Origin of the sequence: Kitasatospora sp. NPDC086009 (genome assembly GCF_044540385.1) — a bacterium.
Lineage (GTDB): Bacteria > Actinomycetota > Actinomycetes > Streptomycetales > Streptomycetaceae > Kitasatospora.
Genome location: NZ_JBITSA010000013.1, coordinates 54,269 through 107,817, shown reverse-complemented (window position 1 = coordinate 107,817; position 53,549 = coordinate 54,269). Strand labels below are relative to the sequence as shown.

The window sequence follows — 53,549 nt, the reverse complement described above, 5'->3', positions numbered from 1 at the left end:
TGGCCGGTCGTGCTGGGGCCGCTGGCCGCCGCGGCGGGGGTGGCGGGATTCGCCAGCGAGCGCGCCGCGCACACCGTGCTGCCCGTGATGTCGGCAGCCGTGGTGGCCAACGGCCTCCAGGGCACCTACCTGCACGCGCGGGGCGTCGCCCGCAAACCCGGGGGCTGGGCGATGGCCCGCTACAACGTCGAGATGGGCCCGCCGCTATTCGCACCGCTCCTGGTGACGATGGTCGGGGGGATGGGCCTGCTCGCCGCCGTCCTGCGCCGGGAGCGGTGACCGTGCCCGCGCGCCGCCGGCCCGCCCGCCGGACCGTCCCCTCCGGCGAGGCGGGTCGGCGCTTCCCCGGCTTCGACGTCCTGGACCAGTCCGACGCCTGGGACCCGGCGACCGCCGCCACCGTCCACCAGCGCCTCCAACTCCAGCCCGACCTGAGGTACTTCACCCCGGTGGAGGAGGCCTGCGCGGGCGCCCTGCTGGACCGGCTGCTCGCCCAGGACGGCCCGCCGGAGCGCCCGAAGGTGCCGGTCCTCCAGATGATCGACGCCCGCCTCGCCGAGGCCCGGACGGACGGCTGGCGGTACCGGGACATGCCCGAGGACGGGGAGGCCTGGCGGGCCTCGCTGCGGGCCCTCGACGAGGACGCCGCCGACCGCTACGGCGCGCCGTTCGCGGCGCTCGACCCCGACCGGCAGCGCGCCCTCGTCCAGGCCGTCCAGGACCTGCGCGGCAAGCCCTGGCACGGCATGCCCGCCGCCCATGTGTGGAGCCTGTGGACCAGGTACGCCTGCACCGCCTTCTACGCCCACCCGTGGTCGTGGAACGAGATCGGCTTCGGCGGGCCGGCCTACCCGCGCGGCTACGCCCGCCTCGGCGTGGGGGCGCGCGAACGCTGGGAGCACCCTGACGCGGACCCCGCCGACCCGGCCGGACCCGCTCCCGGGGGAGACGGCGCCGACGACGGCCCCGCCGATCACGGCCCCCACGGCCACGACTCCGCCGACGACAGCCCCGCCGACCGAAAGGACAGGACGTGAGCCGACGTCTGGAAGCGGTACGGTCCACGCTGGCCCTCACGGCCGGATCGCAGCAGGAGATCCGGGACCGCAACGCCTCCGCCTGGCTGCTGCCGGACGACGGAAGCCGGTTCGACCACGCGCTGATCGAGAACATGCGCCGCTTCGACGACACGGACGAGGTGGACCTGGTCATCGTCGGCTGCGGCGCCGGCGGCGCCACCCTCGCCCAGCGGATGGCGCACGCGGGGTGGTCCGTGGTCTGCCTGGAGGCCGGGCCGTTCTGGGATCCGGACACCGAGTGGGTCAGCGACGAGGCCGGCTCCCACCACCTCTACTGGACGGAGCCGCGGGTGATCTCCGGGCAGGACCCGGTCCCCATGGGTTCCAACAACTCCGGTCGCGGCGTCGGCGGTTCGACCGTGCACTTCGCCGGATTCGTGCCCCGCCTGCACCCCAGCGACTTCTCCACGCTCACCGACGACGGCGTCGGCGCCGACTGGCCGATCCGCTACGAGGACCTGCGCCCGTCCTACGAGCGGATCGAGCAGGAACTCCCCGTCGCCGGGCAGTACTGGCCGTGGGGCGACCCGCACGCCTACCCGCACGCCCCGCACCCGGTGGGCGGCAACGGCGAGATCTTCCTGCGCGGCGCGGCCGCCGCCGGGATCGAGGCCCGGGTGGGCCCGGTCGCCATCACCAACGGCCGGTTCGGCAACCGCCCGCACTGCGTCTACCGGGGCTTCTGCCTCCAGGGGTGCAAGGTCAACGCCAAGGGTTCCACCTTCGTCACCCACGTCCCCGACGCCCTCGCGCACGGCGCCGAGATCCGCACCGACGCCATGGTCACCGCGATCGAGACCGACGCCGACGGCAGCCGCGCCACCGGGGTCCGCTATCTGCGCCGGGGGCGCGAACACCTGCAGCGCGCCCGGACGGTGGCCGTCGCCGGGTACGCGATCGAGACCCCGCGGCTGCTGCTCAACTCCGCGAACCGGCGCTTCCCCGAGGGGCTCTGCAACGACCACGACCTGGTCGGCCGCTACGTCATGGTGCAGGGCGCCCCGCAGACCGCCGGGCGCTTCGCGGAGGAGATCCGCGCGTACAAGGCGCCCCCGCCGGAGGTCTCCTCCGAGGCCTTCTACGAGACCGACCCCGGCCGTCCCTACAAGCGGGGCTTCGCCGTCCAGACCGTCTCCCCGCTGCCGATCACCTGGGCCGAGCACGTGGCGGCCCAGGGCCACTGGGGGCACGACCTGCGCCGCTACCTCCAGGACTACATCCACTGGGCCACCCTCGGCGCCCTGTGCGAACTCCTCCCGCAGCCCGACAACCGCGTCACCCTCGCCACCGAGAAGGACCGCCACGGCCTGCCGGTGGCCGACTTCTCCTACACCCAGTGCGACAACGACCGGGAGGTGATCAAGGCCGCCCGGTCGACCATGGAGGAGATCCTGCGGGCGGCCGGCGCCACCGAGGTCATCACCATCGAGCGCTACGCCCACCTGGTCGGCGGCTGCCGGATGGCCCAGGACGCCGAACACGGCGTCGTCGACGCCGACCTGCGGAGCTTCGCGATCCCCAACCTGCTGATCACCGACGGCAGCGTGCTGCCCACCCAGGGCTCCGCCAACCCGGCGCTGACCATCATGGCCCTCGTCGACCGCGCTGCCGGGCGGCTGGCCGCCGGAGCCCGGTCCGGGCTGCGCGCACCCGCCGGGAGGAGCGCCCGATGACCGATACCGACGGACCGCCGCTGGAGCGGATCGACGTCCAGGTGCTGACCGTGCCCACCGACGCGCCCGAGGGCGACGGCACCCTCGCCTGGTCGTCCACCACCATGGTCCTCGTGCACGCGCACGCCGCGGGCACCACCGGCACCGGCTGGACGTACGGCGCCGCCGCCACCGCCGACGTGATCAGGGACGAACTGGCCGGGGTGGTCACCGGGCAGTCCGTCCTCGACGTCCCCGCCCGCAACGAGGCGATGACCCGGGCGGTGCGCAACGCCGGCCGCCCCGGCCTGGTCGCCGGCGCGATCTCCGCGGTGGACATCGCCCTGTGGGACGTCAAGGCCCGGCTGCTCGGACTGCCGCTGGTCCGCCTGCTCGGCGCCGCCCGCACCGAGGTGCCGGTCTACGGCAGCGGCGGCTTCACCACCTACGACGACGCGCGGCTGGCCGACCAGCTGCGCGACTGGGCGGACCGGCAGGCCGTCCCCCGGGTCAAGATCAAGATCGGCGAGTCCCGCGGCACCCGCGAACAGCGCGACCTGCACCGCGTCGAGCGGGCCCGGGAGGTCATCGGCGACACCGCCGAACTGTACGTGGACGCCAACGGCGCCTACACCCGCAAGCAGGCCGTACGGATCGGCCGCACCCTCGCCGGACTGGGGGTGAGCTGGTTCGAGGAACCGGTCTCCTCGGACGACCTGTCCGGGCTGGCCCTGGTCCGCGACGCCCTCACCGCCGACGTCGCCGCGGGGGAGTACGGCTACGACCTGCCCTACTTCGCCCGGATGATCCCGGCGGTGGACTGCCTGCAGGCCGACGCCACCCGCTGCGGCGGCCTCACCGTCTGGCTGCGGGCGGCGGCCCTCGCCGAGGCGCACGGCCTCCAGCTCTCCGGCCACTGCGCCCCGCACGTCCACGCCCACGCCGCCGCGGCCGTCCCCAACCTCCGCCACCTGGAGTGGTTCCACGACCACGTCCGGATCGAGAACCTGCTCTTCGACGGCGCCCTCGACCCCCGCGGCGGGGTGCTGCGCCCCGGCGCGGACGGCGCGCCGGGCCTCGGCCTCACCCTGCGCGCCGACCGCGCCGAGCAGTACCGCACCGGCTGAGCACCGACCCGCCACCCCGCCGAAGGAGAGCCGAGCCCGTGACCGACGACCGCCCCCAGCCCCACGCGCTGCGCGACTACGCCCTGCTGGCCGACGGCGAACGCGGCGCCCTGGTGGGCCCCAGGGGCGACCTGGTCTGGATGTGCGCACCGCGCTGGGACAGCGACGCCGTCTTCTCCGCACTGATCGGCGGCCCCGGCTGGTACTCCGTCACCCCCGCCGCCCCCTTCGTCTGGGGCGGCTACTACGAGAGCGGCACCCTGATCTGGCGCAGCCGCTGGGTGACCACCGGCGGCATCGTCGAGTGCCGCGAAGCCCTCGCCCACCCCGGCGACCCGCACCGGGCCGTCGTGCTGCGCCGGATCCTCGCCGTCGACGGGCCGGCGACCGTGGACGTGACCCTGCAGGCCGCCGCCGCGTTCGGCGAGCAGCCCGCCCGTGACCTGCGGCGCGACGAGACCGGGCGCTGGACGGGCCGGGCCGGCGACCTGCACCTGCGCTGGACCGGCGCACCGGCGGCCCGGCCCCGTGACGACGGCGGCCGCCCCACCCTCCGCACCCGGCTGGAGCTGGCCGCCGGCGCGCACCACGACCTCGTACTGGAGCTCTCGGACCGGCCGCCCGGCCGGGTCGCGAGCGCCGACCGGCTCTGGCGGTCCACCGAGGCCGCCTGGGCGCAGCAGGTCCCGACCTTCCCCGACGCGCTCGGCTCCCGCGACGCCCGGCACGCCTACACCGTCCTGCGCGGCCTCACCGGCGCCCACGGTGGCACCGTGGCCGCCGCCACCACCAGCCTCCCCGAACGCGCCGAGCAGGGGCGCAACTACGACTACCGCTACGTGTGGATCCGCGACCAGGGCTACATCGGCCAGGCCGTCGCCGCCGCCGGTCCGCACCCGCTGCTCGACGACTCGGTCCGCTTCACCACGGCCCGCCTCCACGAGCACGGCCCCGACCTCGCCCCCGCGTACACCACCACCGGCGCCGCCATCCCGGACCGGCGCACCCTGGACCTGCCGGGCTACCCGGGCGGCTTCGACGTGGCGGGCAACCACGTCAACCGGCAGTTCCAGCTCGACGCCCTCGGCGAGTGCCTGCTCCTCCTCGCCGCCGCCGCCCGCCACGGCCGGCTGGACATCGACGGCGTCCAGGCCGCCCGGATCGCCGCCGACGCCATCGCCCACCGCCATACCGAGCCCGACGCCGGGATCTGGGAACTCCACGACGACCACTGGACCCACAGCCGTCTCACCGCCGCCGCGGGGCTGCGGGCGGCCGCCACCGCCGGCGCCGCCGACCGCTCCACCGCCGGCCGCTGGGAGGCGCTCGCGGACGAGATCACCGCCCGGACCGCCGCCACCGGCACCCACCCGACCGGCCGCTGGCAGCGCACCCCCACCGACCCCGGCGTCGACGCCGCCCTGCTGCTCCCCGCGATCCGCGGCGCCGTCGCCCCGGACGACCCGCGCACCCGCGCGACGCTCGACGCGGTACGGGCGGAACTCTGCCGGGACCACTACGCCTACCGGTTCCGCCACGACGAGCGGCCGCTGGAGGATGCCGAGGGAGCGTTCCTGCTCTGCGGCTTCGTCATGGCGCTCGCCGAACACCAGCAGGGCGACCCCGTGGAGGCGGCCCGGTGGTTCGAGCGCAACCGGGCGGCCTGCGGACCGCCCGGCCTGTTCGCGGAGGAGTTCGACATCGCCCAGCGCCAGCTCCGCGGCAACCTGCCGCAGGCCTTCGTCCACGGCCTGATGCTGGAGGCCGCCGTGCGGCTGGCCGGGCCCACCCGCTGATTGCGGCGGCCGTCCCTGTCTGCGACAGCCTGCGCGTGGTAGGCGCGAGGACGGGGACGACGGCGTGGAGGCCACCATGGCTGAGGACCGGGACCGGGACCGGGACGCGACCCCGGGCACGCCGGGCACAGCGGGCACCGCGGGCGCGACCGTGGCGCCCGGGCGCCGCAGCGCCGCCTCGGTCGCCCTGGAGGTCTGGAAGCAGGGCCGCTCGGTGGAACTCCTGCAGCGCTCGATGGCCTTCGCCGCGCTGTTCTTCGTCACGCTGGTGCCGCTGCTGATCGTGATCGCCGCGGCCCCGCCCACCCGGAACAGCGGAATCAGCCAGTGGATCACCGACGGCCTGGGCCTGACCGGCCGCGGCGCGCAGGCCACCCGCGGCCTGTTCGCCTCCCGCGGCCAGATCCTCAGCACCACCACCGGCTTCGGCCTCGCCGCCCTGACGGTCTTCGGCATCTCCCTGATGGCCTCTGTCCAGACCGTCTACGAGCGCATCTGGCAGCTCGAACGCGGCCCCTGGCACGCCGTCTGGCGTCAGGCCCTCGGCCTGGCCGGACTGACCGCCTACATCCTCATCGCCGCCTGGAGCGGCAGCCCGTGGCAGGGCAGCGCGGCCCAGCCCGCGCTGCGCCTGGCCGCCACCGTGCTCGGCGGCGTCCTGCTGTTCTGGTGGCTGCAGCGCCTGCTGCTCGGCGCACGCGTCCCCTGGCTGTGGCTGCTCCCCGGCGCGCTGGCCACCATGGCCGCCCTGACCGGGCTGCGGTACTTCTCCCGGCTGGTCCTCGCCCCGCTGCTGGTCTCCAACGCGGTCTCGTACGGGACGGTCGGCGCGGTCCTGGTGGTGCAGTCCTGGCTGATCGGCGTGGGCTACACCATCTACGGCGGGGCGCTCGCCGGCCACGCGATCATGAGGAGGCGAGCGAGCCTGGCGTCCGACGGCGCCGTGCCGGCGGACCGCTGACGGGTGAGCGCCGACCGGTGACCGTTCCGGGGCGCCCCGGTACGCGTGGGATCGGCGGGAGCGGGCACACGCCCGCACAGCCGAGGCCGTCCGGCGGCCCGGCCCCTCGCCACCCGTACTCCCGACCCTTCCCGGTCACGTCCAGCCGAGGTGAGAACCCCTTGACCAACATCTCGCGCCTGCCCGGCGCCTTCGACCACCGTTGGAACTGGCAGCTCGCCGCCGCGTGCCGCTCCGTCGACACCGCGTTGTTCTTCCACCCGTTCGGTGAACGCGGCCAGGCACACGACGACCGGGAGGAGCAGGCGAAGCGGATATGCCGGGGCTGCCCCGTCCGCGAAGAGTGCCTCCGGCACGCCCTGGAAGTGCGTGAGCCGTACGGTGTCTGGGGCGGTCTGTCGGAGACGGAGCGCGCCGACCTGCTCGGCCCCGTCCGCTCCCCGCAGGCCGCGTGACCGGCACGCCGGAGCCGGGTCCCGGGACCGCCCGGGTGACCTCCTGATTGAGCGCCTGCGATCGGGGCAGGCGCGGCGGTGTACGGAATGCCCGATCCTGTCGATTCGGAAGGAGACCGTTGTGAGCAAGGTGAAGGAGTCCATCGACGTGGACGTCCCGCTGCACAGCGCCTACAACCAGTGGACGCAGTTCGAGGACTTCCCGCGTTTCATGGAGGGCGTGGAGGAGGTCCGCCAGACCGACGACCGGCACTCGCACTGGACGACGAAGGTCGCGGGTGCGCGCCGCGAGTTCGACACCGAGATCGTCGACCAACTCCCCGACGAGCGGATCTCCTGGCGCACCGTCGGCGGTGACGTCCAGCAGATGGGAGTCGTGACCTTCCAGCGCCTCGACGACTCCCACACCCGGGTGAGCCTGGCCATGGACTTCCACCCGACGGGCATGGCCGAGAAGGCCGGTGACCTGCTCGGTGTCCTGGACCGGCAGGTCAAGGGCGATCTGAAGCGGTTCAAGGGCTTCATCGAGGAACAGGGCCGTGAGAGCGGAGGCTGGCGCGGCCGGCTCTCCCCCGAGGGCACCGGCGGCCAGGGCTCCGGCGGTCAGGGCTCCGGTGGTCAGGGCTCCGGCGGGCCCACGGCACTCGGCGACGCGCCGCCGCGCGAGCGGCCCCAGGCCCGGATGACCGGTGAGGGCGCACCGCCCCTGCCGGCGGACCCGGACGACATGCGACACGGCTGACCCGCCCCGATGCCCGGGCCCCGGCGCCCCGAACCACGGCGCCGGGGCCCGGGCATCGCCGGTCCGTGCCGCCACCGTTACCCGGAAGGACAGGTAGACCCATGACCGAGTACGGCTACTTCCTCTCCTGCGAGGAGTTCACCCCGGCCCAACTGCTCGACCAGGCCCGGCTCGCGGCCGAGGCCGGCTTCACCCGGCTGGCCGTCTCCGACCACTTCCACCCGTGGAACGACGCCCAGGGCAGCAGTCCGTTCGTCTGGTCGGTGATCGGCGCCCTCTCGCAGACCGTCGACCTGCCGGTCACCACCCTCGTGACGTGTCCGACGGTCCGCCTGCACCCGGCGGTCACGGCGCAGGCCGCCGCCACCTCCGCCGTCCTGCTGGGCGGGCGCTTCACGCTGGGTGTCGGTACCGGCGAGGCGCTCAACGAGCACGTGCACGGGGATCGTTGGCCCTCGTTCGACGAACGGGCCGAGATGCTGGAGGAGGCCCTGGAGGTGATGCGCAAGCTGTTCGCCGGCGAGCAGGTCTCCCACCGCGGCCGGCACTACACCGTCGACAACGCCCGCCTCTACACCGTCCCCGCCGAGGCACCGCCGGTCTACGTCTCCGGCTTCGGGCCGAACGCCGCCGCCCTCGCGGGCCGGATCGGGGACGGCTTCGTCACCATGACCCCCGACCGCGACCTGGTCGGCGCGTTCCGTGCGGGCGGCGGCGCCGGCAAGCCGGTGATCGGTGGCGTGAAGGTCTGCTGGAACGACGACCGGGACAAGGCCGTCGACCTGGTGCACCGGCTCTGGCCGACCGAACTGCTGCCGGGCGAGCTCGCCCAACTCCTCCCCACCCCGGCCCACTTCGAGCAGGCCAGCGAACTGGTCACGCCCGAGATGGTGGCCGAGGCGGTGACCTGCGGCAACGACGCGGACGAGCACGTCGCGACGCTGCGGTCCTACGTCGACGCGGGCTTCGATGAGGTCTACGTCGGCCAGATCGGCCCCGACAACGAGGCCTTCTTCGACCACTACCGCCGCGAGGTCCTGCCGGCCCTCCCGCGCTGACGGGCCCGCGCCGCGCCGGGGGCGCTGACGGACCGGTCCGTCAGCGCCCCCGGCCGAGCGCGCTGTCCGCCAGCCCCGCCAGCAGCGCCGCCACGTCCTCATGGACCTCCAGCGCCCCGGCGGCCCGCAGGTCCCGTTCGCTCCAGCCGCCGGACAGGACGGCGACGCACGGCACCTCGGCGGCCGCCGCGGCCTGCACGTCCCACGGAGTGTCCCCGACGAAGACCGCCTCCTCGGGCCGCGCGCCGGCCTTGTCGAGCGCCGCCCGGACGAGGTCGGGGGCGGGCTTGCTCGCGTCGACGTCGTCCGCACCGGTGACGGCGGCCACCACGTCGTCCGCGTCGAGGACGTCGCGCATCACCGCGAGGTCCCGCCCGGAGGCCGAACTCGCCAGCACCACCGTCCAGCCCCGCGCGGCGACCGCGCGCAACAGCGCGGCCGCCCCGTCGAAGGGCCGCAGCACGGGCCAGAAGCGGGCGTAGAGCGCCTGGTGGGCCGCGCTCAGGTCACCGTCCCCGGACCGGTCACGGTCCCGGCCGAGGACGTGGTCGAGCAGCTGGTCGCCCCCCATGCCGATCGACGCGTGGATGCGCGCCATCGCCGGAGTGTGCCCGTACTGCGCCAGCGCCTCGGCCCAGGCGAGGGTGTGCAGGTAGTTCGTGTCGAGGAGGGTGCCATCGACGTCGAACAGCGCTGTCGGTGCCATCGGGCGCCTCCTGTCCGTCACGGTTCGCTCCGCCGACGCTACGGCGGCCCCGGGCCGAACGCGACCGGGCCGGGCGCGTTTGACCTGCGCGGCGCCGGACAGACGACGGTCATGACTGCATCGAGGCGCACCGAACGGGTCGTGGTGGTGACCGGCGCGAGTGCCGGAATCGGGCGTGCCTGCGTCCGGGCCTTCGCCGAGCGGGGCGACCGGCTCGCGCTGATCGCCCGCGGCCGGGCGGGCCTGGAAGCGGCGGCCGCGCAGGCCCGGGAGGCCGGTGCGACGGTGATCACGATCGAGGCCGACACCGCCGACCCCGACGCCGTCGAGGCCGCCGCCGAGCGCGTCGAGAACGAACTCGGCCCGATCGACGTGTGGGTGAACGACGCCTTCACCTCCGTGTTCGCGCCCTTCACCGAGATCACCCCGGAGGAGTTCCGCCGCGTCACCGAGGTCAGCTACCTCGGCTACGTCTACGCCACCCGCAGCGCCCTGCGGCGGATGCTGCCGCGCGACCACGGCACGCTGGTGCACGTCGGTTCCGCGATCGCCTACCGGGGGATCCCGCTGCAGAGCGCCTACAGCGGCGCCAAGCACGCCCTGCAGGGGTGGCACGAGGCGCTCCGCTGCGAGCTGCTGGCCTCCGGTACCGCCGTGCGGACCACGATGGTGCAGATGCCGGCGGTGAACACCCCGCAGTTCGACTGGGTGCTGTCGCGGCTGCCGAACCGCGCCCGGCCCGTGGCCCCGATCTACCAGCCCGAGGTCGCGGCCCGCGCCGTGCTGCACGCCGCCGACCGGCCACAGCGGCGGGAGTACTGGGTGGGCGGCAGTACGGCGGCCACCCTGCTGGCCAACGCGGTCGTGCCCGGGCTGCTGGACCGCTACCTGGCCCGGACCGGCTTCGACTCCCAGCAGACCGACCGCCGCCGCCGCGACGACGAGCCCGCCAACCTGTGGCGGCCCGTCGACGCGAGGGAGGACCACGGCGCCCGCGGCCGCTTCAGCGACAGCTCCCACGACCGGAGCCTGCAGTTCTGGGCCACCACCCACCGGGGGCCGCTCGCCGCCGCAGCGGTCGCCGGCCTCGCCCTCGGCCTCGGCCTGTACGCCGGGCGGACGCGATGACGGGCGCGCGGGGCACGGCGCCGCGGCGCTCGTGGCGTCCCCCGGCGCGTCCCTCGGCCCGAGCCGTCCCGCCCGCCCGCTTCGGTGAGCCCGGGACGGTGGCCGGGCGACGGGTGGGCCCGCGTGCCGTCGCCCGTGTCCGCGCACGGCGGGTGATAGGCAGAGGGGCATGACCCTCTCACACCCCGCCGCCCGGAGCGACGGTGCACGCGGGCGGTTCGAGCGGCTCGCCGAGGCCGCCTCCAACCTCACCAGCTCTCCGGCGTTCTCCGTGTTCTGCGTCCTGCTGGTGGCCGCCTTCGTCGCGGTCCACGCGGCCGGACTGTCGACGGAGTGGCAGATCCTCGTCGGCGACACCATGACCGCGATCACCCTGCTCCTGCTGGCGCTGCTCAAGAACGCCGAGCGCCGCGCCGAACACGCCATCCAGCGCAAGCTCGACGCGATCGCCGCCGCCCTGCTCGAACAGCACGAGGGCCACGAGGGCGAGGCCCACCTGGCGCTCCGCGAGGCCATCCGGATGGAGGAGCGGCTCTGAACCCCCGCCCGGTCCGGGCGGCCACCGCGCCCCCGGCCCGGCCCGCCCGCCGGGCGGAGCCCCGCAGCGAGGGGCACCATGGGAGGCGTACCGCCGTTCGGCCCGGGCGCCCGCGACGCGGTCGCGAGGCACGCGAGCGCCGACCCGACAGACCCTCGCCCCTGGAGGTCACGTGAGGTCACCTCAACTCCTGGCCCAGCCCCTGGGCGTCTACCTGAACGACCACCTCACCGGAGCGTTCGGCGGCGCCGCACTCGCGCGCCGGATGGCCGACTCCCATGCCGACAGCCGGCGCGCCGCCGAACTGCGCGAGCTGGCCCGGCAGGTCGAGGAGGACCGCGACGAACTCGTCCGCATCATGAACCGGCTGGGCGTACCGGTGCGGCACTACCGCACCTGGCTGGGCATCGCCGGCGAACGCATCGGGCGGCTCAAGCCCAACGGCACCCTGGTCCACCGCGCCCCGCTGTCCGACCTGGTCGAGCTGGAGATGATGCGCACCGGGGTCGCGGGCAAGACCGCCCTCTGGCGCGCGCTGCGCGCCATCGCCGACGAGGAGCCCCGCCTCGACCGCGACGACCTGGACCGGCTCATCGCACGCGCCACCGACCAGGCCCGCACGCTGGACGGCTGGCACCGCCTGGTCAGCGCCGAGGTGCTCGCCGGGGGCGGCGCCGGATCCGGCGGGCCGTCGCCGCTCTGAACGCGGGGGCGTGGAACTCCGAACCGGGGGAAGACGACTGCCACCACTGGTGACACCGACCTTGGAGGCTGTTCGGGATGGTTCCTCTGCTGCTCGTCCTGCTGCTGGTCCTGATCCTCTTCGGAGCCGGATTCGCGCTGAAGGCCCTCTGGTGGGTGGCCGTCGCGGTGCTGGTCATCTGGCTGCTCGGCTTCGTCGCGCGCGGCGCGAGCAGTTCGGGCGGCCGGGGCCGCTGGTACCGCTGGTAGACCTCGGCCCGGCACGGGGCGCGGCCCGCCGCGCCCCGTGCCGGGCCTTGCCGCGGCCTTGCTGCGAACCGGTGGTGTCCGGAACGGGTGGGAATGTCCTCGCCCGTCCGGGGGAAGACGTGGCCCGGACCGTCCTTCCCCCGACCCCTTGGGAGTGCACTGTGGCAGGCGACGACTTCGTCATCGACGTGAGCCGGATCCGGGACGAGGCCCGGAAGAAGATGGCCGAGGGCGCGGTGACCAGCACCTACGGCCTCGACACCGAGAAGGTGATCGCCGTTCTGAACGACGTGGTCGCCACCGAGGTGGTCTGCTGGCTGCGCTACACGCGGCACGCCATCTCGGCCACCGGCATCGACCGGGCCCAGGTGGCGGCCGAGTTCACCGAGCACGCCGCCGAGGAGATGCAGCACGCGCTGCGGGCCGCCGGACGCATCGCGCAGCTCGGCGGCGAGCCCGACTTCGACCCCAGCACCCTCGCCAGTCGTGCCCACACCGACTACACCACGCCGGACGAGAAGGACCTCACGGCGATGCTGGAGCACAACCTACTGGCCGAACGCATCGTCATCTCCACCTACCAGGAGATCGCCCGCTGGCTCGGGGACCACGACCCGACCACCCGCCGCCTCATCGAGTCCATCCTCGAAGAGGAGGAGGAGCACGCCGACGACCTCACCGACCTGCTCGCCATCTGATTCCCGGCCGGCGGGCCGCCCCGGTGGATTGGCCGGCCCGCCGACGGACAGACGCACAGCATGGAACGGCCGACGGCGGTCGTGCGATCCGGGGAGACTGCGATGATCAAGATCCTCTACAAGCCGCTCGGGCTCCTGTTCGGCGTTCTCGGCGGGCTGATCGCGGGGGCCCTGTTCCGGCGCCTGTGGGCGCTCCTCGGACACGAGGAGGACGCTCCGGAGGCCACCGACCAGGAGCGCACCTGGCGGGAGGTGCTGACCGCGGCCGCCCTGCAGGGAGCGCTGTTCGCCCTCGTGAAGGCGGCGGTGGACCGCGGCGGCGCGGTCGGCACCCGCCGCCTGACCGGCACCTGGCCGGACTGACCCGCGGCCCGGCGAAGCCGCCCGGGCACGGGCCGCCGGCGACACAGGAGGGCAGACCCATGAAGGAGTTCGACCGCGAGCGGGCCCACCGGAAGTCCGAGGACCTCTCCCACCTCAACGACGAGGTGGACGAGAAGAACACCGAGCACATCGATCGGGCCCGCCAGGGTCCGGGCGACGGCGGTGACCGCTCCGACGGCGGTGACCGCTCCGAGGACGGGGACGGCGACGCCGCCGAGCAGGCGTCGCGGCGGAGCGTCTGATCCGACCGCCCCCGGTCCGGCCCTATCGGGCAGGGCCGGGGGCGGTCGGCATGTTAGGGCCGCGGTGGGCCGGGTAGACGAGGCCCAGCGAGGGGAGGGCACGGGGGCCGAACGGACCGAAGGGACTCCCGACATGCTGCTGCTCGGACTTCTGCTGATGGCCGCCGCCGGCGCGTTCACCGGCCTGCTGATCGCGGACAACCTCAATGGCGGGCCCGACTACCAGGTCTCCGTCCTCGGATCCGACCTGGTGACGCTCAACAGCCTGGCGATCTTCCTCGCCGGGGTGGCGCTCGCCCTGCTCTTCTGCCTCGGACTGGCCCTGATCGTCCTCGCCCGGCGGACCCGCCCGGTGCGGCTCGGCGCCCACCGCAGGGGCCGCCCGGAGGGCTACCCCGCTCCCGTCGAACCCGTTCCCTCGCGGCCGGTCGCGCCCGCGACGCCCGTCCAGCGCGACGACCCCCGCCGACCGGCCGACCCGGCCGGCCGACCCGAGCCCCAGACCTACGCGCTCGACCCGCAGGCCCTCACACAGGAGCAGCAGGCCTACCCGCCCGAGCCGCAGACCTACGCGCGCGACCCGCGAGCCGCCGCGCCCGAACAGCCGCAGGAGGAGGAGCGGACCGCCGAGCCCGGACGGGGCGGCCGGATCCGGCACCTCTTCGGCCACTGACCGCGTCGTGGTGATCCACGGCAGGCCACGATCCGCAGGTTAGCCGGCCCGCATCGCGGGCACCCGCACCGGCGGACGTGAACGGCTATGCGAGGAGACAGACGCGATGGAGCGGCGGGACCAGGTGGCGTTGGCCGGAGTCGACGGCGGCACCGGCGGTACGGGCAGCCACGGTCGCGAACTGGTGGCTCTGGTGCGACGGCTCGGGCTCGGGCTGCGCAGCCGGGGCTGGGAGATGGTGCGCGGGGTACGCCCGCGCACGGTGCTGGGCCTGGGGCTGGCCTCGCTCGCCCTGCTGGCGGTCGGGTTGCTGCCCGCACCGGCGACGGTCTTCTGGGTGTTCACCGGCGGCTGGGCGCTGATCCTCGCGGCGTCCTTCGCCGTGCTGCGCCTGTGCGCCGAGGGCTACCGGAGCGGACGGTGAACGCCCTGCCGCGGTCCCGCGGCCCGCTCTCCGAGGCGGTGCTCGACCTCGTCACCGCCGGACCGCCCGCTGCGGGGCGGCTCCTGACCGAACCGGGCCCGCTCACCGACCCGTGGGGCGAGGACCACCAGCTCGCCCTCCACCTCTGCTACGAACTCCACGACCGGGGCCTGTCGGGCGTCGACCCCGAGTGGGAGTGGGATCCCGGCCTGCTCGCCCTCCGCCGCGACCTGGAGCGGGCCTTCCTGGCGGCTGTGCGCGCCGAGGTGGAGCCCGTACGGCCGCTGCCGGAGGCGCTGGAGAGCCTGCTGATCGAGCCGCCGGACGGCTCCGGGCCCTCGCACTTCCTGCTCGCCGAGGGCGAGCGCTGGCAGGCCCGTGAGTACCTGGTGCACCGCTCGGTCTACCACCTCAAGGAGGCCGACCCGCAGCTGTGGCTGGTGCCCCGGGTGCACGGTCCGGCGCAGGCGGTCCTGATGGCGATCGCCTACGACGAGTACGGCGCCGGGCGCCCGGACCGCGCGCACGCGCTGCTGTTCGCGCGGATGATGGCCGACCTGGGCCTCGACCCCGAGTACGGCCACTACATCGACCTGGTCCCCGCGCCCGCGCTGGCCGTGGTCAACCTGATGATGCTCTTCGGCCTGCACCGGGCGCTGCGCGGCGCGGGGGTCGGCCACTTCGCGGCCCTGGAGGTCACCTCCTCGCCCGGCTCGGCCCGGCTCGCCACCGCGCTGGAGCGGCTCGGCGCGGGGCCGGACGGCACGCTCTTCTACCGCGAGCACATCGAGGCGGACGCCGTCCACGAGCAACTGGTGCGGCGTGGCGTGGTCGAGGAACTGGTCTCCGCCGAGCCCGGGTTGGCGGCCGACATCGCCTTCGGGGTGGCCGCCGCAGGCGCGGTCGACGACCGGTTCGCCGCCCATCTGCTCGACCACTGGCGGGCCGGCCGCAGCTCACTGCGCTCACCCCTGCCCGACTCGCCCCTGCCCGGCGGCGTCGGCGCGGCCCCCTCCCGCGGCTGAGCCGGTCCCGGCCGGGGAGCGCGCCGCCGTCGCTGGCTGGTGTCGCAGAACGGGTAGCGGCGGCTCCGCCGGCAGGCGCAGAGCGCCACCACCGGCCGCTCCGAGCGCCGCACGGTGCCGTCCGGCAGTGTGACCTCGACGGGGCCCTCGACCAGCAGCGGCCCGCCCGCCACGACCGTCACCCGGGTGAAGTCGGCCGCGCGCGGCTCACCGCTGCCGGACACCGCGCACCACCGCCAAGCCCTCCGCGCGGTCGCCGGGCGCGATCAGCCCCAGCCGTTCGAACAGGCCGGCGCGCCAGGCGGCCGCGACGGCGCGGCCCGACAGGTCCACGGCGGTGACCCGGGCGCCGGACCCGGCGGCGGCCAGTGCCACCGCCCCCGTGCCGGTCCCGACGTCGAGTACCCGGCTGGTGGGGCCCAGCGGCTCGTGGCGCAGGCTGGAGATGAGCCGTTCGGTGTCGCCCTGGGGCGGATAGACGCCCGGCGGTCTGATCAACAGCATGCCGGGCGGCCGCCCGGCATGCTGTTGATCAGACCGCCGGCCGCTCGGCCTACCGTTGTCCCCCGTCCTCCGGGGGCGCCTGCTCCTCCTCCTCCTCCTCGGGCCAGGTGCTGGTGTCACGCGGGGTGACGTAGGGCTCCCGGTCCTTGGGGAAGCCACCGACGATGGCCCGCTGACGGGAGAGCTCGGCATCGAACTCCAGGCCGAGCAGGATCGCGAGATTGGACAGCCAGAGCCAGACCAGGAAGACGATCACGCCGGCGAGCGTGCCGTACGTCCGGTTGTAGGACGAGAAGTTGGCGACGTACACGGCGAAGCCCGCCGAGGCGGCCAGCCAGATCAGCACCGACAGGACGCTGCCGGGGGTGACCCAGCGGAAGCCGCGGCCGCGGACGTTGGGCGCGGCCCAGTACAGGACCGCGATCATCAGGATCACCAGCACCACCAGGACGGGCCACTTGGCGTAGGACCACACCCGTAGCGCGGTGCTGCCCAGCCCGAGCGCGTGGCCGACCCGGTCCGCGATCGGCCCGGTGAAGACCACGATGACCGCGCTCGCGGCGAGCAGCACCATGAGGAGGAGGGTCAGCCCCAACCGCAGCGGCGTGACCTTCCAGATCGGGCGCCCCTCGGCGATGTCGTAGACGGCGTTGGCGGCACGGATGAAGGCGCCGACGTACCCGGAGGCCGCCCAGAGCGCGGCCACCAGGCCCAGCACGGCGAGGACCGAGCTCGGGCCGCTGTTGTCCCTGAGCTGGTCGACGGCGTTGCGCAGGATGTCCCGGGCCGGGCCCGGTGTGAGGTGCTGGAGGTTGTCGAGGATCGCGTCGGTCGCGGAGCGGCCGATCACACCCAGCATCGCCACCAGGACGAGCAGGGCGGGGAAGATCGCCAGCACCCCGTAGTAGGTGAGCGCCGCCGCCCGGTCGGGGAGCTCGTCCGCGAGGAACTCCCCGCCGGTGCGGCGCACGACGGCCCGCCACGAGCGGCGGGGCAGATCGGACGGGCTCCGCGGGGCGGCGGGGGCGCTGTCCGGTCCGGTCGGCTCGGGGCCGGTGTCCGGTCCGGAACGGCCGGTCGGCCCGGGCGGGGGAGGGGTCTCGGGGCCGTCGGACGGGTGGGTGGGCTCGGGCGCGGGTTCCATGCGGCGCGCCTGCCCCGGACCGGCCGCCTCAACCGCTGCGGCCGCCCGCCGGTGTCGGCGGCTGCGGCGCGTGCGGGAAGCCCTGCTACCGGACCGGTTCCCTCCCGGCCGGGGGGCATGGCCCGCCCCTGCCTGGGCAGGTTCTCTGAGCACGGCAGGTGGCCGGCTCCACGAGCCGGCGATCGTGCGTGGCCCTCGTCCTGCCTCGTGGCCCCGTCTCCTGACCGACTCCGACTGGCCTCCTTCCTACTGGCCCTCCTCCTGTTCCTACTGGCCCTCTTTGCGACTGGAGAGACCGATGGCGATGACCGGCTCCGCCCCCGGGGACTCCCCGCTCACCTTCGGTGTCGAGGAGGAATTCCTGCTGGCCGACACCCGCAGCCGGGCCGCCGCGCCCCGGGCGGCCGAGGTCATCGCCGACGCGCGGCCGGTCCTGGGCCCACGCGTGCAGGGTGAGTTCTTCGCGAGCCAGCTGGAGATCCGTACCGACCCGGCGTCGACCTCCGCCGGCCTCCGCGCGCAACTGGCGTCCGGCCGGCAAGCGGTGGCGGCCGCCGCGGCCCGGCACGACTGCCTGCTGGTGGCGTCGGCCACGGCGCTGCTCACCCGCCACCCGCTGCCGATCACCGACGCCCCCCGGTACCGGGAGATCGCCCGGCATGTCGGCCCGCTCGCGACCGGCGCCGACGGCGGAGGCGAGCTGAGCGGCCTCCACGTGCACCTCGGCACCTTCGACCGGGCCGAGGCGCTCCGGCTGAGCCACCGCCTGCGCCCGTGGCTGCCGGTGCTCCAGGCGCTCATGGTCAACTCCCCCTTCGCCGACGGCCGGGACCGCAACTGCGCCAGCTGGCGCGCCCTGCAGTACGGGCAGTGGCCCACCGTCGGCCCCGCGCCGGTGCTCGACGAGCGGGGCTACGACGCGCTCGCCGACCGGCTGGTCACCGAAGGCACCGTCCTGGACCGGCGGATGATCTACTGGTACGCGCGTCCGTCGGAGCACCTGCCGACCCTGGAGATCCGGGTCGCCGACGTCAACGCCGACCTCGACGCCACCCTGTTGTTCGCCGTGCTGCTGCGCGGCCTCGCGAGCTCGCTGCTGTACGAGGCCGAGCGGGGCGCCCCGGCACCGGACGTCACCGACGCCCAGCTGGCCGCGGCCCACCGGCAGGCCGCCCTGCACGGCCTGCGGGGGACGGGCGTCGACCCGTCCGGAACGTCCCGCCCGATGATCCAGCTGCTCCACCTGCTGCTGCGGCGCAGCACCCCCGGCCTGGAGGCCCACGGTGACCTCGCGGAGGCCCGCTCACTGCTCGGCGCCGTCCTCGCCAACGGCACCGGAGCCGAACGGCAGCGTGTCTTCCACCGCCGCCACGGCTCGCTCCACCACGTGGTGGACGGCCTCGCCGCCCTGACCACCCGCGCCTGAGGGGCCCGGCCCCGCAGGCCCGGAGAGCCTCGGGGAAGCCCCGCCGGGGCGTCCGCCAGCCTGCTCCCGGGCGTCTGGCAGGACGACGTCAGCGTCGGCGGTAGGTTCTCCTCGGTGACCTTGAGGGAGACAGAGGGCCTGACGTCCATGACGGACGGGGCGCGGACCCGCTGGACAGTGCTGGGCGACACGACTCGGACGCCGCCCGTGGTCATGCTCCACGGGGGCCCGGGCCTTCCGGACCAGCTGTGCGAACGCGCCAGGCCGGACCGGAGGACAGGCCCGGATGGCCGGTCAGTGCCGGAGCTTGTGCCAGGTGCGGCGGGCGGTGGCGAGTTGCTCTCCGGTCCCGGCGCGTTGGAGGGCGTACAGCAGGCCGTAGCCGAAGGTGCGCTGGCCGGCGTCGCCTGCGGCGGCCGCCACCGGGAGGAGCGCCTGTTCGGCGACGACGCCGTCCTGATGGGCGCCGAGGGCCTTCTGGATCCGCTTCATGCGCTTGCCGAAGCGCCGGCCGGCCGTACCGGCCAGCGGCGACAGGCTCTCCGCGGTGTAGCGGGCGCGCTTGGCCGCCTTGCGGGCGCGGTGCAGCGCCTGGTCACGGTCGGTACCGGCGGGCAGGTCCAGCGCGCCGCGCAGCCGTCGCCCGGTACGCCGCTGCTCGCGCTTCAGCGCGCGGCGGGCCTGCCCGGCGCCCCGCTCGGCGCGTGCCCGCAGGGGCGGCGCCGCGGCGAATTCGTCGAGGGCGTCGAGCAGCGCGTAGTACCGGCGCCCGTCCATCGCGTGGACGGCGGCGCGGTGGGCGCGGGCGTAGCGGTGGTCGAACCAGGCGGAGATCCGCTCGGCGACCTCCCCGGGCCGGGCCACCGGCGGCAGGTCCCCCGCCTGAGTGCCGAGCCGTTCGCCGAGGACTTCGGCGTCCCGGGCCTTCCCCAGCACCTTCCCGAGCCAGCGCAGTTCCTCGGCGAGGTGGTCGGTGGTGGCGCGGTCCAGCAGGCGGCGGTGCGCGGTGAGCACGCTGCGCAGCCGGCGGACGCTCACCCGCATCCGGTGCACCGAGTCGGGCCGGTCCAGGCGGACGGCCGGGTCGAGGTCGTGGAGTGTCGCCGTCTGCTCCCGCAGGTAGGCGGTGAGGACGGCGCCGACCGACCCGGCGGGCGGCGCGGCGGGCCGCCGGTCCGGCGGCAGGCGGTCGGCCAGCAGCCGGCCGAGCTTCGACGGCGCGGCCGTCCGGCGGAGTCCGTCCTCGCGCAGCCGGCGATCGACCGCGTCGAGGAGGTCGGGCCCGCCGTCGACCAGTTCCACCTCGGTCTCGGTCCAGGTGACGAGTTCGGTGCGCGGCCCGGACCCGTCGGGCCGGGCCGCCGCCTGCGGGCCCCGGGGCCGGCTCCCGTCGAGGTCCTGGCCCTCGTCGAGGTTCTGGCCCTCGTCGAGGAGCCGGCCCGGGTCGAGGATCTGGGCGGACACCTCGTCCTGGGCCAGTTCGGCCAGGGTGCGGTGGCCGGCGTCGAGCAGCAGGGTCCGGTCCCGGCGGGTGCGCAGGTGGGCGACCGGCGCCAGCCGGCTGCCCCGGGCGGCGCCGCGGGTGCGGGTCACCAGCTCCTCCGGCGGCCGGCGGGCCGTCCCCGCTTCGAGCGGAAGCCGCAGCTCGGTGCGGTGCCCGTCGGGGTGCGGGATCTTGAGGTGCCAGCCCGCGTCGTGCCCGCCGGTCCGCCTGCGCACGGTGATGCCGCCGCGCAGGAGCCGCAGGTCGGGCGTGTCGTAGTAGACCGCGTCCAGGATCTCCGCGGTGCCGGCTGCGATCTCGGCCACGCCCGGCAGCCCGTCGGGGGCCAGCGCCCGGCTCGGGGCTCCGTCGTAGCTCTGTTCGGTCTCCTCGTGGACAGTCGCCATGGAGGTCGCCTGCCCGGATCGGGCGCACTCAATCGCGCGGCCCGTGGTCCGGAGGCCCTGTCCGGACCCGCCGGATACAGACCCGCCGCGGCCCGCCTGCGAGCCCGGGCGCCCCGAGTGGTGGCGGCCTGCCGAAACCGGCGGTGCGCGGCGGCCCGCCGGTGCTAGCGTCGCGCCATGTCCAAGGCTGAGATCGACACGCTGACCGCCGAGTTCTTCGGGTCCTTCGACAACCGGGAGGGCCGGGTCGCCGATGTCGCCCGGGTCCGCCGGCTGATGATCCCGGGCGGCGTGATCGTCCTGACCGGTCCGGCGTTCACGGTGTACACCGTGGAGGAGTTCGTCGAGCCCCGCGAGCGGCTGCTGACCGAGGGCCGGCTGGTCGAGTTCTCCGAGTGGGAGGTCTCCGAACACACCGAGATAGCGGGCGACATCGCGTCACGGTTCGGCGAGTACCGCAAGTCCGGGATCCTGGACGGCGAGCCCTTCGAGGGCGGCGGCACCAAGACCATCCAGTTCGTCCGGACCCCGGAGGGCTGGCGGATCGCGGCGTTCTCCTGGTTCGACGCGGTCTGAGCGCGGTGGTGGTCCCAGTAAGGGGACGGCCCGCGCGCGGGGGCGGCCGGACCAGGACCGCCGTGGTAGGGCCCGAGGGCGTCAGGAGACCGCCTTGAGCCGGCGGCCGGACCGCGCCTTGCCGACGGCCTCCTGCAACTCCTCACGGTTCATGGTGGAGCGGTGGGGGATGTCCAGCTCGGTGGCCAGCTTGTAGAGCCCGGCCTTGGTGAGTTCGGACAGCTCCGACGCCTCGGCCGCGCCGGCGGGCTTCGAGGTGGAGCCGCCGGAGGCGGTGCTCCTCTTTCCACCGGTCTTCTTTCCACCGGTCTTCGCGGGAGCCCGGTCCTGACCGGAGGACGCGGTGCTCCGGGAGGACTTCTTCGTCGCCTCCGCGGAGTCGCCCTTGCCGGCGCTGTCGAGGCTGCGGCGCAGGGCGTCCATGAGGTCGATGACGTTGGTGGCCTCGGGGGCCGGGCCGCTGGACACGGCGATCTCGCGGCCGGCGAGCTTGTCCTCGATGAGCTGTTTGACCTGGTCCTCGTAGGTGTCGTGCCACTCGCCCGGGTCCCAGTCGACGGCGAGCATGCCGATGAGCTGCTCGGCGGTCTTGATCTCCTGGGTGGACAGCTCGACCTTCTCGGGGAGGTCGTCGATCTCCCGGCGCGGGTCGCGGACCTCGTCGGCGAAGTGCATGGTGTGCAGTTCCAGTAGGCCGTTCTCGGAGCGGATGGCGGTCAGGTACTCCTTGCCGCGCATCGCGAACATCGCCAGTCCGACCTTGCCCGCGTGGTCGAGGGACTCCACGAGGAGGGCGTAGACCTTCTGGTACTCCTTGCCCTTGGGGCCGAGGTAGTAGGTCTTGTCGAAGAAGATCGGGTCCACCTCGGCGAGGTCGACGAAGCCGGCGATGTCGATGGTGCGTGAGCGGCCGGGGGAGATCTGCTCCAGCTCGTCCGGCTCCACGACGACGTACTCGCCCTCGGCGACCGGGTAGCCCTTCACGATCTCGCCGAAGTCGACCTCCTTGCCGGTGCGCTCGTTGACCCGCTTGTTGCGGACGCGGTCCGAGGTGCCGCGCTGCAGCTGGTGGAAGCGCACGTCGTGGGACTGCGTCGCGGTGTACAGGGAGACGGGCACGGTGACCAGGCCGAAGGTCAGGACTCCGGTCCACACGGGTCGGGCCATGGCGGCTGTCCTCTCTCGCCCCCGTCGGCGGCCCGCCGGCGTCCGCGCCGGACCGCTGCTCCGCGTGCGGTGACGGGCCTGCGGGCGCCGCCGCCTACTGGGCCCCGCTCGGAGGCACGACGACGCCCTACCTGGTGTGTGGACAGCCGCTCACCTGCTCAAACCCCGACGGGACAGGTATGACGGGCCGTGTTCGATCCCGCTGCCCAGCGTGCTCACTCCTCGTCGGGCACGATGTGCATGGCCGCCTCCTCGGCGCCCGCGGCGCCGCCGTCGATGCCGACGTCGGAGGCGAACATGCCCTTGGTGGTGTGCGCGTGAGCCCCCTCGTCCGGTGCGACGAGCCGTCCCGCCCGACGGTCGCCGGCCTCGGCGTCCAGCAGCTCGCCCTCCCCGCCCGGCAGGTCGCCGATGCCGTCGCCCTCGCCGTCGGCGACCTCGGGCAGCTCCCGGGCCAGCCGCGCGTCCAGGCTCTCGCCCTCGCGCTGTTCCGCCGGGGTGGTTCCCGCGCCGGTCACGCCGAGCGGCTTCTCCGGCGGTGAGTACCCCTCGTCGAGGATGTCGTCGTACGTGCGCTCGTCCAGTGCGTCCTGGAGGTCGAGCGGCGTCGCGTCCTCCTGCTCGTCGTCGCCGCCGACGGGCTGGTAGACGTCGTCACCCCTGCTGTGGTCAACCATGAACAACTCCTGACTCCTGTGGTCCGGGGCTGGGAACCGGACGCGCCGGCTGCCCGGGGCGCCCACCCCCTGGTGCGAAGTGGGGCGCGCGCCCCGGTCTGAGCCCCTGTCAGGGCGCCTGGGTGTCCGCCGCCGGCGGCTCGGGCTCCTCGTCGTCGCCGTCCTCCGCCTTGGCGCGGACGTCCGCCGGGGTGGGGGCCACGATCGAGCGCTCCTCGGCGGACCGCTCGCGGGTCTCCTTGTCCGGCTCCTCGGTGTCGTCGGGTGTGGTCATGGCCGCGGTCCTCTCTTCGGTGTGTCCGACAGCAGTACCAAGCGCTTGCCCGGAGTGCCTGCTCCCACGCCGGGTGTGATCCCGCTCAAGCGAGCTAGATGGTCAAGGTGTTGTTAGAAGCTATCACTAACACTATTGACCCTCAGGGTCGTTCTGCGTTACAACTTCTAACGAACACGTGAGCATCTATCTATCTCAGCCTGGCATGCGTGGTGCCGCCGTGCACTCCGCCGATCCAAGGAGACCATCATGGCCGCCACGGTCCAGTCGCCTTACGCCCGCGAAGACCGGCACGAAGGTCGGCAAGAAGACCGGCGCGAAGGTCGGCGTGGAGGCCGGCCCGTCCCGAGGTCGGTGACGTTCGCCGCCTGGGCGGTTCCGCTGCTGGTGGTGGGCCAGTTCGCGCTGCTCGCCGTCCTCCCGGTGGTGCTCGCCCTCGTCGGCGCCCTCCGGTCCGTCCGTGACCGGGCGGTGCGGCGGGCGGTGTTCCTGCTCGCCGCCGCGTACGCCGCCCCACTGGTGGTGTGGCTGGTCCGGCCCGACGGGGCGCAGAGCCTGTCCAAGGACATGCACCCCGGGTTCGCCGGGCTGATCGTGGCGGCGTCCGCCGTCCTCCTCGCCACCCTCCACCGGGCCCGGAAGCAGCGCCGCCCCGGCCGGTGAAGCGCTCCACCGAACACCGCCCGCCGCGCCGGGCCCGATGCCCGCCGCGCACCCGATGGGCCATGTCCGCCTTACGACCGATCAAGGGAACCCCATGTCCGGCATTCGCAGCACCTGCCTCCGTGCCGCCCTGTGCACCGTCCCGCTCGTCGTCGGCCTGCTCGGCGCGGCCGCCCTGCCCGCCGGGGCCGCCACCGGGCCCGGCTCCCGGCCCGGTGCGTCCCTGACCTGCGGCGGGAAGGGCGTCGACCCCGACGCACTCGTCCGTCACCGGACCGAGACCATGATCCACGCGCCGCTGGGCGTCGTCTGGAAGCTGCAGACCGACGTGGAGCGCTGGCCGGCCTGGCAGCCCCCCGTCACGACGGCGGACCGCCTCGACGACGGCCCGCTCCGCAGGGGTTCGGCCTTCCGGTGGACGACGCCGGTGCCCCCGAACCCCTCGACCCCCGCCACCAGTCTGGTGATCACCTCGACCGTCGAGCAGCTCAAGCGCGACTCCTGCATCCGCTGGACCGGCCCAGCGATCGGTGCGGGCCTGCACATCGACGGCGTCCACGTGTGGAACTTCGTCAAGGTCAGGGGCGGTGTCCTGGTGCGCACCGAGGAGACCCACACCGGGCCCGAGGTCGATGCGAACGTGCCCGCCGCGACCGAGATCCTCGCGCAGGGCCTCGAATCCTGGCTGCGCGACCTGAAGAGCACCGCCGAGGCCCGAGCGCACGGCCTGTCGTCCTGAGCGGCCGTACGAGCTCGGCCGTACTGAGCCTGCCGGCGAACCGTCGTCCCGCCCGCGCTCCGGCGCGGGCCGGACGGCGGTCGCGTGTCCGGCCCCGGCGGTCACGAGAGCCCCGGGACCTTGCTCGCAGCCGCTCACCGACAGATTCTCTTGTCTTGACAAAGAATTCTGTCGGAAGCATTCTGGAGGGGTGCTGGACGTCGCTGTGATCGAAGAACCCGCCGCGGCCGAGGCTTCCCTGGACCCGATCCGGTCCCGGATCCTCGCCGCCCTGGCCGAGCCCGGCTCGGCCACCATGCTGGCCGGCCGCCTCGGGCTGCCCCGGCAGAAGGTCAACTACCACCTGAAGGAGCTGGAGCGTCACGGGCTCGTCGAACTCGCCGAGGAACGGCGTAAGGGCAACGTCACCGAACGGGTGTACCGCGCCACCGCCGCCTCCTACGTGATCTCCCCGCTCGCCCTGGCCGCCGTGCGCCCGGACCCGGCCCGCTCGCCCGACCAGCTCTCGGCCCGTTGGTTGCTGGCCCTGGGGTCACGGCTGGTCCAGGAGGTCGGGCAACTGCTGACCGGCGCCTCCCGGGCCGGCCGGCGGGTCGCCTCCTTCGGCATCGACGCGGAGGTGCGGTTCGCCTCGGCGGCCGACCGGGCGGCCTTCGCCGAGGAACTGTCCCGGACGGTGGCCGCCCTCGTCGGCCGCTATCACGACGAGAGCGCGCCGGGCGGCCGGACCCACCGGGTGGTCGTCGGGCTGCACCAGATCCCCGACCCGGCCGGGCCGCCGGGCGCCACCGGCGCGCCCCCGGCGACGAACTCCGAAGCGGCGGAGGAGGACCGACGATGACGCACCCGTTCGAGATCGAGCTGGAGACCACGCTGCCGGCGAGCCCTGAACAGGTCTGGGAGGCGATCGCCACCGGCCCGGGGATCGACTCCTGGTTCATGGGCCGCAACGAGGTGGAACCGCGTGAGGGCGGCACGGCGGCCATGGAGACCGGCGGCCACCGGGAGGAGGCCCTGATCACCGCCTACGAACCCGGCAAGCGGCTGGCCACCCGCACGTCACCCGGCGAGGACGGCCGCTTCATGGCCTTCGAGTACCTCATCGAAGGCCGTGGCGGCGCCGCCACCGTCCTGCGCGTCGTCCACAGCGGCCTCCTCGGCGACGACTGGCAGGACGAGTACGACGCGCTGCGCCGCGGCTGGCCCTTCCACCTGGGCACGCTGGCCCAGTACCTGACCCACTTCGCCGCCCGCACGGCCGTCCCGGTGTTCGCCGCGGCGCCGACCGGCCGGCGGACGGCGCAGGACGTCCGGGCGGCCCTCGCCGGCGCCCTGTCGCTGCCCACCCCGGTGACCGTCGGCGCCCGGGCGCAGGCCGAGCCGGCCGGCCTGCCGCCGCTGGACGGCGAGGTGGTCTGGGCCGACGACGAACGCTTCGGACTGCGCACGGCGGACGGCCTCTACACCTTCCACCACGGCGCCGGAACGGCGTTGATGTTCCACCACCTGTTCGGAGCGGACACCGACGGAGCCGAGGACGCCTGGCAGCGGTGGCTCGTACGAGTACTCGGCTGACCGCCGCCCGGATATCCCGACCACACCCGAGAACGACACCGAGGACCACCATGCGCACTCTCATCAGCACCGCGTTCGTCTCCCTCGACGGAGTCGTCGAGGCGCCGGGCGGCGAGCCCGGCTACCGCAACTCCGGATGGACCTTCAAGGACGTCGAGTTCCTCCCCGAAGCCTTCGAGATCAAGGGGCGCGAGCAGGAGGAGTCCACCGCCATCCTGCTCGGCCGCACCAGCTACGAGGCCTTCAGCCCCGTCTGGCCGGACATGGCGGAGTTCGCCCGCTACCGGACGATGCCGAAGTACGTCGTCTCGACCACGCTCACCGAGGACAAGCTGGTCACGAACTGGGGCGAGACCAGCATCCTGCGCTCGCTGGACGAGGTCGCCGCGCTCAAGGAGACCGAGGGCGGCCCGATCATCGTCCACGGCAGCGCCACCCTGAACCACGGCCTCTCCGACGCCGGCCTGATCGACCGCTACCACCTGCTCGTCTACCCGCTGCTGCTCGGCGCCGGCAAGCGCCTGTTCAGCACCACGGACAAGGACGCGCAGAAGCTGCAGCTCGTCGAGCACGAGGTCTACTCCAACGGCCTCCAGAAGCAGATCCTCGACGTCCTCCACTGACCGGCCACCCCCACCCGGCCCGCGCCGCCCCCCACCCCGTCCCGCCCGGCGGTCCTTGCCGGGCGGGACGGGGTGGACCCCGGGGGCTACCAGGGGACGGCTTCGCCGTGGAGGTCCAGGAACTGGAGGCCGGGGGTGCCGGCCTGGGCTTCGAGGACGTCGACGACGGCGGGGATGCTCTCCCGGGGGTCGAGCGGCGCGTCGAAGCCGCCGAGTTCCGTCCGGTTGTGGCCGGGGTCGATGAGCAGCTTGGTCCGGCCGTCGCCGGCCTGGCGGGTGGCGTAGCTGCGCATCAGCTGGTTCAGGGCGGCCTTGCTGGCCTTGTAGAGCTCGTAGCCCTCCTCGGTGTTCCGGGTGATGCTGCCCTGGTCGGAGGACATGACGGCGACCGTGCCGCCGGGTACGACGAGGTGGTGGAGGGCGGCGAGGGCGCGCAGTGGGCTCAGCGCGTTGGTGATCATCACCTCGGTGAACTCGTGGGTCGGGACCTCGTCGATCGGCAGGTTGCTCAGGTTGATCGCGGCGTTGACGAAGAGCAGGTCGAGCCGGCGGCCGTCCAGGCGCTCGCGCAGGGCGGACAGCTCTCGCGGGCTGGTCATCTCCAACGACTCGATCCGCAGCCGGCCGTTCCGGGCGTCGGCGATCGCCCGCAGTCCGGCGCTGTCCCGGCGGGTGGTGGCGATCACCTGCCAGTCGCGTCGGGCGAGTTCGTCGGCGAGGACGAGCCCCAGGCCCCGGGAGGCTCCGACGACGAGGGCCCGGCGGGCGGATGCGGTGGGTGTGGCGGACACAGGCGCTCCCTGATGCTTGGGAGGCTCAACCTAGACGAGTCGTTGCGTCTAGACAACAGGGTTCGGGCCGGTCCCGGTACTGTGTCCCGCATGCCCGCCACGAGCTCCGCGCCCCGCAGACCCCACTCCGGCAACCGGCGCGACGAGACCGCACGTCAGGCCGTGCTCCACGCCGCGGACGACCTGCTGGTCGAGCACGGGTTCGGCGCGCTCACCATCGAGGCGATCGCGCGCCGCGCCGGGGTCGCCAAGCAGACGATCTACCGCTGGTGGCCCTCCAAGGTCGAGATCCTGCTCGACACGCTCATCGAGGACACCGAGAAGCAGCTCCCCGTCCCGACCGAGGAGGCGCCCACGGCGGAGACCGTCCGCGCCTACCTGGCCCGGTTCGCGGAGTTCCTCGCCGTCGACCCGGCCGGCCGGGTCCTCCTCGCGCTGCTCGCCCAGGCGCAGCATGATCCCGGGACGGCCGAGCGCCTCCAGGAGCGCTACCTCGGCCCTCGCCGCGGTCGGGAGCGCGAGCTGGTCGTCCGCGGGATCGACGCGGGCGCGTTCTCGCCCGGACTCGGCCCTGACGCCGTCGTCGACGGCCTCGTGGGCCCGGTCGTCTACTGCGCCCTGACGGGGTCGCGCGTCTCCGCCGCCCTGGTGGACGCCCTCGTCCAGGACCTGCTGAGGCCCCGGGCGGGCTGAGTGCCCGCCCGACCGGGTCCGCCCGGGTGCTACGCCGGACCCTCCGGCCGCTGCCTCGGCCGCGCGGCCGCGTAACCGGCCGCGCTGCGGACCGCGGGGCCGACACCCGCCCGGAGCCCGGCCTTGTTCAACGAGCGCAGGGCCACGAGCAGGAAGCCGATGTCATCCAGCAGGATCGGGTCGGGCAGCAGGTCCACCGGGCTGATCAGATAGGCGATGGACGCCCAGAAGAGCACCTTCTTCGACATCGGGATCCCGGCCGAGCCCAGCAGCCTCCGGGCCCGGACCAGTTTGACCACCAGGACGACCGCCACCACCACGGTGACCGCGACGATCCCGCCGGCCACCCACCAGAACACGCTTCCGCCGTCCACCCCGGCCACCTTTCGCTCGAACCGACCACTCCGACCGTTCCCCAGGAACCTGCCCCGCTTTCCGCGGACCGTGCACACCACCGGGCGAACTCAAGCATCGCACCCGTGGTGCGGTCGCCGGGGCGGCCACCGATCCGGCGGCCCCGCGCACGGCAGGAGGACGCGCGGCATGAGGTGGCGCGGCGCGGGTAGGCGGGCGGTCGCGCACCACCTGAGCGGGCGGGGGAGACGTGACGAAAGAGCTGATCGACACGGAAGCCGGGGACGGGCCCCGGGGCGGTGCCCGGTGGGCCCTGGCGGCACGGCTGCGACGTCGCGACCGTCCGGCGCCGCCCGACCACGGGGAACCGCCGATCGATGAGTCGGACGGTGCGCAGGAGCGGGCGCCCGAGCGGCGGTCCTGGGCCTCGGCGGTCGGCCGGTGGCTCATCCTCCTCGCCGCCTTCCTCGCGATGGTCGGCTTCGCCGTCCTCCTGGCCCGCATCACGCTGGTGCCCGCGCCCGGGGCCGTGGGCCGGGTGCACAGCAACCTGCGCCCCGGCGACTCGCTGCGGCACTACCTGCTGCACGCCGTCACGCTGGACGCGCTGCGCCAGGTGGGCGGGAACGTGCTGCTCGGGGTGCCGTTCGGACTGCTGCTCCCGGTGCTGTGGCCGAGGGCGCGCGGCCTGTTCCGGGTGCTGATCAGGACGGCGGCGGTCATGGTGCTGGTCGAACTGGTCCAGGGCGCGCTCATCACCGGGCGGGCCTTCGACATCGACGACGTCATCCTCAACACCCTCGGCGCGCTGCTCGGCTACCTGGTGCTGGGGCGGCGGCTGGTCCGGACGGTCCACCCCGGGCCCCGGACGTACCTTCGCCAGGACAACAGCCCTGAGGGTCAAGGGAATTGACCAGGCCTCGGCCGGTTTGCCGCAGCTGCCACGGGCTAAGCGGTGGCCATGAGAGGAATGAATTCGGCCATCAGAGCAGCGGCCCACATCATCGCAGGCATTCTCGTCGTCTGGATCATCCTGGATCTGCTCAGCGCCAATCAGGGAAACACCGTCGTCGGCTGGTTCCACTCCGCGGCCGACTGGCTCGCCGCCTGGTCGCGCGGGCTCTTCACTGTCTCCAGTCAGACCGTCCAGATCCTGCTCGACTACGGCATCCCAGCGATCGTCTACGCGGCGATCGGGAACCTGGTCGCCCGCCGGGCCGTGGACTAGCGTCCGGCTCCGGATCACGAACCGCCGGGCGGCGCGGCGGCCTCCAGCCCGGCGATGCCGCCCGCCATGATCGTCCGCACGTGCTCGGTGATGTGCGCCGGGGGCCAGTCCCACCAGGCCACCGCCAGTAGGCGGGCGACGTCCTCGGCGCCGTAGCGGGTGCGGATGAGACGGGCCGGGTTGCCGCCGACGACGCCGTAGTCGGGCACGTCGCCGGTGACCACGGCGCCGGCGGCGACGATCGCGCCGTGGCCGATCCGCACGCCGGGCATCACCGTGGCGCCGTGGCCGAACCAGACGTCGTTGCCGACCACGGTGTCGCCCCGGTTCGGCAGCCCGGTGAGCAGGTCGAAGTGGTCGGCCCAGGAGCCGCCCATGGTGGGGAAGGGGAAGGTGGACGGGCCGTCCATCCGGTGGTTCGCGCCGTTCATGAGGAAGCGCACGCCCGTGCCCAGCGCGCAGAACTTGCCGATCACCAGCTTCTCCGGCCCGTAGTGGTACAGCACGTTGCGCGTCTCGAAGGCGGTCGGGTCGTCCGGGTCGTCGTAGTACGAGTACTCCCCGACCTCGATCAGCGGAGACTTCACCAGCGGTTTGAGTAGCACCACCCTCGGGTGCTCGGGCAGCGGGTGGAGGACCGTCGGGTCGGCGGGCGCGGCCATGGGGTGGGTCTCCTCGTCGGCAGGGGGTGTCCGCTCCATGATCGCGGAACGGTGCGTCCCGGAACCAGTCGTTTACCCCCTGCCGCCGTGGCGGCGGGCCCCCGGCCCACCGCGGTGGCGGCGCGGCGGAGGGCGCCGGCTACTGCGCGTTGAGGCTGGTGTGGTTCCACCAGCCCTGCCGGCCCGCCGTGAAGGTGACCGGTCGGCTGCCGATCCGGCCCTCGTACGAGCGGCCCTGGCTCAGCGGGCTCTGCTCGACGACGCCCTTCGGGTCGTTGATGGTCGGGATGGTGACGTCTCGGTGCTCCTGGTACCGGCAGACGTTGCCGGAGTCCGCGGGCTCCGCGAGGTCGGGGGTGGCTCCGGTGCACGACAGCCCGAGCCGGTCGGGCGGTGCTCCGGCGTGTGCCCACGGGCACGGGCGCATACGCGGGCGCGGGCGCTCCGGGGGAGCGCCCGCGCTCTTCGGGCTCCGTCCGCGCCGGCGGTCAGTCGGGCGGCTCGTCCTCGTTCTCGGCTCTGGTGGTCTCCGCGGCCGAGCCGTTCCGGTCGGTGGTCGGCCCTCCGGCCGGGGGCCGGCCCTCCTCGCCACCGGGCGCGGGGATATCGGGTGCCTCCGTGCCCTCGGCGGGCGGCAGGTCGGGCACCTTGGGCGCCGTGCGGGGGTCGCTCACGGCGGGCTCCTCTCGCTCCGTTGCAGCTCCCGGGCGTTCCGGGTCCCTGCGCGGGTGCCCACCGGGCGGTGCTCCATGCGTGCCCCGCCAAGGTTTCGGGCGCGGCCGGCCGCCTCCCGCCGGCCGCGACGGCCCCGCGTGGTCCGGCGACGCGGCCACCCCACCGGGCCCGACGGGCGCGGCGAAGCCGCGGACCCGGTCCGGGGCTTCGCCGTCGGCCGGGTGCCCGGCCCCGCGCACCGTCAGAGCGCGCTCCGCGCGCCGGTCACCAGGGCGGCCAGCAGGCAGCCGAAGCCGGCCGTCGCGGCGACCGTCCGCACGGTGTTCCAGCCCACCCAGCTGCTCTCGAAGGTCTCCCGCACGGCCGCCAGGTCCGGGATGCGGTCGAGCGAACCGGCCGCCGCCAGCTGATCGTTGAGCGGGACGTTCACCGCGCCCGTGACCACCAGCACCACCGTGTAGAGCACCGCCGCCGCGATCAGCCAGGGCAGCAGCCGCCGGTCGCCGCCGCGGAACTGCAGCACCGCGGCGAGCACGGTGAGCGCGAGCGCGCCGAGGAAGACCAGCATGAACCAGCCGTTCAGGATGGCCACGTTGATCCGCTGCATGGTCTCCACGAAGGTCCGGTCGTCGGCTTTGCCGAGCCCCGGCATGACGGAGCAGGAGAAGGCGAAGAACAGACCCGCGCTCAGTCCCATGGCCAGGGTCGCCGCCAGCAGTACCGCACTTCTGAATCCCGCCATCCCACACACTCCCCGTAGTGAACGCCCGCTGTCCGACACCGCCGAGTCAACCGCCCCGGCGGGTGCCCGCACCATCGCCGAGCCACTCGACCGCATACGCGGGCGTCCACACCCGGCGTCTACACTCGGGCGCCATGGACGCACTGGCCGGACTGCTGGCGGGGCCGAGGGCCCGGGGCGCCTTCCTGATCCGCTCGGTCCTCACCCCGCCCTGGGCGATCCGGGTCGAGGACCGGGCACCGCTCACCCTGATCACACCCGTGCGCGGCACCGCCTGGGTGCTGCCCGACCACGGTGCCGCCGTCCGGCTCGCCACCGGGGACGTGGCGATCGCCCGGGGCCCGGACGCGTACGTGCTCGCCGACACCCCCACCACCCCGCCCCGGGCGGTGATCCACCCCGACCAGAGTTCCAGCACCCCGGCCGGCGACGGGCTGTGCGAGACGATGGCGCTCGGTACCCGCACCTGGGGCGATGCCACCGACGGCCCGGACGTGCTGCTCAGCGGGACGTACCAGCTGCGCGGCGAGGTCAGCCGGGGCCTGCTGGAGGCGCTGCCCCCGCTCCTGGTGGTGACCGCGGACTCCTGGCACTCCCCGCTGATCGACCTGCTCGGCGAGGAGATCGGCAAGGACCTGCCGGGTCAGGACGCGGTACTGGACCGGCTGTTGGACCTGTTGCTGATCGCCACCCTGCGCACCTGGCTGGCCCGGCCCGAGTCCGACGCCCCGGCCTGGTATCGCGCCCACACCGACCCGCTGGTCGGTCACGCGCTGCGGCTGCTGCACGGCGACCTCGCCCACCCCTGGACGGTGGCGGGCCTGGCCGCCGAGGTCGGCGTCTCCCGGGCCGCGCTGGCCCGCCGGTTCGCCGAACTGGTCGGCGAGCCGCCGATGTCCTACCTCACCGGCCGGCGGCTGGCGCTGGCCGCCGACCTGCTGCACGACCCGGCCGCCACGCTCGGCTCCGTCGCCCACCGGGTCGGCTACGGCAGCCCGTTCGCCCTCTCCACCGCCTTCAAGCGGGTGCACGGCGTCAGCCCGCAGGAGCACCGCTCGGCCGGACCGGTCGCCGCTGGGGGCTGACCCCGGGGCGACCGGTCCGCGAGGTGCTCCCGCCGGCGCGGTGCTTCCGCTGACGCGGTGTTCAGGGACGCGCTGCTGCTCAGAGCGCGGTGGGCTCCAGGACCGGCGCCTGGTTCGCGGTGCCCGGGTCGGTGCCCTTGCCCCCCGCGGTGGGGCGCCGGGCCGGGAGCAGCAGGGCCGCCACACCGGCGAGTGCCACCGTCACGGAGCCGAGCACGACCGCCGGGTACAGGCCGTCGACGAAGCGCTGCGCGCTCTCGTAGCCGCCCTGGGCGGAGAAGACCGACGACATGACGGCCACGCCGAGCGCCCCGCCCACCTGGCGAAGCGCGCTGTTGGCCCCCGAGGCGATGCCCTGTTCCTGCGGGCGGACGCTGGACATGACCAGGTTGGAGGCGGGTGCGAAGAACAGGGCCATGCCGACGCCGCTGATGATCAGGGCCGGCAGCTGGGCGGCGTACGAGGTGTGCGGGGTGGCCACGGCCGCGATGTAGCCGAGGCCCACGGCCTGGAGGAACAGGCCGGCCGCCACCACCGGACGGCCGCCGAACCGGTCGGAGAGGATGCCGGCGAAGGGGGAGACGAGCATCGGCATGCCGGTCCAGGGCAGCATCCGCAGCCCGGCCTCGGTCGGCGAGTAGCCGAGGACGCCCTGCATGTACTGGCTGATCAGGAAGATCGAGCCGAACATGCCCAGGAACATCAGCAGGCTCGCGGCGTTGATCGCGGAGAAGGCGCGGGACCGGAAGAGCCGCATGGGGAGCATGGGGTTCCTGGCGCGGATGCCGTGCACCACGAAGGCGGCCAGCAGCGCGGTGCCCGCGACCAGGCCGGTCAGCACGGAGGAGTCGGTCCAGCCGTCGGAGGGGGCGCGCACCATGCCGTACACGATCCCGAAGAGGCCGCCGCTGACGAGGAGGGTGCCGGGGACGTCGAGCGTGGCGCCGTCGCCGTGGGACTCGGCGAGGCGGAGGCGGGCGAGCGGCAGGACGGCGAGGCCCAGCGGGACGTTCAGCCAGAAGATCCAGTGCCAGGAGACGTGTTCGGTGAGGCTGCCGCCGATGAGCGGGCCCAGGGCGACCCCGAGTCCGTTGATGGCCCCGAGGATGCCGTAGGCCATCCCGCGCTTCTCGGGGGGCACCGCGGCGCTGAGCAGGGTCAGGGTCAGCGGCATCATGACGGCCGCGCCGACGCCCTGGACGGCGCGTGCCGCGATCAGGGAGTCGATGCCGGGCGCGAGGGCCGCGGCGGCGGAGGCGACCGTGAAGACGGTCATACCGGCGAGGAAGAGCCGCCTGCGGCCGAACCGGTCACCGAGCGCCGCGCCGAACATCAGCAGGACCGCGAAGGTGAGCGTGTACGCGCTCACGATCCACTCCAGGCTGTCCAGCCCTCCTCCGAGGTCCTCGCGGATGGCGGGCAGGGCGGTGGTGACCACCAGGTTGTCGAGGGCCGACATGAATCCGGCGGTACCGGTGATCACGAGGGCCCAGGTGACACCCCCTCGGCGTGCCGTCTGCTGCTGTGACATTGCTTCCCCCCAGCGGTTGATGCGTGTTCTGGATGTAGTTATCGCTTACTAACTTTGCGGCCCGTGACAGACCCCGGATGCCGCGGCGGCGCGGGCCGCCCCGGCGGATCCGGCCGCGCCTACGCCCGCGCCTACGCCTCCGGCGGGACTACGACCTGGTCGAGGCGGATGCCCTCCCAGACCCGGTGTCCGGCCGGGAACCCCATGGCCATCAGGGTGTTGATGAGCATGCCGTAGGCCAGGAACCTCGTGGTCTCGTCGCCGTCGGCCTCCAGCGGGAGGTTCACGGCGTCCCAGAGCTGCGTCCAGGCGGCTCGGACGGTCTCGCCGAACCCGCTGTCCCCGTCCGCCTCGACGGAGGCCACGGCGATGTAGGTCTGCATCTGCATCTGGAGCTTCTCGGGGTCGTCCGCGATCAGCCGCATGTACGCCCTCGCCATGGCGCGCATGGCTTCCTGGCCCGCCAGACCCTTCGCGGCCTCCTCGAACACCCGGCCGGTGTCCTCGATGCAGCGGAGCGAGGCGGCGACGAAGATCGCCTTCTTGCTCGGGAAGAGCCGGAACAGGTAGGGCTGCGAGACGCCGACCCGCTTGGCGATCGCCTCCGTGGAGGTGCCGTGGTACCCGCGCCGCGCGAACTCGGCGATCGCCGCGCGGACCACGCTCTCGCGCCTGTCCTCTGCGCTCATCCTGACCATGCGGGCAAGTTAGTGGGTAATCACTAACTACGTCAACGGATCCGGTGCGGGGCGCCAGCCGTTCGAGCGTCCGAGCCGGTTGGACGGCGCCGCCGCTTACGTCTACATTCCTGTCGTCGTATGCGATGACCCGGAGCGCCGCACCTCGGCCCCCGGGAGAGTGCCGACACCACTGGGAAGGTGCACGTGAGCGCGATCACCGTCGGACAGGCCGTTGTCCTGGGAGTCGTGGAGGGGGTGACCGAGTTCCTGCCGATCTCCTCCACCGGCCATCTGAAGATCACCGAGGGGCTGATGGGCATCCCGGTCGACGACGCCTCCGTCGTCGGTTTCACCGCCGTCATCCAGGTCGGCGCCATCGCGGCCGTGCTGCTCTACTTCCTCAAGGACATCGTGCGGATCGTCTCCGCCTGGGGCCGCGGCCTGGTGAACCGCGAGGAGCGGTACCACCACGACTACAAGTTCGCCTGGTGGGTCGTCTTCGCGACGGTGCCGATCGTCGTGGTCGGCCTGGCCGCCAAGCCCCTGATCAAGGGCCCGCTGGCCTCGCTCTGGGTGGTGGCCGGCTCCCTGATCGTCGGCAGCGGCGTGATGTGGGCGGCCGACCAGATGGGCCGCCACAAGCGCGGCGAGGACGACACCGGCTTCAAGGACGCGATGATCGTCGGCTCCGCCCAGATCCTCGCGCTGCTGTTCCCCGGCTTCTCGCGCTCCGGCGCGACGATGTCCGCCGGCCTGATGCTCGACCTCGAACGGGTGGCCGCGACCAGGCTCTCCTTCTTCCTCGGCATCCCCGCCCTTACCGGCGCCGGCCTGTACGAGCTGAAGGACGCCCTGGGCGCCGGGGTCAGCACGACGCCGCTGGTCGTCGGCACCGCGGTCTCCTTCGTGGTCGCCTACGGCTCGATCGCCTGGCTGCTGAAGTACGTCGCCAAGCACTCCTTCAACGCCTTCGTCGCCTATCGGATCGCCATCGGCGTGATCCTCCTCGGCCTGCTCGGCTCGGGTGTGCTGACCGCCTGACCGCCTGACCCGTGGCCCGGTGTCGGCCGCCGGACCCGCGGCCGGGGCCGGGCGGCGCCCGCACCCGGCGGTGGGGCCGCCTCGGTGCGGGCGGCTGCCGCCGGGTGCTCACGGCGCGATCCCGGTGCCCCGGCGGCTCACAGGTCCGCCCAGTAGGTCGCGCCGCCGGGGCGGGTGCAGCTGCCGTGGCCGGTGGCGACCAGGGCGACGATCGTGTTGCCGCGGCCGTGCTCCTCCGGTGCGCGGCTTGGCTGTGGTGGGGGCGCTGGGCCGCCTGCCGCGTCGCGGATCAGGACGCCGTTTCCGGCGGCTGGGGTCTCGGCCTGGTGCGGCACTGTGTGACCTCGTGCGTGGCCTTCCCGTCCCCGGCCGGGACGCGGGTGCGGGCCCGCCTGGCCGTCGGGCCCGCGACGTCGTAGCCGGTGCGGCCGGGGCCTTCACGGCGGTGAGCGGGCCCGGCACCGGAACGACCCCGGCCGCGTACTTTAATACTGGACAAAGTAAATTATTTGCGAGTACGTTGCGGTGGTGTTCCCGAATCACGCGCAGCCGCTGGTCACGGCCCCGGCCGAGACCGCCGTCCTCGCCCTCCTGCTGGCCGAGAGTCCGCTCAGCAGGGTCGAACTGGCCCGTCGTACGGGCCTGTCCTCGACCGCCGTCACCAAGGCCGCGAGGCCGCTCATCGTCGACGGCTATCTGCACGAACTCCCCCCGGAGCGTACCGCGCCCGGGGCCGGCCGCCCGGTCAACCCGTTGGCCGTCACGGTGGACCGGGAGTTCTTCGTCGGAATCAAGATCAGCGGCGAGGCCCTGTTCGGCGTGGTCTGCGACCTGCGGGCCGGTCTGAGGGTCACCGGCGGCCGTCAGCTGGGCGAGGACCGCGGCCCGGAGGCCGTCTGCGGGCTGCTGGGTGAACTCGTCGAGGAACTCCTCGACGCCGACCCGGTGTTCCGGGAGCGTACGAGGCGCCTCGGGGTCGCGGTCTCCGGTGACGTGGACCGGTCGGCCGGCCTCGTCCGGTACTCCGTCCTTCCCGGCTGGCGCGACGTCCCGCTGGCGGACGAACTGGCGAGGGCGACCGGGCTGAGCGTCACGGTGGAGAACGACGTCAAGGCCCTGACCGCCGCCGAGCACTGGTTCGGCGAGGGGATCGGGACGGAGAACTTCGCGCTGGTCACGATCGGTTCGGGGGTCGGTTCCGGGCTGGTCGTCAACGGCCAACTGGTCACCGGGGCCTATGGGGTCGCCGGCGAGCTGGGGCACATCAGCATCGACCCGGACGGCCCGCCCTGCCACTGTGGCGGGGTCGGCTGCGTCGAGGTCTTCGCGGCCAGCGGCGCGATCCTCGCCTCGGCCCGCGGCGCGACCGGCCGCGCGGACCTCAGCTTCGACGACGTCGTCCGGCTCGCCCGGGCCGGCGACCGGGCCGCCCGGGAGGCCTTCGCCACGGCCGGCCGGGCCATCGGGGTCGGCATCGCCACCCTGGTGAGCCTCCTCGGGCCCGAGCGCGTCGTCGTCACCGGTGAAGGGCTCGACACCTACGACCTCTTCGGGATCCACATCAGGGAGGCGTACGCCGCGCACTGCTTCAAGGCGGCGGCGAAGTGCCCGCTGACCCTGCGTCCGCTTCCGTGGGAGGAGTGGGCCCGGGGCGCCGCCGTCCTGGGCATCCAGGCACTCCTCCCGTAGCGCGGGCGACCGGGCCGGTCCGGCTGTCCGCGGGGCGCTCCGGGGCGGCGAAGGGTCACCCCTTGCCGTAATGAGGCGCGTGCAACTATTGTCGTAAGCAGTAGGGCGTGACTGCAAGTATGTGGATGGCGCCGCCGCCTCATTCAGGAGACCCGACATGAGCACCACTCTCTTCACCCCGTACACCCTGAGGTCGCTGACCGTCCCCAACCGTGTCTGGATGGCGGCGATGTGCCAGTACAGCGCCGTGCCGGACGGCGACGGGGCCGGTGTCCCGACGGACTGGCACTTCACCCACCTCGCGGCCCGCGCCACCGGCGGCACGGGGCTGATCGTCACCGAGGCCACCGCCGTCAGCCCGGAGGGCCGCATCAGCCCGTACGACCTCGGCATCTGGAACGACACCCAGGTCGAGGCGTTCCGGCGGATCACCGCCTTCCTGAAGGCGCAGGGCACGGTTGCCGCGATCCAGCTCGCCCACGCCAATCGGCGCGACTATCATGCCATGGCATGACACCAAATGAGGGGGCGCGGAGGACGTGGCTCCCGTCCGCCCGAAGCTCGCAACTACGGCTCGTCGGGGCCGTTCGCCTGAGCCGTTACACCGACGTATCGACGTCACCAGAGGTTCAGGAGGGGATGGTTCAGGAGACGGGCGACCGTCTCGGCGGTACGTTCGTCGGCTGGGCCCGCGATACCGACGTGTCGGCACTCAAGACGACGCCGTGGGAGCGGGAAGAGCTAAGCGCGTGGCTGAACCAGCCGGACGCCTGGGACGCCATGATCTGGCAGCGCATGGACCGTGCCGTTCGGTCCATGGCGGACATGGCGGATCTGGGCCGGTACGCGAAGAAGCACGGCAAGCGGCTGATCTTCGCGAGCGGGCCCGGCGGGGAGCGCCTGGAACTCGACTTCAGCTCGCCCATGTCCGAGCTGATCATGCTGATTCTGGCGTTCGCAGCTCAGCTTGAAGGCCAGACGATCATGGAGCGCAACCAGGGAGCTGCCGCACATTTGCAGAGCCTCGGACGCTGGCCGGGCGGTGTGGTCCCTTATGGATGGACACCGGTCCGTAAGATCTTCAAGGACGGCAACGAGGGGTGGTGGCTTGCGGCAGACACCGCCACAAGCGAGCCGGACGGTACCGACCGCGAACCTACAATGCCCCACCTACGCAGCATGATCGCACGGGCCATCTCGGGCGACAGCTACAGCGCTGTGGAGGAGTGGTTGACCCGCACAGCCGCGATTACACCCAAGAACCACCGGGCCAGACTGGCCGACCCCCCGCGCCCGCAGGACCCCACCAGCCGATGGCGCGTCACGGTGGTCCGCGAGATCCTCCGATCACCGATCCTCCGGGGATACATCGTCAAGCGAGACGGGACGATCGTCCGAGACGACTCCGGGGCACCGATCCTTCAGGCGGAGCCCGCGCTTGACGACAGCACGTGGTACACCCTTCAAGAGTGCTTGGAACGCCTGACGCGGGAACCGTCGGGAACGCGCCGGCGGGATGCACATCCGATGCTCGGCGTCGTGCAGTGCGAGGTGTGCGAGCGCAACATGTACACCAACTGGGACGTGGCGGCCGACGGCACCCGGCTGCCTACCTTCCGCTGTAACGGTGTCGACCATCCGACTATCCCTGACGCCGTCACCAAGGGCGGGCGCCCGAAGAAGGTACCCGCACTATCGATCCGCCAGGCACCCGTGATGGAGTTTGTTGACCGGGAGTTCCTGCGCGCCTTCGGAAGCTTCCGGCGCACGCAGTTGATCAAGACCGGCGGAGTTGACCACCGCCAGGAGATTGCCGAACTGACGGACGAGGTAGACGAGTTGTCGGGCCGACTCGCCAGACTCCGTGGGGTGGCCGCTGACGCTGTAGAGCGTCAGCTCCAGGCGCGATCAGACCGCCTGGAGCTGCTGAGGTGCGAGCCTGTAATTCCGCCACGTGAGGAGGTGGTCTACCTCGACCGTACGTGGGGCGACGACTGGCGGGCTGCGGAGCCGGGAAGTGCAGCGCGGCGGGAGATGCTGTTGAGTGCCGGCGTGCGGATCATCGTGAAGCCGCCGACGGGATGGCGGCGCCCCGGTGAGGAGCGGCTCGTCTTCGTCGCCGGTGCCCATGACGACCCGGTCGCGGAGGCACTGGACGCGATCCGACGGGAGGAGATGGAGGTCGACTGACCGTCGAAGGGTGCGCCTACCTCCGCCCCGCCGGCCAAGGTGGCCAAAGTGCCCAACTAACCCCTTATTTCTAAACCCTCTAACGCGTGTAAGAGTAAATAGGAAAAGGGCCGTTGTTTGGGCACTTTGGACCCGGGGAGGACGCTGCCCCGGTTCTGACGGTAACGGTCACGTAACGACCGTGGCCTCATGAGGCTCAAATGCCCTCAAAACGGGCTCTGCATGGAACGGCTGCACAGTAACAGCAGTAGGAGGAAGAAGGCCTGCGACGCCGGCGAATGGCGCGGCGCCCGCTTCCCCTCCTTCGACGGCCGGCTGTGCTCCCGAGCGCTCCCCGCACTCTCCTCCGGGTAGAGCCCGGTAGAGCACGCCGGCCGTCCCCGCTGTGAGTCCTGGGAGACGAGGGGGCCTGTAAAGCCCCCGGCGCGGAGCGCCTGACGTGGTTCGACTCCACGGCACAGCACGAGCCGGAGCGCGCACGGAGACGGAGGCGGACCCTGCGGGGTTGCGCACGGAGACGGAGGCGGACCGGCTGTAGGTCTCTTCGGCTAACGGTAAGCCGCCCGGATGCGCGGCCCTCACGGGCAGGCGGTTGGGTAACCCCGGTTCGACTCCGGGCGGGATCACGTGGTGGTCGTCCAGCGGGCACGGAGCCAGCGAGGGACTTGCGTTTCTCGTCATTGTTCCACTATGCTTGCGCCTTGCCAGGCGAGTAGCCATGGTCATATGGTTCTGCCATGACTCAACTTGTCGACCCTGCAACCGTCTTCGTCGGCCTCATCACCGCCCTGGTGATTGCCGGCCGGCGCGACGACCAGACGGGCCTGTACGCCCGTCGCGTACTCGCTCTGATCTTCGGAGGACGAGGCGCCTGAACTTGATCTGAAGCCCCGGCCCGCGTGGTCGGGGCTTTCGCATGCCGCAGTAGCCCAACTGGCAGAGGCGCCCGGCTCAGACCCGGGAGGTTGGGGGTTCGAATCCCTCGTGCGGTACCACGCCGGCTTGTGGCCGGTTGCTGACGTTGGCCTTGCTGACGTCAGGACAGAGTGGCATAGCGTAGCCCGTTCGATTCGGGCGTACCCCTGGCGGGGCGGCGGGGTTCGAATCCCCCTTGACCATGGCGGGCCAACAGGGCGGCAGCCCGACGCATCCGGGTTCGACTCCCGGACTGTCAACTCGCAGGTGTAGCTCAGCGGTAGAGCTGCGGGCCAGGTTGGGTGGCGGAGGTTCGAGTCCTTCCGCTTCAGGGCGTAGCTCAGCGGCAGAGCGCCCACCACGGCCCGCGCGCGGAGGTTCGAGTCCTCTCGCCTGTGCAACGGGGTCGATAGCTCAGCAGGGCAGAGCGCCGGCAGTAGGCAGCTATCGCGGGTTCGAATCCCGCCGACTCCACAGAGCGGCTGCGGCCTCTACCCCATCGGACCGACCGGGGCATGCTGCACCGCGACCACCTGGGCGACGAGGTGGGCCAGGCGGTGACGTCGGCAGGAATCGGCGCGCACCCGCTCCACGGCTGGTCGGTCCGGCCGGCGGGTGGCTACTGGTCGTAGCTCAGCGGCAGAGCCCCCGGTTTGGGACCGGGCGGCCGGGGGTTCGAGTCCCTCCGACCAGACCCTTTCGACTACGCTCCTGGAGGCACCATGGCACGCGGCACGATCAACGTCACCACGTCCGACAAGGCTGGCACTGTCGTTCCGGCTCCGACGGTCGGCGACCCGACGAACGGCCACACGATTGTCAACGACGGCCGCGTGATGCTGCTCGTGGAGAACTCCGGCAGCACCGTCGCCCGCACTGTCACGCTCCAGATGTCCAAGGCGGTCGACGGCGTGATGCTGACCGGTACCCGGACCGTCTCCCTGGCGGTCGGCGTGACGAAGTTGCTCGGTCCCTACCCGACCGCGGACTACGGCCCGGCGCTGCTGGTTGACGTCGACAATGCTGAGCTGAAGATCCGGGCGATTCGTTCCGCCTGACACACCAACTGCCAAGCCCCGCCCGGTAATCCGGAGCGGGGCCGCTTGCGTTGTGGAGGACTGCTAGAGGGTCGGACGGCCGGGCCCGATGTCCACCAGGTCCCCGTCTTCGGGCCAGCCTTCGATCACCGCCGAGTAGGGGTTGAACCGCTCGACGTTGAACGTGGGCCGGGCGCCGTCGACGCTTGCTGAGCGGAGAAGGGCCTGGACGTCGCTGACCTTCGACGTGACGAGGGTGCGACGTACGTTGTTGGAGTCCACGATCAGCAGCAGTGCATACGCCGGGCGGTACGGAATACGCATCCGAGCGATGAGCTCACGGTAGTGGGGTGTGACGCCCACCTTCCAGATCTCTGCGCGGTGCATGGCTCCGCTCAGTACACCGAGAGCGACGCCGTCTTCACTGGGTGACATACAACGCACGCTAGTCAGCTTCACCAGCCAGCGGAGGAGGTTCGGACGAAATCACCCGTCAGGTCTTCAACTCCACAGCCCGGAACGTCGCCTCTACCCAGCGTTCAAATCCCTGTCCGCCGTGGTGCTGGTTTTCCAGCTTGTAGCCGGCCGCTTCGATTCGCTGGAGCGCGAGGGACAGACGCCGGCCGTCGTCCCCAGGCATGAGGTGGATCTTTCGGACGTAGACCGTCCGACCCGCTTTGTACGCCTTCGCTGCCGCGGGATCGATGGGCGGCAGGGGCTTCCTCTTCGTGAACGGCCACATGGTCCGCGAGCGTACTCGACGCGTCCGCTGGAGGGCAGTCCTTTGGCCTGGACGACGAGCACCCGGCGCGAGCGACTGCCCGCGAACTGGCCCCGCATCCGGCGCCGTATCCTCCACCGTGACGGGCACGCCTGCACGGCGACGTTCTCCGACGGACGACGCTGCGGCATGCCGGCCACGGACGTGGACCACATCATCCCGGGCGACGATCACTCTGACGCGAACCTTCGGGCTCTGTGCGGGTGGTGTCACGCCCAGAAGTCCGCCAGTGAAGGCGGCACGGCAGCTGCGTCCCGCGCTGTCCGGACCACGCGCCCGAAGGCGCCTCATCCTGCGCTGGAGGACTGATGACGCTGACGACCATGGGCGCCGGCATCCCGATGTACGTGCACCCTGGAATCGACTCCCGAAGCTGGGCCGCGCTGATGGTTGCGGACCAGCCCGTAGCGTGGGCCGTGCTGAATCAGGACTCGGGCCCGGGGACGACGGAGGACAGCGTCCTCTACGACGCAGCGAGAGTCGTGAAGGCGGCCGGGACCACGCACATGTGCGGGTACATCAATTACGCGTATGGTGCCAGGCCCGGCACCGACTTCACCATCTTCGCTGACGCGGACACCTGGATAGCCCGGGGCATCGACTGCTTCTTCCTGGACCAGGTCCCTCCGGCACAGGCTGACGTCCAGGCCGTAGGCGTGACTATCGCCGGCCTTCGAAAGAGGGGGGCGAAGTTCATTGTCCTCAACTACGGGACGCTCCCGCACCCGGAGCACATCGACTTGGCGGACGTGGCCGTTACCTTCGAAGGCGACATGACCACATACCGCGGACTGGTGACCCCAGAGTGGACGCGGGACTTCGCGCCTGAGCGCTTCGCCCACCTTGTGTACGAGGCGAACCAGAACGATGCGCGTGAGGCCGTGGCCCTGGCCCGTGGTATGGGCGTGCACAACGTCTTCGCCACGGATGGGACCTTCGCCTCAGGCAACCCGTGGTCTGGACTGCCCCTGTACTGGAGTACCGAGGCACGTACACTGACGAGCTTCCCCACTCGTCCCGCCCCCGGCCGGCCGTAGTGGCCAAGGGTGCGCGGGTGGAGATCGTGGAGGCTGACCACGAGGGCGAAGGCCTAGTGCCTACCCTCGTGCGGGTCAACGGCGTGGACGTCGGGCGACTGGCTGAGCCACCGACGGTGCGCGCTGGCGGAGACGACGAGCCTACGACGGTGACGCTGACGCTGCTGCCCAGCGAGGTCGTGATCAAGGGTGAGCCCAAGGGCGCGAGGCCTCAGCTACGCAAGCAGCCGTTCGGATTCAAGGCGCCGAAGCCTTGACGGCATGCCATAGCTCATGCTAGGTCCCAAGGTGGGCTTGACATCACGTCTCAGGCATGCTAGCCACATGATCCAATAGCGTACCCCAGGGGGGTACCCCTTCGCGGCCGCCTTGAGAACCGTAAGAGTGCTGGGTCTCCCTGTCTGTACGGGTCTGGGGAGGTGGCGCAAGGACGCCACAGGCGCCCCGTGGGCGGCTGAACAGGGCTCAGCTGGGGTGCTGGAGACCCCCGATCGGCAGGCGAGCGTACAGCGCTTCGCTTGCGGAAGTGCGGCCGGGGTCCACTACATATGTGCAGGTCAGAGCTTGTTTTACCGTTACCGCGCCCGCTAGAATGGACCCATGAACACACCGGAATGCGCGTACTGCGGGGAGCACCTGAGGGCTCGTCACTCGCACCGCGCCCGGTTCTGCTCTGGACGCTGCCGGGTAGCCGCGCACCGCGCTGCGAAGCGTGCCGCGGAAGCGATGCCCACCCTGCCTGACGAGCTGACGACGTCCCCGCGGTGGATCCGCCATAGCTCCACGAAGGTCCCGCTCACGGCCGCCGGCATGGCAGCGTCGAGCACGGACCCGAAGATGTGGAGCACGTACACCGACGCTGCTGCCTCCAGGGCCGGCGTTGGTCTCGGCTTCGTCCTGAACGGGGACGGGGTCGTGTGCATCGACCTGGACCACTGCATCCGTCCTGACGGCTCGCTGGAGCCGTGGGCAGCAGCCATCGTGGCGGACGCGGGCACCACCTACGTAGAGGTGTCTCCGTCCGGCGATGGGCTGCATATCTGGGGCCGAGCTGACGTCCGACAGGGACGACGCATCCGGCGCCCGGACGGTACGGCCGTAGAGGTCTACGGAACCGGCCGCTACATCACCGTGACGGGCCGCCGACATGGCGACAGCCCGTCCACGCTTGGCGAATTGTCTGCGCTGGTCGCAGTCCTGACGCGTTAGGGCTTCCTGCGGAACAGGTCGCTTAGCGCGTCCAGGATCACGCCCAACGAGGTGATGGCCTTGGCGATTGCGCGGCTGACCGGGGGGATTGCGTGCGCTGCACGCTCCACAGCTACGGCCACAATGGCGACGCTACCGGCAAGCGTCGCGGCAGTTGAAGCAAGGTTTTCCATTGGCCTTCCAACTTCCCGTAAGGGGTGGACGGGCCGAGTAGGGCATGCTTCGGCCCGACCACAGATGTGTGGTCGAAGCCGAGAGCTACCCCCAATGGTCAGCCTGCGCGGCCTTGTTGCAGGCCGGGCAAGCGGATCCGCGTCTCTCTGGCGGTGTTGCAATAGGTGGAGCGCCGGAGTCTGTACCGGCATCGCATATCACTGACGAACTACTGTCCCTGGTCGGCAATCGGGGATGCCGCCTGAGTTAGCTTGCCCCGTCGCGTGGCGTCAGGGCTTCCCTCCCTGCCGTGATCGGCGGGGAGTAACTGTTCCCTCACTGTAGGCGGATGTTCCGCGCGGGTGCAAACCTCCAGCTGAGAAGCCGAATTGACCGTGTACCCGTCCCTGGAAGGGAGTGCCGATGGCCGGCCGAGGACCAGCCCCGAAGGACCCGAGCAAGCGCCGTCGGCGCAACGTCGGTGACCCCGAGACCGTGATCACCCCTGACGACGAGATGCGCGGCCCGGAGCTGCCGGAGGGCGTCTTGGGGCACGAGGAAGACGGCACACCCGTCCAGTGGCACGCCATGACTCAGCTCTGGTGGGATAGCTGGAGAACGTCGGCACAGGCTCAGACCTTTGTGGCGACGGATTGGCTCTTCCTGATTGACACCGCCCTGATGCACCACACGATGTGGGCGAAGGGCCGATGGGAATTCGCCTCTGAGGTCCGTCTCAGGGCCGCAAAATTCGGCGCTACGCCCGAGGATCGCGCCCGGCTGAAGCTGAAGGTCGACGACCCCGCAACAGCGCCTCAGCGGCCCGCCCAGCTGCCCGGAAACGTCGCTGACATATCGTCCCGCCGCTCCCGTCTGACCGCATAGGAGAACCGTGCCGCGCGCCATTGTGCGCGCCCCCGGTCACGATCGCAGCGCCTCCCTTGGATGGCTGGCGCTTGCGTGGATGGAGTTCTTCGTCCGGCATGGCCCTGGTGACGTCCAGGGCGAGCCCATTCACCACGGCGACGAGTACAGCGGGTTCGTAGCGGACTGCTACGCCGTTGACGGCGCCGGCAGGCTTCTGTATGACAGCGCATTCTTCTCCCGCCCCAAAGGCTGTGACAAGTCCGGCCTTGGCGCGCGAATAGGCCTCTTCGAAGCATTTGGCCCCGCCCGCTTTCTGGACTGGGCGGAGGGCGGAGAGGTCTACGAAGACCCTTGGGGCCTTGGATTCCGCTACGTCTACGAGGCCGGCGAGCCGATGGGCCAGCCTGTCAGGGTTCCTTATCTCCGCATCATGGCGACGGAGGAAGGCCAGACGGGCAATGTCTTCGACACGATCTACTTCAATCTGACTGATGAGGCGTCGCCCCTTTCCCTGATTCCTGGTGTTGACGTCGGGATCACCCGGATCAACCTGCCTGACGGCGGGGAGATCATGCCTTCTACCGCGTCGTCCAGCTCCAAGGATGGCGGTAAGGAGACATGGGTCTGTTTCGACGAGACTCACCTTTACAACACCCCTGAGCTTCGACGGATGTACGCGACCGTCACGCGAAACCTTCGCAAGCGCAAAAAGGGTGCGCAGACGTGGTATCTCGAAACGACCACCATGTTTGCGCCCGGTCAAGACTCCGTAGCTGAGAAAACCTATGAAGAGGCCGAAGCAATCCGCGAGGGTCGCAAGAAGCGCGGCCGTTCACGCCTGCTCTACGACCACCGATACGGTGAGTGCAAGGATCTGAAGGACGAGGACGCTCTTCGCGCCGCTCTCATTGACGCCTATGGCGACGCAATGGAGTGGATCGATCTGGATTCCCTCGTTGACGACTTCTACGACACGCGAAATGACAGCGCGGACGGTCGGCGCTACTTTCTCAATTCCCGCACCGTCTCTTCTGATGCGTGGATGGACCCTGACGCGTGGGCACTCTGCCGCAAGGCAGAGGAACTGGCCCCCGCGGATCTCGTCACGCTTGGCTTTGACGGTTCGATTCGTGACGACGCGACGGCTCTCGTAGCCTGCCGCGTTTGGGACGGTCACCTTCAGGTGCTCGGCGTCTGGGAGAAGCCTGAAGGTCCTGAGGGCGAAGGCTGGCAGGTCCCCCGCGAGGAAGTTGACGCAGCTGTGTCGCTGGCTTTCAGCCGCTACGAGATCTGCGGTTTCTACTGCGACCCACCTCACTGGCAGGACTACGTAGACCGGTGGACGGCGGACTTCGGTACCGACCTCCGCGTGAGAGCTACGCAGGCCCGCCCGATGGAGTGGTGGACTAACCGCCCGACAGTCATGGAGCAGGCTCTTAACCGGTTCCGCGAAGCCGTGGAGGACAAGGGCCTTTCATACGCCGCCGCGCTGAACACCGACGATACCGAAGGTAATCCGGCGTTCCGGCTAGGCGCTACTTTGACGCGCCACGTGCTGAATGCGCGACGCCGGCTGATGGGCCGAAACGCGCTGGGCATCGGCAAGGAACACGCCAAGAGCCCGAAGAAGATCGATGCCGCAATGGCCGCGTGCCTCGCCTATGAAGCCCGCGCGGACGCCGTCGCGCTTGGCATCACGAAGCGGAAGAAGAAGACCGGCCGGCTCGTCGCATTCTGAAAGGGGGCCGCATGGCCATTGATGCAAGTGTGCCACAGTCCCCCGGATGGTGGCTGGCGCGTCTGGGAAACCGAATACTCAACGAGGCTGACGATCTGGAGTTGCTGTGGCGCTACGCTACCGGTGATCCGCCCATTCCCGACGTGCCGGGTATCGCTCCGGGTGACGCTCGCGAGTGGATGAAGCTGGCCCGTGCTAACTGGGCTGGGCTGGTTATCGACGCGCCCGCAGAGCGGATGGGTGTTGACGGCTTCCGATTCGGCGCGGACAACGGCAAGGCCGCTGACCAGGACGCCAATCGCATTTGGCAAGAGAACCACCTGGACGCCGACGCGGACCTGATTCACTATGGCGCCCTCTCGCAGCGACGATCCTTTGCTCTCGTTGAGAAGGGCCCTGACGGCCGGCCGCGGATCACCCACGAGACTCCGCGTCAGTTCGCCGTGGAGTACGAGCCAGGTAGCCGACGCCGACTAGCAGCCGCGCTGAAACTCTGGCGGGACGACTGGACCAACACGACCAGGGCAACGCTTTGGCTGCCAGACCGGATTCACTACTTCTCCACTCGCCGAGAGAATCCAGCGTTCGCGCTACTGAGAAGCGAGCTGCGTGCATGGGAGCCTATGTCGCTCCCGAACGCCAGCGACGGCACCGCGCCTAATCTCTTTGGGCAGGTGCCGGCGGTGGACTTCACTAACCGCCGCAATCGCTGCCTGACCGGAATGGCGGAGCATGAGGACATCCTGCCGATTCAGGACCGGATCAACCTCTCGTTGATCAACTTGATCGCGGCAATGCGGTACGGCGCTTTCCGCCAGAGGACTGCCGCCGGCCTGGAGGTCGACGAGGATCCCGTTACGGGAAAGAAGATTCAGCCGTTCACGTTGGATATCAAATCCCTGTGGACGACCGATAACCCTGACGTCAAATTCGGTGAATTCGCCGCGACGGACCTCGTTCCATACGTCAAGGCTGTCGAATCCGCAGTTCAGGACCTTGCAGCGATCTCGCGCACGCCGCCGCATTACCTGCTGGGCCAGGTGGTCAACGTTTCCGGAGACGCCCTTAAGGCCGCCGAAACGGGCCTGGTGAGCAAGGTCCGGGACCGTCAGCGCAACTACGGCGAGAGCTGGGAGCAGGTCATGCGCCTGGCTTTCCTCGCGCTGGGCGACGATGCACGGGCGAGGACCTACGACGCGGAGACGCTGTGGCGCGACCCTGAGTCCCGCTCGCTGGCGGAACTAGCTGACGCGGCAGTGAAGTTGGACGCTGCTGGTGTCCCCTGGCGTGCTCGGATGGAGCGCCTTGGGTACACCCCGCAGGAGATCGACCGCATGGAGGTCGACCGCGCGCAGGATGCTCTTCTGGCCCCTACGCCGCCGGACCCGACGCCTCTTCGGGCAGTTCAGCCCGCGCAGGACGAGCGGGCGGTGATCGGCCGTGGCGACATCGCGCCGGCAGCCTGATCCGGGCCCCCGGTACAACGCGGCAGTCTCGGCGACGTGGGCCAGTGTGCTCGGTAAGCTGGCTGGTCAGTGGACCGGGCTCGGATCCTGGCGAGACAGCGACGTGAGCCGTTTCCAGCGTCGTGCGCTCCCGATCCTGGAAGCCGGACAGCGGAACATCGCGAGCTTGACGGCCTCCTACCTGGAGCAGCTGCACCGTGAGGTACTGGGGGAGGCCTCTCCACGGGTCGCTCTCGACCTGGACGAGGTTACCGGGGCAGCGATCCGAGGGGGTGTTGACCCCGCAGACGTCTACCGCCGGCCTTTCAAGGTCGTGTGGAAGGCGCTGGCGGAGGACGACGTCCCTTTCGACATCGCGAGGGATAGAGGCGCCGCCCGGCTGGAGACCCTGGCGAAGACAGACCTTCAGCTAGCGCGAACCCACACAGTTCGGCTCGTCACCGAGCAGCAGCCGGCCGTGAAGTACGTCATGCGAGAGCTGCGCGGAGAGTTCGACTGCGCGCTTTGCCTCATCGCCTCCACGCAGCGCTACCGCAAAGAGGACCTGCTGCCGATCCACCCCGGGTGCGACTGCGGGGTGAAGATCATCCGCGCCGACTATGACCCCGGTCAGGTGGTCGACGCGGAGCGCCTGGAGGCGATTCACGACGCGGTAGAGGCCGCGCTGGGAAAGTCCGCCAGGGACGCCCGTGCGGTCGACTACCGCAAGATCATCATTGCGAATCATCACGGCGAGATCGGCCCTGTCTTGGGCTTCAAGGGCCAGCGCTTCACCGGTCCTGACGACATCCGCATCCCTTCCTGAGCCCGCCATGGGCGCCCAACCACCAATCCCGACAGGGGAGTTACCGCCATGTCTGAGACCCCGCCCGCCGTCAACGAACACGGCTACCCGGACGCTACTCCGGTTGCTGAGATGGAGACGGCACATCAGGTGGCGTACTGGAAGCACCACGCCCGCAAGCACGAGGCGGCCGTCAAGGCCGGCCCCGACGCTGCCGAGCTGGAGCGTCTGCGCGCGGCTGACGCTGAGCTGGCCACGCGCAAGGCTGCCGAGCTGTCCGAGACGGACCGGCTGAAGGCGGAGAAGGAGACCGCGGAAGCGGCTGCTGCTCAGGCCAAGGCCGATGCGGAGGCCGCGACCCGCCGCGTACTGCTGCTGGAGGTAGCGGGCGCGAAGGGGTTGACCCCCGAACAGGCCGGGCGACTCCAGGGTGCCACCCGCGAGGAGCTGGAGGCCGACGCAGACGCGCTCCGGGCGGCATTCGGTGGCGGCTCCACGAGCGGTACGCCCGCACCGCCAAGTGGCGGCCCCCGGGGCGGCAACGTCGGCCCCTCGACCACCGTCCAGTCAGGGGCGGATCTCTACCGGCAGCGCAATCCGCGCCCGTAACGACACCACGGAGGACACGTGGACCTCAGCATCATTTCCGAGAGCTTCAGCCAGGACCGTCGGGATTGGCTCGGTAGCCAGCATGGTACCGACGCTCCGAAGTCGGTCACGGTCGATCTCTCGAAGGGCTTCGTCTCCGGGACCCACTACCCCGGCGGCTACCTGAAGTCGGGCCTCCCGCTCGGCAAGGTAACTGCCACCGGCAAGTACGGCCTGTACGACGACGCAGCCAGCGACGGACGGCAGACCCTCGTGGGCTTTCTGTTCACCCCGATTGACGTTCGCAAGAACAGCACTGCCACGGCAGCGCTCGGCGCGAGCATCCTTTTCCACTGCTTCATCGCGGAGGCCAAGCTGCCCGTCGCCGTGGACGCAAACGGCAAGGCGGACGTCGCCGGCCGCATCTTCTTCATCTGAGAGGGGTTGCTAGATGCAGCTCATTACCGAGTACGGCTCTCCGGCCGTGCTGACTGGCTATGTGCGCGAAGCCCTCGCGGACCGGCCGGGCAATGCTTTTAGCCTCTCGCGCTGGCTGCCTGATCGCACGATCAACGACATTTCGTTCCAGCTCTCTCGCGGAGGCGGTGGCCTGACGGAGGCGGCCGGCTACCGCAACTGGGACGCGGAGTCGGACATTGCCACCGCGCCCGGCTCCAGCCGGATCACTGGCGAACTGCCACCCATCAGCCGTAAGAAGCCTGTCGGCGAGTACGAGCGGATCCGTCGGCGCGGTGTCGCTGCGGATCAGGCCGCAGAGATTCAGAACGCGATGCTGTCGGACGGCGTGGTCCTGGGCCGACAGATCGAAGCGCGTGTCGAGATCGCCCGCGCGCAGGCGCTCTTCGAAGGCCGCGTCGTTCTCCAGGAAAACGGCCTTGTGGGCATCACCGCGGACTACGGCCGGAACGCCGCGCACAACGTCACCGCGACGAAGGTGTGGTCGGACCCGACCGCCGACATCATCGCGGACACCTCCGCGTGGCTGGAGGTCTACAGCGACACCAACGGTGACCGGCCGACCTACACCCTGATGTCGCTCAAGATTTACAACTGGCTGCGACGTAACAATCAGCTCCGCGCCCTTTCCACCACCGGCGCGACTGCCCCAAGCGTCCTGACGTCCAGCACCCTGGACGCACTGCTCGCGGACTACGGCATCCCTCAGCCCGTGATCTACGATGCGAAGTACAGCGTCGCTGGTACGGCCACGCGGGTCACTCCTGAGGACAAGATCTGTTTCCTGCCAGCAGAGGGCGACGCGGTCGGCCAGACCCTCTGGGGCGTCCCGGTGGAGGGCGACGACCCCCGGTACGGCCTGGCTGGCTCTGAGGCCGGCATCGCCGTCGGTGCGTACAAGACGGAGGATCCTCAGACCGTTTGGACCCGCGCGACTGCGATCGTTCTGCCAGTCGCGGCTGACCCGGACCGAACCTTCGTCGCGGACGTCCTCTGATGGCGGCGCGGCTGAGCACGTATGTACACGTCCAGGACGTGACCGGCCGGGCCGTGGTGCTCGGCCCGGAGGACGAGGTTCCCGCGTGGGCGGTCGCGCTGATCGTCAACCCGAAGGCCTGGGCGGAGCCACCGGAGTCGGAGCCAGAGCCAGGGCCAGAGCCGGAGCCAGAGCCAGCCGCCGTACCCGTCAAGGCGCCGGCCAAGCGGGCAGCTCCACGAGCCCGAAAGGCGACCGCTGGTGGTTCTGTTCACGGCAGCTGAGCTGTCCGTCTTCCTCCAGGGCCGTGTCGTGTCGGATGACACCTACGCCCTGATCCACGAGCTGACCCTAGACGCCATCATGGTGGAGGTCGGCGCCCGGCTGGCGGATCCGCCGCAGGTGGGAATCAAGAGCGCCGCACTCGCCGTTGCGGGGCGGGCCCTGACGAACCCTGGCGGCCTCCGGTCCGCATCAGCTGGCGCTGTAGCCGAGACGTACCGGGACGGGCAGGACGGCATCACGCTGACGGCTGCGGAGTTGCGTCGGGTGCGCCGGGCAGTGGGCATGGCATCCGGTGCCGGCATGCTCGACATCGGCCCTGCGGACCCGCCCCCGCACATCGTTCTGCGGTGCCCGCTGTGATCGGCCTCTATATGGCCGACACGGTGACCCGCGTTCGTCCCGGTCCGCCGACGCAGGACGCGTACGGCAACGACGTGCCGGGCCCGCCAACTGAGCTGGAGGTCAGCAGAGTTGCCGTCCTTCCGCCCACCGGCCAGGCCGCGCCGAGCATCGAGCAGACCGATGGACGCGATCAAGTGGTAGTCGTCCGCGTACTCTTCGCGCCGGCTGGTACCGACCTGCGGGCGACGGATCAGATTCGGCACCGGGGGACGCTGTACGAGGTCCACGGACAGCCGTCTGAGTACCCGGGCCCGCTGGCCCACATCGAGGCCAACTTGAAGGCGGTGAGCGGCTGATGGCGAGTACCTACACCGGTCGCTACAACGGCATAGGCAACCTTCTCCGGAGCGCTGGAGTTCAGCGGGCCACCATCCAGGCCGCCGAGCGGGTGAGGCGGGCCGCCGAGTTCCTGTCCCCTGTCGGCAACCCAGGGGAAGACCCGCACCCGGGGCAGTACCGGGCGTCGTTCGTCGTGGTTCCGGTGACGAAGAACGTCCCGTTCCGCGGGAAGTCGCGCACACGAGCAGCTGCACGGCTGATGAACGTCTCTGGTCACGCTCGCGCCGTGGAGTACGG

66 protein-coding genes, 3 tRNA genes and 2 pseudogenes (2 of these 71 running past the window's edge) are annotated in these 53,549 nt (G+C 71.8%); 53 read left to right on the top strand and 18 right to left on the bottom strand.

The annotated features are described in order from the left end of the window. From ACIF6L_RS26975 to ACIF6L_RS26935, 9 genes and pseudogenes are all read left to right on the top strand, one after another. Positions 1 to 279 carry the 3' portion of a hypothetical protein gene (locus ACIF6L_RS26975; RefSeq protein WP_359840038.1) on the top strand. Its footprint begins 180 nt before the window's first position, so 279 of the gene's 459 nt are visible here — the last part of the coding sequence; its start codon lies off the left edge, out of view; the stop codon is at positions 277 to 279. A gap of 2 nt (positions 280 to 281) precedes the next feature. After that, positions 282 to 1,037 (top strand): gluconate 2-dehydrogenase subunit 3 family protein, encoded by a 756-nt coding sequence (locus ACIF6L_RS26970; protein ID WP_396490228.1) that lies wholly within the window; start codon positions 282 to 284, stop codon positions 1,035 to 1,037. Beyond that, entirely contained in the window at positions 1,034 to 2,752 is a 1,719-nt protein-coding gene (locus ACIF6L_RS26965; RefSeq protein ID WP_396490230.1) for a GMC family oxidoreductase, read from the top strand. Before ACIF6L_RS26970 ends, ACIF6L_RS26965 begins: the two co-directional genes overlap by 4 nt. After that, on the top strand, positions 2,749 to 3,858 hold the full coding sequence (locus tag ACIF6L_RS26960) for an enolase C-terminal domain-like protein (RefSeq protein WP_396490232.1): 1,110 nt from the start codon (positions 2,749 to 2,751) through the stop codon (positions 3,856 to 3,858). Before ACIF6L_RS26965 ends, ACIF6L_RS26960 begins: the two co-directional genes overlap by 4 nt. 38 nt (positions 3,859 to 3,896) lie before the next feature. Beyond that, complete coding sequence (locus ACIF6L_RS26955; RefSeq protein ID WP_396490234.1) at positions 3,897 to 5,654, top strand: glycoside hydrolase family 15 protein; 1,758 nt, start codon at positions 3,897 to 3,899, stop codon at positions 5,652 to 5,654. A 76-nt stretch (positions 5,655 to 5,730) separates the two neighbouring features. Beyond that, on the top strand, positions 5,731 to 6,615 hold the full coding sequence (locus tag ACIF6L_RS26950) for a ribonuclease BN (RefSeq protein WP_396490236.1): 885 nt from the start codon (positions 5,731 to 5,733) through the stop codon (positions 6,613 to 6,615). A gap of 161 nt (positions 6,616 to 6,776) precedes the next feature. Beyond that, the gene (locus ACIF6L_RS26945) at positions 6,777 to 7,070 is read left to right on the top strand and encodes a WhiB family transcriptional regulator (RefSeq protein ID WP_329485639.1); all 294 of its coding nucleotides are present in this window, start codon (positions 6,777 to 6,779) and stop codon (positions 7,068 to 7,070) included. Between the two features lie 121 nt (positions 7,071 to 7,191). Then, a pseudogene (locus ACIF6L_RS26940) lies at positions 7,192 to 7,650 on the top strand (SRPBCC family protein); the annotation flags it as partial. Between the two features lie 263 nt (positions 7,651 to 7,913). Continuing rightward, a complete protein-coding gene (locus ACIF6L_RS26935) occupies positions 7,914 to 8,870 on the top strand; it encodes a TIGR03557 family F420-dependent LLM class oxidoreductase (protein ID WP_396490238.1) in 957 nt (318 codons plus the stop codon). 40 nt (positions 8,871 to 8,910) lie between these two features. On the opposite strand, the gene ACIF6L_RS26930 is transcribed toward ACIF6L_RS26935, so the two are convergent. Continuing rightward, complete coding sequence (locus ACIF6L_RS26930; protein WP_396490240.1) at positions 8,911 to 9,576, bottom strand: HAD family hydrolase; 666 nt, start codon at positions 9,574 to 9,576, stop codon at positions 8,911 to 8,913. 111 nt (positions 9,577 to 9,687) lie between these two features. On the opposite strand from ACIF6L_RS26930, the gene ACIF6L_RS26925 reads away from it, so the two are divergent. The 10 genes from ACIF6L_RS26925 to ACIF6L_RS26880 all read left to right on the top strand — a co-directional run bounded on the left by ACIF6L_RS26925 (position 9,688) and on the right by ACIF6L_RS26880 (position 15,639). Continuing rightward, positions 9,688 to 10,704, top strand: a complete 1,017-nt coding sequence (locus tag ACIF6L_RS26925; protein ID WP_359811853.1) for an SDR family oxidoreductase — start codon at positions 9,688 to 9,690, stop codon at positions 10,702 to 10,704. Positions 10,705 to 10,873: 169 nt separating this feature from the next. Next, positions 10,874 to 11,242, top strand: a complete 369-nt coding sequence (locus ACIF6L_RS26920) for a low affinity iron permease family protein (RefSeq protein WP_352295463.1) — start codon at positions 10,874 to 10,876, stop codon at positions 11,240 to 11,242. Between the two features lie 172 nt (positions 11,243 to 11,414). Then, positions 11,415 to 11,945, top strand: coding sequence for a hypothetical protein (locus tag ACIF6L_RS26915; protein ID WP_359840290.1), 531 nt, complete (start codon positions 11,415 to 11,417; stop codon positions 11,943 to 11,945). Between the two features lie 77 nt (positions 11,946 to 12,022). After that, complete coding sequence (locus ACIF6L_RS26910) at positions 12,023 to 12,193, top strand: hydrophobic protein (RefSeq protein ID WP_359840288.1); 171 nt, start codon at positions 12,023 to 12,025, stop codon at positions 12,191 to 12,193. 221 nt (positions 12,194 to 12,414) lie between these two features. Beyond that, a complete protein-coding gene (locus ACIF6L_RS26905; RefSeq protein WP_352295512.1) occupies positions 12,415 to 12,891 on the top strand; it encodes a ferritin-like domain-containing protein in 477 nt (158 codons plus the stop codon). Positions 12,892 to 12,993: 102 nt separating this feature from the next. Continuing rightward, positions 12,994 to 13,254: a DUF4235 domain-containing protein gene (locus tag ACIF6L_RS26900; RefSeq protein WP_329485633.1), complete on the top strand. Its 261-nt coding sequence runs from the start codon at positions 12,994 to 12,996 to the stop codon at positions 13,252 to 13,254. 59 nt (positions 13,255 to 13,313) lie between these two features. Then, the gene (locus ACIF6L_RS26895; RefSeq protein ID WP_396490243.1) at positions 13,314 to 13,517 is read left to right on the top strand and encodes a hypothetical protein; all 204 of its coding nucleotides are present in this window, start codon (positions 13,314 to 13,316) and stop codon (positions 13,515 to 13,517) included. Positions 13,518 to 13,650: 133 nt separating this feature from the next. After that, positions 13,651 to 14,190 carry a hypothetical protein gene (locus ACIF6L_RS26890; RefSeq protein ID WP_396490245.1) on the top strand — a complete coding sequence of 180 codons (540 nt, stop codon included), beginning with the start codon at positions 13,651 to 13,653 and terminating at the stop codon, positions 14,188 to 14,190. A gap of 106 nt (positions 14,191 to 14,296) precedes the next feature. Beyond that, a complete protein-coding gene (locus ACIF6L_RS26885; RefSeq protein WP_396490247.1) occupies positions 14,297 to 14,614 on the top strand; it encodes a hypothetical protein in 318 nt (105 codons plus the stop codon). Next, positions 14,611 to 15,639: an iron-containing redox enzyme family protein gene (locus tag ACIF6L_RS26880; protein WP_396490249.1), complete on the top strand. Its 1,029-nt coding sequence runs from the start codon at positions 14,611 to 14,613 to the stop codon at positions 15,637 to 15,639. The genes ACIF6L_RS26885 and ACIF6L_RS26880 overlap by 4 nt, the downstream gene beginning before the upstream one ends. A gap of 207 nt (positions 15,640 to 15,846) precedes the next feature. Here ACIF6L_RS26880 and ACIF6L_RS26875 read toward each other — a convergent pair whose 3' ends face one another. Continuing rightward, the gene (locus tag ACIF6L_RS26875; protein ID WP_396490251.1) at positions 15,847 to 16,143 is read right to left on the bottom strand and encodes a methyltransferase domain-containing protein; all 297 of its coding nucleotides are present in this window, start codon (positions 16,141 to 16,143) and stop codon (positions 15,847 to 15,849) included. A gap of 49 nt (positions 16,144 to 16,192) precedes the next feature. After that, positions 16,193 to 17,287: a YihY/virulence factor BrkB family protein gene (locus ACIF6L_RS26870; protein ID WP_396490253.1), complete on the bottom strand. Its 1,095-nt coding sequence runs from the start codon at positions 17,285 to 17,287 to the stop codon at positions 16,193 to 16,195. 298 nt (positions 17,288 to 17,585) lie between these two features. Here ACIF6L_RS26870 and ACIF6L_RS26865 point away from each other — a divergent pair, with 298 nt between their 5' ends. Beyond that, positions 17,586 to 18,713, top strand: a complete 1,128-nt coding sequence (locus ACIF6L_RS26865) for a YbdK family carboxylate-amine ligase (RefSeq protein ID WP_396490255.1) — start codon at positions 17,586 to 17,588, stop codon at positions 18,711 to 18,713. Positions 18,714 to 19,007: 294 nt separating this feature from the next. Here ACIF6L_RS26865 and ACIF6L_RS26860 read toward each other — a convergent pair whose 3' ends face one another. Continuing rightward, on the bottom strand, positions 19,008 to 20,603 hold the full coding sequence (locus tag ACIF6L_RS26860; RefSeq protein WP_396490257.1) for a CHAD domain-containing protein: 1,596 nt from the start codon (positions 20,601 to 20,603) through the stop codon (positions 19,008 to 19,010). Between the two features lie 177 nt (positions 20,604 to 20,780). On the opposite strand from ACIF6L_RS26860, the gene ACIF6L_RS26855 reads away from it, so the two are divergent. Beyond that, entirely contained in the window at positions 20,781 to 21,179 is a 399-nt protein-coding gene (locus ACIF6L_RS26855) for a DUF4440 domain-containing protein (RefSeq protein WP_359811885.1), read from the top strand. An 81-nt stretch (positions 21,180 to 21,260) separates the two neighbouring features. Here ACIF6L_RS26855 and ACIF6L_RS26850 read toward each other — a convergent pair whose 3' ends face one another. From ACIF6L_RS26850 to ACIF6L_RS26840, 3 genes are all read right to left on the bottom strand, one after another. After that, entirely contained in the window at positions 21,261 to 22,346 is a 1,086-nt protein-coding gene (locus ACIF6L_RS26850) for a Ku protein (protein ID WP_396490259.1), read from the bottom strand. Between the two features lie 215 nt (positions 22,347 to 22,561). After that, positions 22,562 to 23,023 (bottom strand): DUF5709 domain-containing protein, encoded by a 462-nt coding sequence (locus ACIF6L_RS26845; RefSeq protein ID WP_352295487.1) that lies wholly within the window; start codon positions 23,021 to 23,023, stop codon positions 22,562 to 22,564. Between the two features lie 109 nt (positions 23,024 to 23,132). Beyond that, entirely contained in the window at positions 23,133 to 23,297 is a 165-nt protein-coding gene (locus tag ACIF6L_RS26840) for a hypothetical protein (RefSeq protein WP_396490261.1), read from the bottom strand. 354 nt (positions 23,298 to 23,651) lie between these two features. On the opposite strand from ACIF6L_RS26840, the gene ACIF6L_RS26835 reads away from it, so the two are divergent. The 5 genes from ACIF6L_RS26835 to ACIF6L_RS26815 all read left to right on the top strand — a co-directional run bounded on the left by ACIF6L_RS26835 (position 23,652) and on the right by ACIF6L_RS26815 (position 26,897). Next, a complete protein-coding gene (locus ACIF6L_RS26835) occupies positions 23,652 to 23,960 on the top strand; it encodes a hypothetical protein (protein WP_396490263.1) in 309 nt (102 codons plus the stop codon). A 94-nt stretch (positions 23,961 to 24,054) separates the two neighbouring features. Beyond that, complete coding sequence (locus ACIF6L_RS26830) at positions 24,055 to 24,699, top strand: SRPBCC family protein (RefSeq protein WP_396490265.1); 645 nt, start codon at positions 24,055 to 24,057, stop codon at positions 24,697 to 24,699. A gap of 190 nt (positions 24,700 to 24,889) precedes the next feature. After that, positions 24,890 to 25,540 carry a winged helix-turn-helix domain-containing protein gene (locus ACIF6L_RS26825; protein WP_359839568.1) on the top strand — a complete coding sequence of 217 codons (651 nt, stop codon included), beginning with the start codon at positions 24,890 to 24,892 and terminating at the stop codon, positions 25,538 to 25,540. After that, the gene (locus ACIF6L_RS26820) at positions 25,537 to 26,274 is read left to right on the top strand and encodes an SRPBCC domain-containing protein (RefSeq protein ID WP_396490267.1); all 738 of its coding nucleotides are present in this window, start codon (positions 25,537 to 25,539) and stop codon (positions 26,272 to 26,274) included. Before ACIF6L_RS26825 ends, ACIF6L_RS26820 begins: the two co-directional genes overlap by 4 nt. A gap of 50 nt (positions 26,275 to 26,324) precedes the next feature. Next, complete coding sequence (locus ACIF6L_RS26815) at positions 26,325 to 26,897, top strand: dihydrofolate reductase family protein (protein ID WP_396490269.1); 573 nt, start codon at positions 26,325 to 26,327, stop codon at positions 26,895 to 26,897. Between the two features lie 86 nt (positions 26,898 to 26,983). On the opposite strand, the gene ACIF6L_RS26810 is transcribed toward ACIF6L_RS26815, so the two are convergent. Beyond that, entirely contained in the window at positions 26,984 to 27,688 is a 705-nt protein-coding gene (locus tag ACIF6L_RS26810; RefSeq protein WP_396490271.1) for an SDR family NAD(P)-dependent oxidoreductase, read from the bottom strand. Positions 27,689 to 27,778: 90 nt separating this feature from the next. Between ACIF6L_RS26810 and ACIF6L_RS26805 the strand changes: the two genes are divergently transcribed. After that, a complete protein-coding gene (locus tag ACIF6L_RS26805) occupies positions 27,779 to 28,381 on the top strand; it encodes a TetR/AcrR family transcriptional regulator (protein WP_396490273.1) in 603 nt (200 codons plus the stop codon). A 29-nt stretch (positions 28,382 to 28,410) separates the two neighbouring features. Here the strand turns inward: ACIF6L_RS26805 and ACIF6L_RS26800 are convergent, their stop codons facing one another. Next, complete coding sequence (locus ACIF6L_RS26800) at positions 28,411 to 28,755, bottom strand: YkvA family protein (protein ID WP_352295504.1); 345 nt, start codon at positions 28,753 to 28,755, stop codon at positions 28,411 to 28,413. Positions 28,756 to 28,985: 230 nt separating this feature from the next. Here ACIF6L_RS26800 and ACIF6L_RS26795 point away from each other — a divergent pair, with 230 nt between their 5' ends. After that, positions 28,986 to 29,648 carry a VanZ family protein gene (locus tag ACIF6L_RS26795; protein WP_396490275.1) on the top strand — a complete coding sequence of 221 codons (663 nt, stop codon included), beginning with the start codon at positions 28,986 to 28,988 and terminating at the stop codon, positions 29,646 to 29,648. A gap of 48 nt (positions 29,649 to 29,696) precedes the next feature. After that, positions 29,697 to 29,963 (top strand): hypothetical protein, encoded by a 267-nt coding sequence (locus tag ACIF6L_RS26790; protein ID WP_359811243.1) that lies wholly within the window; start codon positions 29,697 to 29,699, stop codon positions 29,961 to 29,963. A 14-nt stretch (positions 29,964 to 29,977) separates the two neighbouring features. On the opposite strand, the gene ACIF6L_RS26785 is transcribed toward ACIF6L_RS26790, so the two are convergent. From ACIF6L_RS26785 to ACIF6L_RS26770, 4 genes are all read right to left on the bottom strand, one after another. Next, entirely contained in the window at positions 29,978 to 30,625 is a 648-nt protein-coding gene (locus ACIF6L_RS26785; protein ID WP_396490409.1) for a CatB-related O-acetyltransferase, read from the bottom strand. 139 nt (positions 30,626 to 30,764) lie between these two features. Next, positions 30,765 to 31,052 carry a hypothetical protein gene (locus tag ACIF6L_RS26780; RefSeq protein WP_396490277.1) on the bottom strand — a complete coding sequence of 96 codons (288 nt, stop codon included), beginning with the start codon at positions 31,050 to 31,052 and terminating at the stop codon, positions 30,765 to 30,767. Positions 31,053 to 31,113: 61 nt separating this feature from the next. Beyond that, positions 31,114 to 31,299, bottom strand: a complete 186-nt coding sequence (locus tag ACIF6L_RS26775) for a hypothetical protein (protein ID WP_396490279.1) — start codon at positions 31,297 to 31,299, stop codon at positions 31,114 to 31,116. 242 nt (positions 31,300 to 31,541) lie between these two features. Next, positions 31,542 to 32,042: an anthrone oxygenase family protein gene (locus ACIF6L_RS26770; RefSeq protein WP_359839576.1), complete on the bottom strand. Its 501-nt coding sequence runs from the start codon at positions 32,040 to 32,042 to the stop codon at positions 31,542 to 31,544. 134 nt (positions 32,043 to 32,176) lie between these two features. Here ACIF6L_RS26770 and ACIF6L_RS26765 point away from each other — a divergent pair, with 134 nt between their 5' ends. Further along, entirely contained in the window at positions 32,177 to 33,127 is a 951-nt protein-coding gene (locus ACIF6L_RS26765) for an AraC family transcriptional regulator (protein WP_396490282.1), read from the top strand. Between the two features lie 79 nt (positions 33,128 to 33,206). On the opposite strand, the gene ACIF6L_RS26760 is transcribed toward ACIF6L_RS26765, so the two are convergent. Together ACIF6L_RS26760 and ACIF6L_RS26755 are read right to left on the bottom strand one after the other, a co-directional pair. Beyond that, a complete protein-coding gene (locus tag ACIF6L_RS26760) occupies positions 33,207 to 34,658 on the bottom strand; it encodes a DHA2 family efflux MFS transporter permease subunit (RefSeq protein WP_396490284.1) in 1,452 nt (483 codons plus the stop codon). Between the two features lie 131 nt (positions 34,659 to 34,789). Beyond that, entirely contained in the window at positions 34,790 to 35,356 is a 567-nt protein-coding gene (locus ACIF6L_RS26755) for a TetR/AcrR family transcriptional regulator (protein WP_396490285.1), read from the bottom strand. 186 nt (positions 35,357 to 35,542) lie between these two features. Between ACIF6L_RS26755 and ACIF6L_RS26750 the strand changes: the two genes are divergently transcribed. Then, entirely contained in the window at positions 35,543 to 36,379 is an 837-nt protein-coding gene (locus ACIF6L_RS26750) for an undecaprenyl-diphosphate phosphatase (RefSeq protein ID WP_396490287.1), read from the top strand. Between the two features lie 137 nt (positions 36,380 to 36,516). Here ACIF6L_RS26750 and ACIF6L_RS26745 read toward each other — a convergent pair whose 3' ends face one another. Further along, positions 36,517 to 36,714 carry a hypothetical protein gene (locus tag ACIF6L_RS26745; RefSeq protein ID WP_396490288.1) on the bottom strand — a complete coding sequence of 66 codons (198 nt, stop codon included), beginning with the start codon at positions 36,712 to 36,714 and terminating at the stop codon, positions 36,517 to 36,519. A gap of 193 nt (positions 36,715 to 36,907) precedes the next feature. Here ACIF6L_RS26745 and ACIF6L_RS26740 point away from each other — a divergent pair, with 193 nt between their 5' ends. The 8 genes and pseudogenes from ACIF6L_RS26740 (at position 36,908) to ACIF6L_RS26705 (ending at position 42,231) form a co-directional block, all read left to right on the top strand. Continuing rightward, a complete protein-coding gene (locus tag ACIF6L_RS26740; RefSeq protein ID WP_396490290.1) occupies positions 36,908 to 38,068 on the top strand; it encodes an ROK family protein in 1,161 nt (386 codons plus the stop codon). Positions 38,069 to 38,225: 157 nt separating this feature from the next. Continuing rightward, positions 38,226 to 38,561 (top strand): annotated as a pseudogene (locus ACIF6L_RS26735) (NADH:flavin oxidoreductase/NADH oxidase); the annotation flags it as partial. 17 nt (positions 38,562 to 38,578) lie between these two features. Then, positions 38,579 to 40,258, top strand: a complete 1,680-nt coding sequence (locus ACIF6L_RS26730) for a recombinase family protein (RefSeq protein WP_396490292.1) — start codon at positions 38,579 to 38,581, stop codon at positions 40,256 to 40,258. Between the two features lie 737 nt (positions 40,259 to 40,995). Next, positions 40,996 to 41,133, top strand: a complete 138-nt coding sequence (locus tag ACIF6L_RS26725) for a hypothetical protein (RefSeq protein WP_396490294.1) — start codon at positions 40,996 to 40,998, stop codon at positions 41,131 to 41,133. A gap of 43 nt (positions 41,134 to 41,176) precedes the next feature. Then, a tRNA-Leu gene (locus ACIF6L_RS26720) sits at positions 41,177 to 41,253 on the top strand. 249 nt (positions 41,254 to 41,502) lie between these two features. Further along, positions 41,503 to 41,570, top strand: a tRNA-OTHER gene (locus tag ACIF6L_RS26715). Between the two features lie 225 nt (positions 41,571 to 41,795). Next, a tRNA-Pro gene (locus ACIF6L_RS26710) sits at positions 41,796 to 41,867 on the top strand. A 28-nt stretch (positions 41,868 to 41,895) separates the two neighbouring features. Next, the gene (locus tag ACIF6L_RS26705) at positions 41,896 to 42,231 is read left to right on the top strand and encodes a hypothetical protein (protein ID WP_396490295.1); all 336 of its coding nucleotides are present in this window, start codon (positions 41,896 to 41,898) and stop codon (positions 42,229 to 42,231) included. Positions 42,232 to 42,294: 63 nt separating this feature from the next. Here the strand turns inward: ACIF6L_RS26705 and ACIF6L_RS26700 are convergent, their stop codons facing one another. Beyond that, a complete protein-coding gene (locus ACIF6L_RS26700) occupies positions 42,295 to 42,534 on the bottom strand; it encodes a hypothetical protein (RefSeq protein ID WP_396490297.1) in 240 nt (79 codons plus the stop codon). Positions 42,535 to 42,703: 169 nt separating this feature from the next. Next, positions 42,704 to 42,952, bottom strand: a complete 249-nt coding sequence (locus ACIF6L_RS26695; protein WP_396490415.1) for a hypothetical protein — start codon at positions 42,950 to 42,952, stop codon at positions 42,704 to 42,706. Here ACIF6L_RS26695 and ACIF6L_RS26690 point away from each other — a divergent pair. From ACIF6L_RS26690 to ACIF6L_RS26625, 14 genes are all read left to right on the top strand, one after another. Beyond that, a complete protein-coding gene (locus ACIF6L_RS26690) occupies positions 42,854 to 43,300 on the top strand; it encodes an HNH endonuclease (RefSeq protein ID WP_396490410.1) in 447 nt (148 codons plus the stop codon). The two genes, ACIF6L_RS26695 and ACIF6L_RS26690, sit on opposite strands and share 99 nt — an antisense overlap. After that, entirely contained in the window at positions 43,300 to 44,028 is a 729-nt protein-coding gene (locus ACIF6L_RS26685; protein ID WP_396490298.1) for a spherulation-specific family 4 protein, read from the top strand. Before ACIF6L_RS26690 ends, ACIF6L_RS26685 begins: the two co-directional genes overlap by 1 nt. A gap of 17 nt (positions 44,029 to 44,045) precedes the next feature. Continuing rightward, positions 44,046 to 44,285, top strand: a complete 240-nt coding sequence (locus ACIF6L_RS26680; RefSeq protein WP_396490300.1) for a hypothetical protein — start codon at positions 44,046 to 44,048, stop codon at positions 44,283 to 44,285. A gap of 343 nt (positions 44,286 to 44,628) precedes the next feature. Then, positions 44,629 to 45,237, top strand: a complete 609-nt coding sequence (locus ACIF6L_RS26675) for a bifunctional DNA primase/polymerase (protein WP_396490301.1) — start codon at positions 44,629 to 44,631, stop codon at positions 45,235 to 45,237. 648 nt (positions 45,238 to 45,885) lie between these two features. Then, on the top strand, positions 45,886 to 46,275 hold the full coding sequence (locus ACIF6L_RS26670; RefSeq protein WP_396490303.1) for a hypothetical protein: 390 nt from the start codon (positions 45,886 to 45,888) through the stop codon (positions 46,273 to 46,275). Positions 46,276 to 46,282: 7 nt separating this feature from the next. Continuing rightward, entirely contained in the window at positions 46,283 to 47,995 is a 1,713-nt protein-coding gene (locus ACIF6L_RS26665; protein ID WP_396490304.1) for a terminase, read from the top strand. Between the two features lie 11 nt (positions 47,996 to 48,006). Next, a complete protein-coding gene (locus ACIF6L_RS26660; RefSeq protein ID WP_396490305.1) occupies positions 48,007 to 49,461 on the top strand; it encodes a phage portal protein in 1,455 nt (484 codons plus the stop codon). 103 nt (positions 49,462 to 49,564) lie between these two features. Further along, positions 49,565 to 50,266, top strand: a complete 702-nt coding sequence (locus ACIF6L_RS26655; protein WP_396490306.1) for a hypothetical protein — start codon at positions 49,565 to 49,567, stop codon at positions 50,264 to 50,266. 48 nt (positions 50,267 to 50,314) lie between these two features. Continuing rightward, positions 50,315 to 50,854: a hypothetical protein gene (locus tag ACIF6L_RS26650; protein ID WP_396490307.1), complete on the top strand. Its 540-nt coding sequence runs from the start codon at positions 50,315 to 50,317 to the stop codon at positions 50,852 to 50,854. Positions 50,855 to 50,872: 18 nt separating this feature from the next. Further along, positions 50,873 to 51,271, top strand: a complete 399-nt coding sequence (locus ACIF6L_RS26645; protein ID WP_396490308.1) for a head decoration protein — start codon at positions 50,873 to 50,875, stop codon at positions 51,269 to 51,271. A gap of 13 nt (positions 51,272 to 51,284) precedes the next feature. Then, positions 51,285 to 52,307, top strand: a complete 1,023-nt coding sequence (locus tag ACIF6L_RS26640; protein WP_396490309.1) for a major capsid protein — start codon at positions 51,285 to 51,287, stop codon at positions 52,305 to 52,307. A gap of 240 nt (positions 52,308 to 52,547) precedes the next feature. Continuing rightward, positions 52,548 to 52,931: a hypothetical protein gene (locus ACIF6L_RS26635; protein WP_396490310.1), complete on the top strand. Its 384-nt coding sequence runs from the start codon at positions 52,548 to 52,550 to the stop codon at positions 52,929 to 52,931. Then, positions 52,919 to 53,269, top strand: a complete 351-nt coding sequence (locus ACIF6L_RS26630) for a hypothetical protein (RefSeq protein WP_396490311.1) — start codon at positions 52,919 to 52,921, stop codon at positions 53,267 to 53,269. The genes ACIF6L_RS26635 and ACIF6L_RS26630 overlap by 13 nt, the downstream gene beginning before the upstream one ends. Then, positions 53,269 to 53,549, top strand: the 5' portion of a protein-coding gene (locus tag ACIF6L_RS26625; protein WP_396490312.1) for a hypothetical protein. It continues 70 nt past the right edge of the window; only the first 281 of its 351 coding nucleotides appear in the window; it begins with the start codon at positions 53,269 to 53,271; its stop codon lies off the right edge, out of view. Before ACIF6L_RS26630 ends, ACIF6L_RS26625 begins: the two co-directional genes overlap by 1 nt.

Bases quoted from the DNA above. Each gene is read 5' to 3' on its own strand.
- ACIF6L_RS26960 (WP_396490232.1), top strand. From the start codon at position 2,749: ATGACCGATACCGACGGACCGCCGCTGGAGCGGATCGACGTCCAGGTG.
- ACIF6L_RS26950 (WP_396490236.1), top strand. From the start codon at position 5,731: ATGGCTGAGGACCGGGACCGGGACCGGGACGCGACCCCGGGCACGCCG.
- ACIF6L_RS26935 (WP_396490238.1), top strand. From the start codon at position 7,914: ATGACCGAGTACGGCTACTTCCTCTCCTGCGAGGAGTTCACCCCGGCC.
- ACIF6L_RS26930 (WP_396490240.1), bottom strand. From the start codon at position 9,576: ATGGCACCGACAGCGCTGTTCGACGTCGATGGCACCCTCCTCGACACG.
- ACIF6L_RS26925 (WP_359811853.1), top strand. From the start codon at position 9,688: ATGACTGCATCGAGGCGCACCGAACGGGTCGTGGTGGTGACCGGCGCG.
- ACIF6L_RS26920 (WP_352295463.1), top strand. From the start codon at position 10,874: ATGACCCTCTCACACCCCGCCGCCCGGAGCGACGGTGCACGCGGGCGG.
- ACIF6L_RS26910 (WP_359840288.1), top strand. From the start codon at position 12,023: ATGGTTCCTCTGCTGCTCGTCCTGCTGCTGGTCCTGATCCTCTTCGGA.
- ACIF6L_RS26905 (WP_352295512.1), top strand. From the start codon at position 12,415: ATGGCCGAGGGCGCGGTGACCAGCACCTACGGCCTCGACACCGAGAAG.
- ACIF6L_RS26900 (WP_329485633.1), top strand. From the start codon at position 12,994: ATGATCAAGATCCTCTACAAGCCGCTCGGGCTCCTGTTCGGCGTTCTC.
- ACIF6L_RS26895 (WP_396490243.1), top strand. From the start codon at position 13,314: ATGAAGGAGTTCGACCGCGAGCGGGCCCACCGGAAGTCCGAGGACCTC.
- ACIF6L_RS26890 (WP_396490245.1), top strand. From the start codon at position 13,651: ATGCTGCTGCTCGGACTTCTGCTGATGGCCGCCGCCGGCGCGTTCACC.
- ACIF6L_RS26885 (WP_396490247.1), top strand. From the start codon at position 14,297: ATGGAGCGGCGGGACCAGGTGGCGTTGGCCGGAGTCGACGGCGGCACC.
- ACIF6L_RS26875 (WP_396490251.1), bottom strand. From the start codon at position 16,143: ATGCTGTTGATCAGACCGCCGGGCGTCTATCCGCCCCAGGGCGACACC.
- ACIF6L_RS26870 (WP_396490253.1), bottom strand. From the start codon at position 17,287: ATGGAACCCGCGCCCGAGCCCACCCACCCGTCCGACGGCCCCGAGACC.
- ACIF6L_RS26865 (WP_396490255.1), top strand. From the start codon at position 17,586: ATGGCGATGACCGGCTCCGCCCCCGGGGACTCCCCGCTCACCTTCGGT.
- ACIF6L_RS26860 (WP_396490257.1), bottom strand. From the start codon at position 20,603: ATGGCGACTGTCCACGAGGAGACCGAACAGAGCTACGACGGAGCCCCG.
- ACIF6L_RS26855 (WP_359811885.1), top strand. From the start codon at position 20,781: ATGTCCAAGGCTGAGATCGACACGCTGACCGCCGAGTTCTTCGGGTCC.
- ACIF6L_RS26850 (WP_396490259.1), bottom strand. From the start codon at position 22,346: ATGGCCCGACCCGTGTGGACCGGAGTCCTGACCTTCGGCCTGGTCACC.
- ACIF6L_RS26845 (WP_352295487.1), bottom strand. From the start codon at position 23,023: ATGGTTGACCACAGCAGGGGTGACGACGTCTACCAGCCCGTCGGCGGC.
- ACIF6L_RS26840 (WP_396490261.1), bottom strand. From the start codon at position 23,297: ATGACCACACCCGACGACACCGAGGAGCCGGACAAGGAGACCCGCGAG.
- ACIF6L_RS26830 (WP_396490265.1), top strand. From the start codon at position 24,055: ATGTCCGGCATTCGCAGCACCTGCCTCCGTGCCGCCCTGTGCACCGTC.
- ACIF6L_RS26820 (WP_396490267.1), top strand. From the start codon at position 25,537: ATGACGCACCCGTTCGAGATCGAGCTGGAGACCACGCTGCCGGCGAGC.
- ACIF6L_RS26815 (WP_396490269.1), top strand. From the start codon at position 26,325: ATGCGCACTCTCATCAGCACCGCGTTCGTCTCCCTCGACGGAGTCGTC.
- ACIF6L_RS26805 (WP_396490273.1), top strand. From the start codon at position 27,779: ATGCCCGCCACGAGCTCCGCGCCCCGCAGACCCCACTCCGGCAACCGG.
- ACIF6L_RS26790 (WP_359811243.1), top strand. From the start codon at position 29,697: ATGAGAGGAATGAATTCGGCCATCAGAGCAGCGGCCCACATCATCGCA.
- ACIF6L_RS26785 (WP_396490409.1), bottom strand. From the start codon at position 30,625: ATGGCCGCGCCCGCCGACCCGACGGTCCTCCACCCGCTGCCCGAGCAC.
- ACIF6L_RS26780 (WP_396490277.1), bottom strand. From the start codon at position 31,052: ATGCGCCCGTGCCCGTGGGCACACGCCGGAGCACCGCCCGACCGGCTC.
- ACIF6L_RS26770 (WP_359839576.1), bottom strand. From the start codon at position 32,042: ATGGCGGGATTCAGAAGTGCGGTACTGCTGGCGGCGACCCTGGCCATG.
- ACIF6L_RS26765 (WP_396490282.1), top strand. From the start codon at position 32,177: ATGGACGCACTGGCCGGACTGCTGGCGGGGCCGAGGGCCCGGGGCGCC.
- ACIF6L_RS26760 (WP_396490284.1), bottom strand. From the start codon at position 34,658: ATGTCACAGCAGCAGACGGCACGCCGAGGGGGTGTCACCTGGGCCCTC.
- ACIF6L_RS26755 (WP_396490285.1), bottom strand. From the start codon at position 35,356: ATGGTCAGGATGAGCGCAGAGGACAGGCGCGAGAGCGTGGTCCGCGCG.
- ACIF6L_RS26730 (WP_396490292.1), top strand. From the start codon at position 38,579: ATGACACCAAATGAGGGGGCGCGGAGGACGTGGCTCCCGTCCGCCCGA.
- ACIF6L_RS26725 (WP_396490294.1), top strand. From the start codon at position 40,996: ATGACTCAACTTGTCGACCCTGCAACCGTCTTCGTCGGCCTCATCACC.
- ACIF6L_RS26705 (WP_396490295.1), top strand. From the start codon at position 41,896: ATGGCACGCGGCACGATCAACGTCACCACGTCCGACAAGGCTGGCACT.
- ACIF6L_RS26700 (WP_396490297.1), bottom strand. From the start codon at position 42,534: ATGCGTATTCCGTACCGCCCGGCGTATGCACTGCTGCTGATCGTGGAC.
- ACIF6L_RS26695 (WP_396490415.1), bottom strand. From the start codon at position 42,952: ATGTGGCCGTTCACGAAGAGGAAGCCCCTGCCGCCCATCGATCCCGCG.
- ACIF6L_RS26685 (WP_396490298.1), top strand. From the start codon at position 43,300: ATGACGCTGACGACCATGGGCGCCGGCATCCCGATGTACGTGCACCCT.
- ACIF6L_RS26675 (WP_396490301.1), top strand. From the start codon at position 44,629: ATGAACACACCGGAATGCGCGTACTGCGGGGAGCACCTGAGGGCTCGT.
- ACIF6L_RS26660 (WP_396490305.1), top strand. From the start codon at position 48,007: ATGGCCATTGATGCAAGTGTGCCACAGTCCCCCGGATGGTGGCTGGCG.
- ACIF6L_RS26650 (WP_396490307.1), top strand. From the start codon at position 50,315: ATGTCTGAGACCCCGCCCGCCGTCAACGAACACGGCTACCCGGACGCT.
- ACIF6L_RS26640 (WP_396490309.1), top strand. From the start codon at position 51,285: ATGCAGCTCATTACCGAGTACGGCTCTCCGGCCGTGCTGACTGGCTAT.